The following is a 56,955-nucleotide window of genomic DNA, read 5'->3' on the forward strand; positions in this document are numbered from 1 at the left end:
AAGGCCGCCAAGCGCTGGCTGCATCGGGACGACGACAAGGTCCCGGCCACCGCCCGTTCGAACTTGGTGCAGGCCCGCGCGGCCCACCCGGTGCTGGACAAGATGGTGACCATGCGCGAGGAGCTGCGCCAGCTCTGGCTCAATACCTCTCAGTCGCGCGAGCAGCTGGCCGCCGATCTGGCTGCTTGGTGCCATCGCGCGGAAGCCAGCGGCATTGCGGGGCTACGCGAGTTTTCCACGCGTCTGCGTGCAGCGCGCCCGTCGGAGCACGCTGAGGGACGGGATCGCGGCGAAAGGACCAGCCCTTCAGGTGGATAGCGCTGCCTGCCCACACGCGCAGCAGCCGGCATCGCGGGAGCAGACGTGACCTGTGAACACCTCTCCCGCTGCATTGTTTTCACGAACAGCTTGGAGCTGACGCTGGCGCCGTCTAGTCGGTCCTATCGGCAGCGGGGGGTCTGCGAGGCGGTGGTGGAGTAGGGCGCGCGTGCGACGCTCGTACCGCTTTGCCCCCAAAAGGAATCAGCAATGCATGCCGTGAATTGCGCGGCTCCTACCAGGTGCGCGCCGGGCTCGACCCGGCGCTTCCTCGTCCGCGCGGCGGGGGCCGCGATCCCACGAAAGCCGCCGTCCATGCCAGCATCAACGGCGTTGCCGCCTCGGAAATGCCTGTAGATGTTGCGGTTCAAGGCGAAGCCTTTCCTACGCGATTGGCAGGCGAACGGCGAAGACGGAGCCCTTCCCCTTTCCGTCGCAACGGACCTCGACAAAGCCGCCATGCGCGTCGACAAGGTCCTTGACGACTGAAAGGCCGACACCGAAGCCGCCTTCTGACTGAGCGGCGTTCTCTTGAGTGAACAGGTCGAAGATCACCGGCAACAGCTCGGCAGAGATGCCGACGCCCGAATCTTCGACCTTGATCACTGCGTAGCCTGGCACCAATGTGCAATGCAACCAGATCCGCCCGCCCTCGGGCGTGTATTTGATTGCGTTGTGCAGAAGGTTGAAGACGATCTGATGGACCCGCTCTCGGTCTGCGCAAATCTCCAGCGGTACGCTTGGGACGAGAACCGTAAGATCCTGCATCTTTCGGGAGGCAGGGTCCCTTACAGTCGCTGCCGTTTCCATCAGTGCAGCACCGAGATCGAATCTGCGCTTGTCCAAGGTAAGCTTGCCGACCCCGACGCGCGCGACTTCTGTCAGGTCTTTCATCATCCGTTCGAGCTGCGCAACCTGGCGGCGGATGACCGCCAAAGGCAACTTCAGATCTGCATTGCTCCCGAGCGCTTCAATCAAGCTGGCAACGCTCTGAATGGGCGACAGGCAGTTGCGGACTTCGTGAGCGACACGGCCAAAGAATACGGTTCGGCTCGAAACCTCATGCTGCGCGGCCTCGAACCGATTCTGCAGCGTCTCGAAGGTGGTGCGAAGATCTGTTCGGTCCGTCACAATCTTGCAGAACCCCAAGAGGCGAGTGCCCTCCTTGAGTGCCATAAGCGAACCGGTGACCCAGATTCGCGCGCCGTCCTTGCGAACATGCCACCGGTCATCCTCTGAGCGACCTGCTGATGCAGCCAAGGCCCGCTCGTGCTCCGGAACGCCTTGCTCTCGATCCTCCTCAATGAAGAGGCGGTTCAGCGATTCTCCCAGCACTTCGGCTTCATCGAAACCGAAGATGTCAGCTGCCGCGCCTGCCCAGCCCACTACTGCTCCGTCGGGATCGAGAAAGATGATGGCATGATCCCTGGCTTGATCCCACAGGGCTCGGCCGAGAACTTCTACCACTGACTTGTTGATCATTGGGCGATACAGACGGTGAACGCCCGCCAAGTCGGGGCGTGTGCAAGGATGGGGACAGCAAGATTGCGTTGTGGCAGCCCATTCTGCTCCCGAATCGCGTGCGTGCCAGCTTCGTCGATTTCGCGCCGCCGTTGCATGTGGCGCGACGCTTGGCTTTGCTTGGAGAGGACGACCAGCCGCCTACCCCTGCAAGTGGCGCGCCGCGCTCACTTGGCGTGCTGGGGGCGCGAGCCCGCGCTCGGCCTGCCCTCGCGAAAGGCCGATGTGCCCTCAGTGCGGACGCTCGCCGTCAGCCTGGAGCCCCGTGGAGGCGTGCCCAGCGAGCGCGATCCGGCAGGGCGATGCTCTTCAAGGGCGCGCTCCTCGAGAACGCGCTGTGAGCCAGACGCTCCGTTAACATCCTGCGCTGCCTTGGGAGCCGGCGGCACTGAGTCCAACGTCTCCAAACATTCTGAAAATTCAAACTTCCGCCCTTGGCGGTCGAACCTCGACGTTCGCAGTTCAAAGTTCACCGGTCGGATAGAGATGGCACATCAAAGAGCTTTCGCGGAAGTCATGAGCGGGGAAGCCGCCGCAGCTGCAGGGACAGTGGTCTGGTATGCGGCTGCAGACGGCAGGATTGTCGATACGAACGCACCATGGCAGGCCTTCACAGGGCAGCACCGTCACGAATACTGCGGACTTGGGTGGCTCGATGCCATCCACCCGGATGACCGGACGAGGGTGCTTCACCATTGGATGAGCGCAGTCAATCTGGCTCAGCCGATCACCTTGGCCTATCGGCTCATGCGGCACGACGGCGAGTACCGCCACGTGGTGGCACAAGGCGCTCCGGTCTTCGGCAACGGCGAGCTGCAGCAATGGGTCGGATTCGTCGTCGACACGACCGACAGCATGCGTTCTGCAGTGGCACTGAAGGCGAGCGAAGAACGTTTCCGCGTGCTCGATGAGATCGGCCTAGCGACGCGCCACCTTCGTGACTCTGACAGCATCATGGCGGCAACGGCCCGGTTCCTTGGAGAGTACCTGGGTGCCACACGTTGTGCATATGCAGATGTCGAGAGCGACAGTGACCGGTTCACGATTCGAAGCGACTGGTCGCGGGAGGGCGTTCCGAGCAGTGCGGGCGTCTACTCCCTCGACCTGTTCGGACCACAAGCCACCTCGAACCTCCGGGGAGGTCGTCATCTTGTCGTCAACGACGTGGACAGGGAACTCGGCGACGAAGGCGGCGCGCAGATGTTCAACGCCATCGGAATCAAGGCGATCATCTGCGCCGGACTCGTCAAGGAGGGCCGCCTGGTCGCGATGATGGCGGTTCATCAAGACCGTCCCCGTCAGTGGACGAAGGATGAGGTCCATGTGGTCTCAGAGGTGGTCGATCGATGCTGGGCTCACATCGAACGCGTGCGAGACGCCGCCATGTTGAGGGAACAGGACGCACGAAAGGACGACTTCATTGCCACGCTTGCACATGAGCTGCGGAACCCCCTCGCACCGATCAAATACGCCATCGCCATCGCCTCGCGCGAACCCGTCCCGCCAAAGGCCGCCCAGATGCATGGGGTCATTGATCGGCAGGTGAGCCTCATGGCCAGGCTCATCGACGATCTGCTGGACGTCTCGCGCATCAACCGGGGCATGATCGAGCTGAAGCGAGAGGATGCAAGTCTCGATGGTCTGGTTGCACGTGCACTGGAGGCCACGCAGACCCTGACCGAGGCGCGCAACCAGCAGGTCAAAGTAGACGTCCCGCCAGATATATCGCTGTACGCGGACCCGGAACGAATGGTTCAGGTGATCGGAAATCTCCTGACAAATGCCGCCAAGTACACGCCGCCTGGAGGCGGCATCGAGGTAGACGCCATTGTTGCTGAAGATCAGGCGGTGCTTACCGTGAAAGACAGCGGCTTAGGCATCCCGCGATCCGATCTGGACAGGTTGTTTCAGATGTTCACCCAGTTGCCGCATACCAGGCTTCACGCACAAGGCGGCTTGGGACTTGGACTTGCGCTGGTCAAAAAGCTGGTGGATCTGCACGGCGGGTCTGTGTACGCTGCCAGCCCTGGCCTAGGCCAGGGCAGTACGTTTACCGTCCGGCTGCCAATGAGACAAACCGCCTCACGCTCTGCGAACAAAGCCTGCGTGACCATCGGCGCTGGCTCCCAAGCAGGCGATTCATCGAACAGCAGCATCACGTCCAAGCGCGTGCTGGTTGTCGAGGACAACAACGACGGGCGACAGACGTTGGTACAGCTTCTGCAAGACATGGGACATGAGGTGCTCAACGCCAGCAACGGCAGCGATGCGGTCGCGATCGCTATGAAGGACGCACCTCATGTGGTCCTGCTGGATCTGGGTCTTCCCGACATCGACGGCTACCAGGTGGCGCAAGCAATACGCCAGCACTTTGCGCCGGATCGAATGGCCATCATCGCCTTGACCGGCTGGGGCTCGGCGCGTGACGTTGCGCGCACAAGAGCCGCAGGGTTCGACCAGCATCTGACTAAGCCAGTCGAGCCTGCCACGCTGTCTTTGGCCGTTCGAGGGGCGTTGCAGCGCCCACCGTGAACGAGGCGGGACACTGTCGGCGGCGCCCGCGATGTTGCCGCCGATCGTGTGGCGACCCGTGCTGGCACATGACATCGCGGACGCTGTGCAGTTGGCGCGGGGCGTGGCCGACGAACCCGCGCATTTCGGGCGGCTCGATCACCTCGTCAACCTGGCCTGTACCCATGTCGACGACGGTGCCGAGTCGGGGCGCCTGCCGCGGGAATGGCTACACCAAGAACACGATCCCCGCGCGCACTTACGTCGAGTTCAGTAGCTGAGAAGTATGTCAGTGGTTGCCGCGCGCCCTGGCGGCGACGACCATTGCCGCATTCTTCACAAGGAGTCGACGATGCATGTTTCGGTGATTGGTCTCGGTTCCATGGGCGCAACTCTCGCCCGGCTTTTCCTCGACCGCGGCCACTCGGTGACGCTCTGGAACCGATCGCCGGAAAAGGCAACAGAACTGGTGGCCGCGGGCGCCACGCTGGTCGCGAGCCCGGCGCAAGCCGTCGCTGCGAGTGCGGTGACCGTGGTTTGCGTGTATGACTACGCGGCCGTGGACGCCATCCTGCGCCAGCCTGAAGTGCAAGCTGCGCTCCGAGCCAAGGTGCTGGTGCAGCTCACGACGGGAAGTCCGCAAGAAGCGCTGTCCGCCTCGCAATGGGCCCAGAAGCACGGCGCAGACTACCTCGAGGGTGCAATCCAGGCGGCCCCCAGCCAGATGGGGCAGCCTGATACGCCCTTACTTCTGTCCGGGGATGCGGGGACCTACCGCGACGTGGAGGACCTTCTGCGTGGCGTGGCGGGCAACCTCGTGTACCTGGGCGAGCAGATCGACGCCGCGGCTACCATGGACCTCGCCACGCTCTCATACGTCTACGGGGCCTACATGGGATTCATGCACGGCGCCCGCCTGGCCGAGGTGCGCGGCGTTGACGTCGTGCGCTACGGCGAGATCGTTCGTTCGGTGGCGCCTTCGTTCGGCGCATTCTTCGAGCACCAGGCCGGCGTGATCCGCTCCGGCGATTTCCGCATCAGCGAGAGCCCGCTTCGCATCTCGGTGGAGGCCACGGCGCGGATCCTCCAGGCCTCGGTGGCTGCGGGCATCGATACGCAGGTGGCCCGGCTTTGCGCGGACGTCCTGCAGCAAGCCGGCGCGGCGGGCTATGGTGACGAGGAACTGGCGGCTCTGATCAAGGTGTTCCGGGCGTCGCCGCCGCCCCGCGAGCATGTAGCGCCTGTTCATAGCCCGCACCCCAGTCCGCCAGCGGCCCCAGCGCGGCATTGAGCGAGCGGCCCCACGCCGTGGCGGAGTACTCCACGTGCGCAGGTACCACGTGAAGCACTCGCCGCTCGATCAGGCCCGCGGACTCCAGCTCGCGTAGTTGCTGCGCCAGCATCCTTTCGCTGATTCCAGCCATCAGTCGCCGCAGTTCGCCGAAGCGGCGCGGCTGCGTCTGCATCTCCCAAAGGACAGTGGCCTTCCACTTGCCGCCGATCACTTCAAATGCGGGACCGATCCCGCAGCCATAGGGCTTGTCGGCCATGTTCTGCCTCGATGTCCGCGCCGGCGGCGCGCTACAGCTGCTGCGACACTGCCTGCATCGAGTGCAGCGCGCGACGGGGTTCGTTGGCGGCAGAGAAAAGTGACCGCCCAAGATTGCGTGCGACTTCCAACTGAGCCGACCGGTCCTGCCTGCCAGAATCCAGCAGGAACTCGGACGTCGCCACGCGTGCCCCACAGTAGTCGAAGATCCCGTGGTCGATTTGCGTCCTCATCGCACGCAAGTAGCCGTGCCGGTCATAGGTTCCGGGATCGGCGCCCCCGATGGCAACCAAGTGGACCGGCAGATGGCCGAGGCGCTTGACCAGCTTGGCGTCCGCGCTCTCCTCATAGGCCCATCCGTTCGAGAACACGCGGTCGATCCAACCCTTGAGCATTCCCGGGAAGGACCACCAGTACACCGGATACACCAGCACCAGCGCGTCGGAGCGATCGATTCTTTGCTGTTCACGCACGACGTCGACCGCCGGCGGCGCCTGCTCCTTGTGGACCGCCTGATCGGTCGCAGTGAAGCGGGGATCGAAGCCCTCCGCTGCAAGGTCGGCGACTTCTGCCGTGTGGTCACCCTCGGCAGTGGCGACGCCCTCTGCCATCTGGCGCGCGACACTATGACTGAAAGACCCGGGATCGGGGTGCGCGACAACAATGAGCGCATGCATGCTGGACGTCCTTTCGTGCTTCTTCAGGGGGAAGGCGGGTGCTAAAGTCTCAGACCTACGATTAGTATATTGCCAAACTACCATTGGTACATAACCATGCTCAGGCGCGGGACTAGGAAGGCGAAAGGGGCTGCAGATGCCGGCGGGCCCAAGCGCCGCCGCCTGCCACGACAGGAGCGCTACCGCCAGCTCATCGACGTGGCCTGGCGAATCGTCCGCGAATCGGGAACTGACGCCTTGACGCTCGGCGTCCTGGCCGAAGAGGCCGGCGTCGCCAAGCCGGTGGTCTATGACCATTTCGCGACGCGCAACCGCCTCCTGGCAGCGCTCTACGGCGAATTCGACAAGCAGCAGAACGCGCTGATCGATGCCGCGATCGAAGCCAGCGAACCGACGCTGGCCAGCCGCGCATCGGTGATCGCCGGCTCGTACGTGGATTGCGTACTCGCGCAGGGGCGCGAGCTCCCCGGCGTGAGCTCGGCGCTGGCAGGCTCTCGCGAGCTCGAAGGCATCAAGCGTGAATCGGAGACGGCGTTCCTGCAGAAGTGCCGCGCGCTCCTGGCGCCATTTGCTCCTGGCAAGGACGTCGGCGTGGCCGGACTGCGCGCCATGCTTGGGGCTGCCGAAGCCCTCTCCTATGCGGCCGCGGTGGACGAAATCTCCGCGTCCGAGGCCAAGCAGGAACTGCGCGAGACGATCGTGGAGATGGTGTCGCGGCAGGGGCGGGCGGGCTCACGCCGCCGCGCCGCTGCATGACGAAAGCCAGCGTTCAACGCGCGGCCGAACAAGCCCATCCGGAGATCCGGAAAGCTCGTGTCCAGCTTTGCCTCGCGCGTTTGCTCGACGAATAGCCGGCCCGAACTCGCGCAAGTGGCCATCGAGCTTCGGGCTCCCGTCACACGCCCGCCGGACTAGGTCGCAGGCCAAGACGGCACACCGCGGAGAGGGACCACTCTTTTGCAGACCCCTAGTCCACCCGGATGTTGTTGTCTCTAACTACTTTGGCCCACAGCGCCCGGTTCGCAGTCGAAGTGGAGTGGGCGCTCATCCTCGCAGCGGCACGCAAGCAGCTTCCGCAGGAAGTCGCCTCGTTCCGGAGCGGCGGATGGCAGGTTGCGGTCGGCGTGGACTTGCATGGCAAGACGCTGGACCGCTATTCTCGCTGTCGCGGCGAGGCCCTGTCGGCACGTGGGTCGCAAAGGCGGCGCACGCGGACCATGGACAAGCCTTCGTGCTCGATTGGTACCACGCGCTCGCCCTCCGCATCCTGCAGGAGGACCTCGCCGGCCGGCAGGACCGTCACCACGTTGCGGGCCGACGATGGACCCGGCCTCGTCGTGCAGCTCGGAGCCGGTGGCGGCAGGCCGCACGGTGTCGGCTGCATGGATCTGCGCGAGCCCGCGTTGTCCATGCGCGGCACGGCCATACCTCTTAGGACAACATGATTGAGATCGCCGCACCGGTCATGATTGCCACGAAGACGATCACGTCCCATCCTACCGAGTGCCCCCTGATACGTTTTCGCATGAGAAGGTAGAGTAGAAAGGCGACAGCAGTGCCGCCGAAGTAAGGGAAGAGCTCGTCAAGCTCCATGACTCCTTCGGCCCCACTGGGCCGCGCTGCAAGAAGGCGTCGATGTAATCAAGGGAGTGCTTCCGTTCTAAAGATCCAACACCAACATTGAACTGCAGGCACGCGAGCAGCAGACCATCATCGTCTTGTTGGTGGCGCGCTCAGCCGTGGTCAGGATCTCGTCGCGGTGATCGGGAATGCCCTGGACGACGCGTACCTCGCAGGCCCCGCAGATGCCCTGTCGGCACGAGTAGTCGACATCCACGCCGGCGTCTAGGAGCGCATCGAGCGTGCTTACCTCCGGACCAACCATCACGCTGCGGCCACTCCTTGCCAACTGGATCTCGAAGCCGCTCGCCTCCGTTGGCGGTGCCGTCGCGGCGAAGCGCTCCATATGGACCCGGTCGGGCTCGATGTGCCGCGTAGCCTCGACAAACGCGTCGAGCATGCTTGCCGGTCCGCAGCAGTAGAAGTGCGTTCCTGGCTCGGCGTAAGCGATGAGGGCGGCCATGTTGATGCGGCCTGCGGCGCGACTGCTGTGCATCTGCACCCGCTCTCCCAGCTGCCGAAGCTCTTGCGCAAAGGGCGCCAGTGTTGCATCAGGAGTTGCATAGTGCAGACGCCAGGCACTTCCGTTTCGCTCCAGAGCCCTCGCCATCGGTAGCAGCGGTGTAATGCCGATGCCACCCGCGATCAGCAGCGCTGGTCCCGCGCTTTCGATCAAGGCGAAATGGTTGCGGGGCGCGGATACCTGAACGACGTCTCCGACACGCAGCCGGTCATGCACGTAGGCCGATGCGCCCTGGCTGGCCGACTCGCGCTTCACCGCCAGCACATAGCTGCCGCCCTCGTCGCTGACCACTGAGTAGGGGCGTGCCACCCCGTTGGAGAAGCGCAAGTCCACGTGGGAGCCGGGCGGTGCCGGTGAGAGCGCATGCCCACTGAGATGGCGCAACTCGATGCTGAGCACGTCCGGACATTCCAGACGCATGGCGGTCACCTGAACGCTCGCCGAGGTTTCAGACCGCGCCGGGTTGTTGATTGTCTCTTCCTGCATGTCATCTGGAAGGCGGCCCCGCTGCGCTTCCTTCCCTACTGTTGCACGGCCAGACCAGCGGCCTTGATGACTTTGCTGAACTTGGCGACGTCCTTCTCGAGCCATTTCCTGGCGTCGGAGGAGCCGACGAAGGTGGGTTGGACATCGAGATCGTTCAGCTTCTTCACGATCTCCGCATCCTTCATCGTGGTCTGCAGGGCGGCCTCGAGCTTCGCGATCACGCTCGCCGGTGTGCCGGCGGGAGCCGACAGCGTCACGAGCTGTTCGTTGTCGTCCATCTCCGGGTAGCCCTGCTCTCCGGTGGTGCCGACCTGCGGCATGGCCTTCAAACGCTCGTGCCGCTGAACGGCGATGTTGTGAATGCCGTTACCCTCGAAGTTGCGGACGATGGAGCTGTACGGAAGCGCGCAGGCATGTACCTCGCCCGTGCGCAGTCCTGTGAGGGCGGGTGCGACGCCGTTGTAGGGCACATGGATGACGTTTAGGGCCGTGCCGGTCTTGGCCTTCACCAGACCCTTGAACATCTCGAGCTGCAGATGGTTGAGCCCGCTCACGCCCGTAGTGCAGAAGCTCAGGCCGCCCGGCTTGTCGTGCGCCAGCTTCACGAGATCAGGCAACGTCCTGGCCTGCGCGGATGCGTTGACGGCGAACAACGAGGTATAGACGGCCACGCCGCCGAGCGGGGCGTAGTCCTTCAACTGGTACTCGAAGTTCGGCACGATCAGGTTCAGGAAGCCGAACGCGGAGCCGGACGCAATGAAAAGGGTGTAGCCGTCAGGCTTGGCCTGCGCGACATAGCGCGCCCCCACCGCGCTGCCTGCGCCCGGACGATTGACGATCAACACCGGCTGGCCCAGCAGGTCGCGCAGCTTCTCCGCAATGACGCGGGCGGTAGCGTCGAGGCTTCCGCCGGGCGCGAAGGGCACGATGATGGTCACGGGCTGCTTGGGAAAGTCCGTCTCGGCAGCCTGCCCATGGCCGGCGCCGAGGGCCATGACACCCGCAAGGAGAAGGTCGCGGATCAGTGCTTGCGCACCGAAGCGAAGTTGAGGGAATTTCATGCTGTGTCTCCTGGTTATGTGCGCGGAAGCGTCGTATGGGCGGGCGGGGACTGGCGACGGTTCAGGCGGTTCCCGACAGATCCTTTGGCCGTGCGGTTCCCATCAGTTCGTCCGATTCGGTGGGGTCGAGGCTTTCCGGTAGCACGGTCTGCGTGGCACGGACGCTGTACAGGTGCGGCATGTCCGGGCCCACGGGGCGTTGCCCCCCCGCGCAGGCGAGCGCCGCGTCGATGAGCAGTCGGCGCATCGCGACCACGGCGCGATCGCTGGTCCCGAGGTGTTCGCGCGTCCTGTCGACGATGGGACCCGCCGACTCGGCGACCATCGCATCCTGCGCGCGAATGCCCGCAATACCGGTGAAGGAAACGGTCTTCTGCAGCTGTCGATCGATGAGGTAGTCGTTGTCCAGACGCTCTGTCGGACGGGTGGTCCCCGGTATGACCCTGCGGTGCGCGTAGTCGCCGTTGCGCCACGCCGCCAGTTCCTTCTCCTCCAGCGGGCGATCCGGGCGGAAGGTGGCGCACAGCACCCAGCAACGCTCATCGTTCATCGGCACCCACATGCGTACCAGCCTGGCTTCGGCGGGATGCGGAGGGATCATGGTGTAGAAGGGCAGCAGGAACTGGTTGAGCCGCCAGTAGCGCTGGCCTTCGTCGACGCGGCGCCCGTTGCAAGCCATTAAGCCAGACGGCGTGGGAACGATCTTCCACATCGGGGCCTTGTCGTTCTTGAAGAATCGGCCGGTCAGGGCGCGATCATCCTCATTCGTCTTGTCGACAAGGCTGTGCAGGAAGCCGACATGCGCGCTGTCCAGTTCTCCCTCCATGGCCTGGGCGTAGTTGCAGTCCTGTTCCCAGCGCGAGACGTACACGTGCGAGGACGGCAGCCCAAGCCATTCGAAGTCGGGCAATGGAGGCGTTTTGTCGGGATCCCCCATGTAGACCCAGAGCACGCCCCCGGCGATGCGCGCCTGATAGGCACGCGCGCGCACCTTGCACCGCATGGGGCTGTCCGATGCCTCGGTCGGCATGTCCAGGCATTGGCCATCCACGCCGAACTTCCAGCCGTGGTAGACGCAGCGCAGGCCGCCTTCCTCGTTGCGGCCGAAGAAGAGGCTGGCACCGCGGTGCGGGCAATGCTGGTCGAGCACGCCGACGCGGCCTACGGTGTCGCGAAACACCACCAGCGCTTCTCCGAGCAGTTGCAGCCGCACCGGCGGCTCGTCGGCGCCAGGCACCTCCGCCTCGGTCATGGCTGGCGTCCAGAAGCAGCGCATCAGCTTTCCCATCGGGGTATCGGAACTGGTGCGAGTGAGAAGGTCGTTGTTATCTCTGCTGAGCATGATTTGCGTTGCGGCTTGGCGGTGGAGGCTTTCAGTCCGGGAGGTCGGCGTCGAAAGAGTCGTTGCCAAGCCTCGGGAGGTTCTCGATCAATTTGTGCAAGTCCGCACGCAGGCGTTTGACCTGTGCGGTGCTCATTCCATGCGTCAAGCGAATCTCGCGTTGCTGCGACGTGCTGTAGAGCTCTTTGGCGAGCGAGCGGCCCGTCTCGGTCAGGCTGATCGTCATCTCGCGTCCATGCCGCGCGAGCGTGACAAGGCCCTGCTGACTCAGCACCTGCAGGCTTCGACTGGCCGCCGCCTTGTCGACATCCGCGGCAGCGGCGACGAACGCAGCGCTGCATTCGTGCTCGACGCCCAAGGCCAGGAGGAGGCGGTACTCCGTCGTCCCAATGTCCCAGCGCTGCATGTAGAAGCTCGACGCGCTGCGGCTCAAGCGGACGGCCAGGCTGGTGACAAGCCATCCGATGAAGTCCGTGGCAAGCGCGGGCAGGGGCCGCTCGACCACGGGGTCGGAAGCGTCAGACCCTCCCTGGGGAGCCTTGACCGCGGCGCGTCGACGGGCCGGACGCGGGTGCGCGGCAGGTGATTTCTTCGCTGACATCGTGAGGCTGAAGGGGAAGCAGGGCTGTCATTGTTGATCTATCAACGTTGATCTGTCAACCATTGAGAGGCTTCCTGATTCACCGGCGGCGGATCAGGGCGCAGTCGCCGCAGGCCCCAGTGGCTTGAACGCACTTAGTTCCGCAATGGTCAAGGCGGCCCTACTTGACCAGCGCTCGCTCCAATGAACCCAAGTTCAGGTTCCTGGCGGGGGCTCAAAGGCGCGGATGGGCGGCAGCATGTCGTCGTAGCGCTCAAGCTGCACCGTGCTCAGCTGCCCCGCACAGCCCTGTGCGAGCGATGACGTGCCGATGTCGCGCGTTAGCACGTTGGGGTTGCCATGCACGCACATCGGACGGCCCTGGTCGTCCACTGCCGGGTCGTACCAGGCGCCGGTGGGCAGCTGCACCACGTCCTCGCGCAGGTCGGTGCTCAAGTGCGCACTGGCCAGGCATGCGCCGATCTCGTTGAACAGCCGAACGATGTCGCCCTCCTGGATGTTGCGCGCCATCGCCGCGGCCGGGTGCAGCGTGCAGACCTCGCGGCCGCGGCGCTTGTTGGCCTGGCTGTGCGCACCGAAGTCGAGCTGGCTGTGCAGCTTGGTGTGCGGCTGGTTGGCGACCAGCCACAGCGGATGCTCGGCGGTGGGCGCGAACTTCGGCGCGAGCCAGGCCGGATGTCCAGGGCAGTCGGCGTAGCCGAAGGCGGCGACGGCTGGCGAGCTGACCTGCACCTTTCCGCTCGGCGTGGGCAGTGGCGCGCCGCCAGGGTCGTTGCGAAAGGCACGCAACATGCCTCCATCGTCTGCGCGCTGCGGCAGCATAAGTTCGCCGTGCCGCCAGAATGTCTCGAAATCCGGTGCTTCCAGGCCCAACTCCTCGAGTCCGGTGCGGGTGCGCTCGTACAGGTGGGCCAGCCATTGGCGCGTCGTGCGGCCCTCGCTAAAGGTTTCCAGGGCCCCGAGGCGTTCGGCGAGCTCGCAGAAGATGTCGTAGTCGTCGCGTGCGAGGCCGTGCGGCTCGGCAATGCGGTGCATCGCCACCACCATCGGGTCGGTGGGCGTGGCGCCGATGTCTTCGCGCTCCAGGGTCATTGTGCTGGGCAGCACGATGTCGGCGTGCCTCGCCGTTGCAGTCCAGGCGATCTCGTGCACGACGAAGGTGTCGAGCCTGCGGAAAGCCTCGGCCAGGCGCGCCAGGTCCTGGTGGTGGTGAAAGGGGTTGCCGCCCGCCCAGTAGGCAAGGCGGACGTGCGGATAGGTCCGGCGCTGGCCGTTGTAGTCGAAGGGGTGGCCCGGGTTGAGCAGCATGTCGCTGATGCGCGCGACTGGAATGAACGCCGTCACCCCGTTGGTGCCCTGGGGCAGCGCGGCCGCCGGGACGGCGTTGTTGCGCTTGCCGTAGTGCGCCAGCGTGCCCAGCGCGTAGTTGTAGCCGCCGCCAGGCAGACCCAGCTGGCCCAGTGCCGCGGCCAGCACCGCGCCCATCCATACCGGCTGTTCGCCATGCTCCGCGCGCTGCAGCGAATGCGAGACCACCACCAGTGTGCGCTTGCCGACGAGCGAGCGGGCGAGCTTGACGAGCTGCTGCGCGGGCAGGTCGCAGATCGGGGCGGCCCAGGCGCAGCTCTTTGCCACGCCGTCGCTGCGACCCATGAGGTAGTCCTCGAAGGTCTCCCAGCCGTCGCAGCAGCGGGCGATGAAATCACGATCGTGCCCGCCGTCGCTGACGATCTGGTGCACCAGGGCCAGCATCAGCGCCGTGTCGGTGTTCGGCCTTGCGGGCAGCCATTCGAACTGCGCTTCGTCGGGCAGGTCGGTCCTGAGCGGGCTGATGCAGACGAAGCGGCAGCCGCGCGCCGCCGCTTCACGCATCGCGTTGCGCTCGATGTGGCGGCTGATGCCGCCTGAGGCCACGCGTGAGTTCTTCAGCGCCATGCCGCCGAAGGCCAGCACCACGTCGGTGTGCTCGACGATCTGCTCCCATGTCACGTTGCGGCGCGCCACCTCTTCCATTGTGCCGAGGATGTGAGGCAGCATCGGGCCCGAGGCGCCGGCACTGTAGCTGTTGACCGAGCGCACGTAGCCGCCCAAGGTGGTGTTGAGGAAGCGGTGAACCTGGCTCTGCGCATGATGAAAGCGCCCGGCGCTTGACCAACCGTACGAGCCGCCGAAGACCGCGTCGGCGCCGTGCCTGTCCTTCACGCGCCGCAGTTCCGCGGCCAGTCGGTCGAGCACTTCGTTCCAGGGCATCGCCACATACGCGTCGCGGCCGCGCATCGGATCGGGCCCCGGGCCGCGCTCCAGCCAGCCCTTGCGCACCATAGGGGTGGTCACGCGCACCGGGTGGCGTAGCGCATCGGGAAAATTGTCGATCAGCGGGTTCGGGTCCGGATCGCCCGGGTGCGGCTTCACCGTGAGCGTGCGGCCGTCCCATGCGGCGCGGAAAACGCCCCAGTGGGCGCTGTGCGGATGGAACGTGGGCGTGTCTGTGGGCATGGTGCGCATGCTTGTTGCTACTCGGCCTTCAATCCTCCGCGCTCGACCGCGCGCTTGTAGTTCGCAACGTCCTTCACGATGAAGTCGCGGAACTGGTCGCCGGCCAATGTGGTTTCCCGCGCACCGTCTGCGCGATAGACCTTGAGCACTTCCGGATCCTTCATGGCTTTCTCGACGGCCCGGCCGATGGTGTCGACTACCTCCTTTGGGGTGCCGGCCGGCGCGGCCAGGCCATACCACTGTGTCATCACGACGTCGATGCCCGACTCCGTGAGCGTGGGTACGTCTGGCAGCGAGGGCACGCGGCGCGGGCTGCTCACGGCCAGCAGCCTGAGCTTGCCGCCGGCGATCTGTCCCATCAGCGGCGTGTAGGGCGCGAAAAAGCTCGCCACCTGTCCGCCGAACAGGTCGTTGAGCGCGGGACCCGAGCCCTTGTAGGGGATGTGCAGGATGTCCACGTTGGCCTGCTGCTTGACCATCTCCATCACGATCTGCGCCGCGCCGCCGGTGCCGGTCGACGCATAGGTGAGCTGGCCCGTCTTGGCCTCGGCGAGATAGTCCTTCACGGTCTGGATCTTCGAGCTGCCGCTCACCATGAGGCCGAAAGGCGTCTCGACCAGCTGGGCAATGGGCACGAAGTCCTCAGGCACCTTGTAGGGCAGGCTGCCGCGGATGGCCGGCGCGCTGCCCATGTTGCCGCTCATCGCGAGGATCAGCGTGTAGCCGTCGGGTCGCGCGCGCGCCACGATCTCGGCCGCGATGTTGCCGCCAGCGCCTGCCCTGTTGTCGACGACAACCGCTTGGCCGATGTGCTTGCCCAGCGCGTTGGCGATGACGCGGCCGTACAGGTCGCCGCCCCCGCCCGGCGGAAAACCCACGACGAGCTTGATCGGCTGCTCCGGGTAGGCCGCATGGGCGATGCCTGTCAGGGCCGCGAAGCCGGCCGCGGCGACCAGGGCGGCCGAACGGCACAGGAAGTGGCGTCTTGGGGTTGGCATGGGTTTGTCTCCGAGTCTTCTCGTCACACTGCCGGGCCGGTTGCGATCGGTGCGCCGGGCTGCGCGCTCCATTCGCTCCATGATCCGGGGTACAGCGCCGCGCCTTTCAGCCCAGCCACTTCCATGGCCAGCAGGTTGTGGCACGCGGTGACGCCCGAGCCGCACTGGTTCACCAGCTCCGCGGCGGGGCGGCCGCCGGTAATGGCATCGAACTCGGCGCGCAATTGGTGGGATGGTTTGAAGCGGCCGTCGGCGTCCAGGTTGTCCTTGAACAGGCGGTTCCTTGCGCCGGGAATGTGGCCGCCGACCGGGTCCATTGTCTCGTTCTCCCCGCGAAAACGGTCGGGTGCGCGAGCGTCGAGCACGAGCTTTCGCCGACTCTCGATGTTGGCGCTCACCTGCTCGTAGGAAAGCGTCGTGACCAGCGGCTCGCGCAGCGCGAAGTCGCCCGGCGGCCGCGCAGGCGGCGCGTCAGTCGATAGTGCATGGCCCGCGGCCTTCCAGGCCGCGATGCCGCCATCGAGCACGGCCACCCAGCGATGCCCGGCCCAGCGCAGCATCCACCACAGGCGCGCCGCATACATGCCCCCGGCGTTGTCGTACGCCACGACCTGGGTGTCGCTGTCCATGCCCAACGCAGCCATGCTGCGCGCGAAGGCTTCACGAGTGGGCAGCGGATGGCGGCCGTTGCGGCCGGTCTTCTCCGCCGACAGGGCGTGTTCCAGGTGAAGGTAGTAGGCGCCGGGAACATGTCCGGCCTCGTAGCTTTGCTGGCCGGCATCGAGCTTCGTCAGGTCGAAGCTGCAGTCCAGCACCAGCGGGGGGCGCGCACCCCGCTGCGCATTGGCCAGTTGTTCGACCGAGATGAGGGTGTCGTAGACCACGCGGTTCATTTCCTGAAGATCGGGGAGTGCGTTCATTGCCCGATTTCCTTCATCAGTGCGGGCGTGATCGCCATCCTGTAGCGGGCGATGTCGTCGAGGATGAAGCTGCGAAAGCCGGCCATCGGCAGATCGCGCTCGCTGGCCGCGTCCTTGCGAATGGCATCGCGCACCTCGGGCGTCGCCAGTGCGCGGCTGAGATGCTCGGACAGCAGCTTCACCACTGCCTGCGGCGTGCCGGCGGGCGCCACGAGCCCGTACCACTGCGTCACCGGCACGTCGACCCCGAGCTCCTTGAAGGTCGGCACCTCGGGAATCACGGGGTTGCGCTTGTCACCGGTGATCGCCAGCAGCCGCAGCTGACCCTGGCGCACCTGGCCGACCAGAGGCGATGCGGTGGCGAAGAAGCTGTCGACCTGCCCGCCCATCATGTCGGTGATGGCGGGGCCCGACCCCTTGTAGGGCACGTGCAGCATCTCCACGCCGGCCTTCTGCTTGACCATTTCCATGCCGATGTGCGCGGCGCCGCCGGTGCCGGTGGAGGCGAAGCTCAGCTTCTGCATCTTGGCGGCATCGAGCAGCTCGCGGGCCGTCCTGAAGCGCGAGCCCTGGCTGACGAACAGGCCATGCGGCGCTTCCAGGATCAGCCCGATTGGGGCGAAGTCGTCCGGCACCTTGTAGGGAAGGCTCTGCGGCTTCATGGCCGGGGAGACCGCCAGATTGCCGCTCATGGCCAGCAAGATGGTGTAGCCGTCCGGCTTGGCCTTGGCCACGATGTCTGCGGCGATGTTGCCCCCGGCGCCGGCGCGGTTGTCGACCACCACGGCCTGCCCAAGCGTCTTGCCCATGGCGTTGGCGATCAGCCGCCCGTACAGATCGCCGCCGCCGCCGGGCGGAAAGCCCACCACGAGCTTGACGGGCTGCTCGGGGTAGGCCGGCTGGGCGGCGGGTGCGGCTAGTGCCAGCATGCCGGCGCCGGTCACTGCGAGAACGCAGAGACGGCGGCGGATCGGGGCGATGGGATGCATGTCATGTCTCCTTGATTTGTTCGTGGAGCGGGAGTCCCGTGCGCACCCCCACCGTGGGCGCGATCAGCCGAGCCAGGCCGCCTGCGCGGCCACGACTCGATCCACCGAAGCGCCGCACTGGCCCAGATAGGCCGCGGGATCCGTCATGTCGCGGATCTCGTCTTCTGCGAGCAGCTTGCCGAGGCCCGCGTGCTGGCGCATCGCGTCGGCGAACGTCAGTTTCTGCGTGATGCCGTGCATCGAGGCTTCGTAGATCCACTCGTGCGCGGTCTGCTTGCCCACGCGCTCCGACAGTTCCAGCATCACGCGTTCCGACAACAGGTAACCGCGCATCCTGTCGAGGTTGAGGGCCATCGCATCGGCATTCACCTTCAGGCCCGCCAGCAGGTTCCTGGCCTGGAACAGCATGGCGCCGGCGATCATGCAGCACTCGGGCAGGGCCTTCCATTCCATCTTCCAGGCGATGCCGTCGCGCTCGCCCTCCTGTACCATGCCCTCGACCATCATGGCGGCGTTGTAGCGCAGCGGCCGGGACAGGCCCGCGAGGTTCTCGGCGGACGTGGGGTTGCGCTTGTGCGGCATGGTGGACGAACCCAGCTTGCCCTCGGAGAAACCCTCCTCGACCTCGCCGAACTCGTTGCGCTGCATGTTGAAAAGCTCGTTGCCGATCTTCGACAGCGTGCTGCCCACCATGGCGAGCAGGCTCGCGTATTCGGTGAAGCGGTCGCGCGCCGGTGCCCAGCTGATCGTGGGTACGCCCAGGCCGAGCTTCTGCAACATCAACGCCTCGAGTTCGATCGCCTTCGGGCCAAGCGAGGCCTGGCTGCCCACGGCGCCGGCCAACATGCCCACGAGCACGCGCGGTGCGGCCTGTACCAGGCGTTCGTGGTGGCGGCCGAGCTCGTCGAGCCACAGTGCGCACTTGTGGCCGAAGGTGATCGGCAGCGCCTGCACGCCGTGCGTGCGGCCCGCCATGGGCGTGTCGCGGTGGGCCACGGCCAGGCGGCCGAGCTCTTTTCCCACGGCCTGCAGGTCGCGCATTGCCACGGCATGGAATTCCTTGAGCTGCAGTGCGACGCCGGTGTCGACTACGTCCTGCGTCGTCGCACCGTAGTGCACCCATTCGCCGTTCTCTTTGGAACAGGCGGCCTGCAGCTGCTTGAGCGCTGGCACCAGCGAATGCTTGATGCGGCGGATCTCGGCCGACATCGCCGCGATGTCGATGTTCTGGACCTTCGCCTTGCTCGCGATCTCTTTGGCGGCGGCGGCCGGGATGATGCCCAGCTCAGCCTGCGCGGATGCCAGCGCGGCTTCGAAGTCGAGCCACTTCTGAATGCGGTTCTCCTCACCGAAGATGGTGCGCAGTTCTTCGGTGCCCCAGAGGTGCTGGAGCGACTGCATGTCGAAGACGGAAACGGGCATGGAGATCCTGGTGAGTTAGCGGGAGGTGATGGAGTCCAGGAACGCGCGCGGCAGCATGCGGCCGGGATTGAAGGTGTTGGCCGGATCCAGCGCGCGCTTGATCTGCGCCATGGCGGCCAGCGCGACCGGGTTCTTGTAATGCATGAAAGCCGCTTGCTTCTGCCGCCCGATGCCATGCTCCGCGGAGATGGAGCCGCCCAGCCGGACGGCGCTGGCATGCACGACGTCGTGCACCGCCTCCTCGCGCGCACGGAAATCGGCATCGGCCATGCCGGCTGGCTTGCTCTGGTTGTAGTGCAGGTTGCCATCGCCCACATGGCCGAAGCACACGATCCGGATGCCGGGCATCAGCTGCTGCAGCGCCGCGCCGGCTTGGTCAATGAAATCGGGAATGCGCGAAATGGCAACGGAGATGTCGTGCTTGATCGAAGGGCCCTCGAGCCGCTGGGCCTCGGGGATGTGCTTACGCAGGGCCCAGAAGGCATGGGCCTGGCTGCCGGAGGCGGCGAGCGCAGCATCCACCACCAGGCCATCCTCCATCGCCGCGGCCAGCACTTCTTCCACCGCGGGCCGCGGGTCCAAGCTCGCGGAGACCTCGGATACATCGAACAGTACCGACCAGGCGCTCACGGGGCCGAGGGGTGCGCGCATGCCGGGCGTGCCATGCCGCAGCACCAGGCCGAGCGGCCCGTCGCCGATCAGCTCGAACGCGGTCACGCGCTCGCCCACCGCATCGGTCAGGCGCGACAGCAGCGTCACTGCCGCCTGCGGGTCGCGCACCGCGACCCAAGCCGTCACCACCTGACGCGGCTTTGAAAAGAGCTTGAAGGTGACGGCAGTCACGATGCCCAGCGTGCCTTCGCCGCCGATGAAGAGCTGCTTCAAGTCGTAGCCGGTGTTGTCCTTGCGCAGCGCGCCCAACAGGTCGAGCACACGGCCATCGGCCAGCACCACCTCCAGGCCCAGCACCAGCTCGCGCGTGTTGCCGTAGCGCAAGACCTGCTCGCCGCCCGCATTGGTCGAGACCACGCCGCCCACCGTGGCGCTGCCCTCGGAGGCCAGCGAGAGCGGGAACAGGCGGCCCGCCGCCTCGGCCGCTGCCTGCGCCTCGAGCACGGTGCAGCCGGCCTCGAGCGTGAGCGTATTGTCCAGCGGATCCGTGCGATGCACCGCACGCATGCGATCGAGGCTTAGCACCACCTCCGTCCCCGAGTCGTCCGGCGTGGAGCCGCCGACGAGGCCAGTGTTGCCCCCCTGCGGCACGATGGGCACGCCCGCAGCCGCGCAGGCCGCGACCACGCGCGAAACCTCCCCGGTGGTGGCTGGACGCACCACGGCGCATGCGACGCCGGGATAGGAGCGGCGCCACTCGGCTTCGTAGCGCGCTACGTCCGAGGCGGCCGTCAACACGTGGGCGGCGCCCACGATGCCGGACAGCGTCTCGGCCAGTGCAGCGGTCGCCGAGACGGTGCGAGTGTCGATGGTCGCGGTCATGCAGAAGAGGGGTGCGCTCGCTTGACGATCGTTCGGCGCGAGGAAAACACCCGATGTCTCCGTCTCTAAGAATGCTTTGCGGCAGACCGGCACGAGGGGCAGGGCGGAGGCCCAGCTCCATCGTGCAGGCATGGAGTTTTATGATCTGTTGTATTTCATTGAATGAAATACAGTTCAATAAACAAAATTCTAGTGAGCGTGACCGGCAGTGTCAACCGGAACCGCCCGAGGGTGGCGATCGCACACAATCTGCACCCATGAGATCAACCTCCCCTTCGAAGAAGAGTTCGGAGCCGGCCCTCGCTCGCGTGACGGCACGGCGCGCGTCGGACGCCCCCTTGCCCGTGAAGGCGACGGCACCCGAGGTGGGCACCGGTGCGCCGCAGCCGCCCTCCGGCGTGCTCGAGCGCGGCCTGTCGATCCTCGAATGCTTCACAGAGGACCGGCTGCGACTGAAGCTGCGCGAGCTGGCCGACTACACAGGCCTGGACAAGGCCACGCTGCTGCGGCTGCTGGGCGTGCTGGTGCGCGCCCGCATGGTTCACCGCTTCGACGACGGCGCCTACGCGCCCGGCCCTGCGCTGCTGCATATGGGCATGCTTTACCGGCGCACCTTCGACATGGGCACGCGGCTGCAGCCGGTGCTGCAGGAAGTGATGCGGCAGACCGGTGAAACGGTCGCCTTCTACGTGCGCGACGGCGACGAGCGCGTCTGCCTCTACCGCGAGAACAGCAGCAACGAAGTGCGCCACCATGTGGAGGTGGGCGCGCGGCTCAAGCTTTCGGCGGGCGGCTCGTCGTCGCACGTGCTGCGCTATTTCACGGGTGGCAGCACGCCACACGCGGAGGCCATTGCGCGCGACGGCTTCGCCATCACTCGCGAGGAACGGGTGCCGCAGATCGCGTCGGTGGCCGTGCCGGTGTTCGACAGCGACGGCACCTTCCAGGGCGCCCTGGTGGTGATCGGCCTCGCTCAGCGGCAGAGCGCAACTGCCCAGCGCAAGGCCGTGCAGGTGGCGCAGAAGGCGCTGGTGCAGCAGGGCTTCAGCAGCCGTCCGCCGCGGGACTGGCGTCGGTAGCGCGCGTCCCGCGCGTCCCGGGCGGCCCTGCTTTACAGCCGGTCGACGGGAATCTTCAGATAAGCGGTGCCATTCGAATCAGGCGGCGGCATGCGGCCCGCCCGCATGTTGACCTGCACTGCCGCAAGCATCAGTGCCGGCAGCGACAAGGTGGCGTCGCGCGCTTGTCGGCGTGCGACGAAGTCGGCCTCCGGCACGCCTTCGCGCACGTGGATGTTGCCCGCGCGCTGCGCTGCGACGGTGGTGCTGCAGGCGGCCTTGCGATCCGCGGGCGGGTAGTCGTGGCACAGGTAGAGCACGGTCTGCGGCGGCAGCGCGAGCAGGCGGCGAATCGAACGAAACAGGGTGGGCGCGTCGCCGCCGGGGAAATCGCAGCGCGCGGTGCCTATGTCGGGCATGAACAGCGTGTCGCCGACGAAGACGGCATCCGCGCCGCCTGCCGGATCGGTGAGGCGATAGGCCACGTCCGCCGGCGTGTGGCCGGGCACATGCAGTGCCTGTGCTTGCAGCCGGCCGATGGCGAAGGCCTCGCCGTCTGCGAACAGCCGGTTGAACTGCGAACCGTCCACCGCCATGTCGACGGCATTGAAGACGCCGCGGAAATCACGCTGCACGTCGGTGATGCCCGAGCCGATCGCCAGCGTGCCGCCGAAGCGCTGCTGCAGCCAGGGCGCTCCGGACAGGTGATCCGCATGCGCATGCGTCTCCAGCAGCCATTGAACCTGCAGGCCTTGCGTCTCGATGTGCGCAGCCACGGCCTCGGCCGGACGTGCATCCGTGCGGCCGGAGTGCACGTCGAAGCCTACTACCGGATCGACCACCGCGCAGACGCCGGCGCCGTCGTCGACCACATGGGAGAACGTGGCGGTGGCGGCATCGAAGAAGGAACGGATGGAAAGGCTCATTCGTAAATTCCTGGCAAGTCGAGGCCATTTTATATAATGACACTACTTTCATTCAATAAAATGCGATCACGGTGACCGCAACGCCCATTTCCGCTGCCCTGCCCGAATCCACGCTGGTGGCGCATCTGTTTCAACAGGCAGCCCAGCCATTGACATGCGCCACGCGCGCAAGGCTCGCGCAGGCACTGCTGGACTGGTTCACCGCAGGCTGGTCGGCGCAGGACATGCCTGCTGCCGCCGTGTTGCGCAGCCTGGGCCATGCGTTGATGCCGGGTGCAGGCGAGGCCGCGGTGTTCGGCGGCAACCCCGCATGCGCCACGCCGCTGGCGGCCGGCTTCATCAACGCGGGCATCGCGCATCTTCGCGAGATCGATGACGCACATCGCGCAGCGATGCTGCATCCGGGCGTGGTCGCCATCACGCCGGTGCTCGCGCTGGCGTCCTCATGCGCGCTGACGCACGAGCGCGCCGCACGCGCCATCGTGGCCGGTTACGAAGTCGCGCTCCGGCTGGGCGAAGCCCTGGGCGCGCGCCATGCGGGCCTGTTTCACGCCACCGCGACAGCCGGCGCCGTCGGCGCGGCCGCCGCCACCGGGGTGGCGATGGGCCTCGACGCACCGCGGCTGCACCACGCGCTGGGTCTCGCTGCGACCCAGGCGGCCGGCCTTTGGCAACTGGTGGATGACGATGCGCACGAATCCAAGTCGTTGCATCCCGCATTCGCGGTGCGCAACGGCATGACGGCAGCCTATGCCGCCCGCGCCGGCTTGCCCGGCGCGCGCGCTTTCTTCACTGGCCAACGCGGCATGTACGCCGCGTTGGCCGGCGAAGGACCATTGAGCGCGGTCGATGGCGCACTGGATGCGCGCGAGCGGCTGCACACCACCACCATCAAGGCTTGGCCTGCCTGCGCGATGCTGTTCACGCCGCTCGACGCGACGCGCGAATTGATTGAGGAACACCGCATCGGCGCGGCCGATTTGCAGGCGATGGAGGTGGAGATCTTTCCGCACGCGCTCAAGATTGCAGGCGTGCAGTGGCCCACGAAGCCTGCCGAAGCCAGCTTCTGCTTGCGCTACGTGCTGGCGGTGCTGCTGGAAAAAGGCGCGCTCGGCATCGCAGACACAGAGGCACCCGACCTCGACAATCCCAGGCTGCGCGCCTTAGCGGCGCGCATGCGGGTGATTCCAAACGCTGGGTTCCAGCGCCTCTTCCCGCAACGCCGCCCGAGCCGCGTGACCATCAGGCTGCATGATGGGCGAGAGCTGACGGCCTACCGTGAACTGCGCCGCGGAGACCCCGAGGATCCCTATACCTGGGCCGCCCTGCAGCAGCGCATGCGTACCTTCGCGACCGCCATGGGCGATGCGCAAGCTGCGGCACTGGTCAGATGGTGCGAAGGCTTCACCGATGCGGCGCAAGATGGCTTGAACTGCGCGCCGGCCGAGGCGCTGTTCGGCACGGCCTAGCTGGCATGTTTCCTTAGCCTATTTCATTCCGGTCACAAGGCGGCCACGCTCTCTCTCTCACCCTCTTGCGATCGATCTTGCCCGTGCCGTTCTCGGGCAGCGATTCGACGAAGTGCGTCGCGGCGGGCTGGTGGATGGGCGACAGGCGCGCGGCCACCGCGCGCCGGATCGTTTCGCATTCCAGCGCCGCACCTTCCGGATTGCGCTGCCGCACGATGACCGCGACCGGGTCTTCACCGAGGTCCGCATGAGCCTTCCCCACTACGCAGCAGGCCGCCACCCCGCGCAACGCCGCAATCGCTTCCTCGATCAGGTGGGGTGACAGGTTCTCGCCTCCGCGGATGATCACGTCCTTCAGCCGGCCGGTCACGAACAGGTAGCCGTCTTCGTCGAAGCGGCCCAGGTCGCCGGTGCGCAACTCCCCACCCGGCGACTGCGCGAGGCCAGTGCCGCCTTCCAGGAGATAGCCGCTCATCAGGCTCGGTCCGGCAATGCAGATCTCCCCATCCACGCCGGGCTCGGCGACGCGTTCTCCATCCGCGCCGCGCAGGAAGACCGACTGGCCCTGGAGCGCCGTACCGACGGAGCCGATCTTGCGTCGTTCTGGAGGATTCATGGTGGACGTGCACGTCGCTTCGGACAAGCCGTATGAAATTACCAGCGGCAGGCCGAACTTGTCCTCGATGTGCCGGTGCAGTTCTTGCGTGATCGGCGCGGAGCCGCAGCGCATCATGCGCAGCGAGGCGAGCGAGGGTGGCGGGAAGTTCAGCGGCAACATGCGCGCGAACATCGTCGGCACGCCGGTCACGATCGTCGGCTGTGCGGCGGCCATGAGATCGGGCATCTGCTCTGCCCTGAAGCGGGCCGCCAGCACGATGGTGCTCCCGGCCGCGAGCGGTGCCAGCAACTGGTTGTTCACGCCGTTCGTGTGATGCATCGGCATGATGTGCAGCAGCCTGGCGGCAGGCGTCAGCCCGGTGTGCCGGATCACGCCCAACGCGTTGGTCAGCATGCCTCGGTGGTTCTGCAGCACCTTCGTGGACTGCACCAGCAAGGGGACCCATTGCCAGCTTGCGCGCAGCGGCCGAGAACGACCCGTCTCATCGCCCGGCCCATTGGGGGATCGGTACGGCACGGTCAGGGGATCGGGTGCGCCACCTTGGCCTCTGTCGGCATTGGCCTCGTCGCCGGATCACCCAGCCTCGACTAGCTTGTTGCGAGTTGCCTTCTATCCGGAGCCCTCAAACGCAGGCAGCATGATGACGAGCTACTTAACATAACCGATCTTGCAGGTCTCAGCCAAAACAGGGGATGGCCTGGTCCAACTCGAGCCCCTGCGATACAGAAATCCGTACTCACTTCCTAACGTCTGACCGGCCATGAAGATCACGCTGAACCTCGACGACACATTGCTGGCCGAAGCCAAGACGTTGGCTGCGCGCAACAGCGCACGAGTCTGGCGCGCTTGATTGAAGAGGGGCTACAACTGCGTCTGCACTCGCGCCCAACGCAATCGAAACCCGTACGCCTTCCCGTCTATAGAGGCAAGGGCGGCCTGCACTTGGGACTTGACGGCTTGAGCAACAAGACCATGTTGGACGCCGCCGACAGAGACGCGCGTTTGCGCTCCCGCTGAGACTCGCCAATTCACACGGCTACTTGTCTGATAGATGCTCCCGCGCGGCTGATGGTATTGACAACTATTGATAGTGAGGCCAAGATTTGCCCCATGAGCACCAACACTATGAGCTTCGCGCTTCCTGAGGCCTTGCGCAGTTACGTTGATCAACGGGTGCGCTCTGGTGCTTATGGGAACACGAGCGAGTACCTTCGGGAATTGATTCGCAAGGATCAGGAGGATCAGGCCAAGAAGCAGCTGCGTGAACTGATCAAAGAGGGGCTCGAGTCGGGAAAGGGGCGCTTGGTCACTCGAAAGGTCGCTGCTGAATTGAAAGAAAAAGCGTTGGGAAGCTCGCGTTGAAGCGCGCGAAGCTAAGGCCGCTGGCGGAGCAAGATCTTGTCGAAATCGCTCAGTACTACGTACGGGAGGGCGATCGTGCACTTGGCGAGCGATTCTTCGACGCAGCCCTGGCTGCGCTGGAGCCAATTCAGCGCATGCCGGCTATGGGATCGCCGCGGCTCGGGAAACTGTGTGACATACCGCGGCTCCGCGCATGGCGCGTCACGGGCTTTCCCGTGCAGTGGTTCTACTTTGAAGCGGATGACCATCTCGACGTCGCCCGTCTGCTGGGGGAGCGTCAAGACATTGCTGCCATTCTTTCGCGGTGAGTTCGGAGAGCAGTGAGTCGATGGGCATTTTTGATTGCTTATTTAACATAAGACACATTGTATTGTGTGGTACGGACCGCTCCCGGTAGCCAATCCGATGGGTTTGCCGTTGCGCTGGAGGACGCTGCGGACCTGGCCGTAGTGCTGGCCCACCGCCTTCTGTCAGCGGCGCCACCTGGATGACGTCCTGCAGTTGGCGAAGCGCGTCCAGGGCCCTGGTACGGACTGGCGTTTTCAGCGCCGTGTTGCGGTTCGCCCAGCGTACTGAGCGACATCGCCAGGGCGTCGGCGCTCAGTTGCTCATAGCGCGCTCGAACCGCGGCCGGATTGTGCTTGGCGATGTAGACGCAGATGTTGGCGTCGAGAAGACGGCGAATGGCATTCAAAATGACCCCCGCTCTTGGGGAGCGCTATCGCTTCGGCCATCGGCTATGAAGTCCGTGGGCATGCCGACGAGGGCGTCAAAGATGGCGGCTGCGCTCGCGGGCCGCTCACGCAGAACGATATCGTTGCCTTGGCGGAAGATTTCCACCTGCTCGGCCGTCAATCAAAACTCCTTCGGTAAGCGTACTGCCTGCTATTGCCGGACTGGAAAACACGAGCGTAGGTCATAGGGCCTCCTTGCGTATACATACGCACTGCGGACGTCAACGGGACGCCGCCACTCTGCCCTGCTCCGCCGCACCGGCCCGTTGCTTGTGGGGCTTGCGAAGGTCGGATGCGGATGTGCACGGCTCGAAGACCGGCGGCATTCCCGAGTCCGATGCTAGTGGTAGTCATCTTCGCGCTGGTGGCGGATCGCAGCAACCACGACCTCGCGTTCGCTGATGACTCGAAACAAAGCCACATACCCCGAGGCCTCGAATGGAATGACCAGTTCGCGCTCGAGCCGGTCAGCGTCGGCGATGCGGCAAGTGAACGGATTCGTCTCCAGTATTCGGAACTCCCTTCGGATGGCCGCTATTGCACGGCGCGGCAGATCAATGTCTCCATGCTGCAGAGCAGACTCGACGAGAAAGTCCTCAAGACGCAGCAGGTCCTCAAGCGCCTCACGCGTCAGGGTGACTGTGTAAGTCACGAACGAGCGGTTCCCCCGTGCTTCTCATCCACGAGCTGCGAAATGCGCGCATCGAGGCGCGCTTGCATCGTGTCGAGCGCGTCCTTGGCAGAGTAGTACTCGCCGCTCTTCTTTGCACGTTTCAATGAATCGCGGCCGCGCGCGAGGAACTCTTCCTGAGATCTGCGGCGCTGGGCGGCCTGCACGGCCGCGTTCTCCACAAACTGCGACAGAGTTTCGCCTTGGCGTAGCACGCTCTCGATTTCATTGCGCACGGATGGCTCGACGCGTACGGGAGGCAATTGGGCGGTTTTCATGATAGCAATTGTAGGGCAATTGCTATGCGCCAAGTTCCACCTGGTCACGCGCACTGCCCGACCTGGGCGGGCGGCGCAGCGCCCTCCTCCCAGGTATAGCTATCGATAACTATCCCTTATCGAGGGTAAATATTGGACGGGGCAGGGCGGTCGTTTCACGAAAGTACGAGGGGCTAAATGGCTGAGATTCGACAAACACTCTCCCGCGGGATTCAGGAAGACGACGTCTGGGGCGCGGCCGACGTGCTGCTGCATGAAGGCCTGCGGCCCACGATCGAGCGCGTGCGCCAGAAGATCGGACGCGGCTCGCCCAACACCGTGAGCCCGATGCTCGAGCGATGGTTCGCTTCGCTCGGAGAACGGCTGGTAGGTTCAACGTCCCACCGGTCGGCTGGCAACGATCCGGATGGCATGCCGATGGGCGTGCGCAACGCCGCGAAGCTGCTCTGGGAGACGGCGCGGCGCGAGGCAGAGGAAGTTCAGCGCGGCGAGCTCGAATCGATGCGCACAGAGCTTCAGGCGCGCGAGGACGCGCTGGCCGAGGCGCAGGCAGCGCTGGCGCAGCGGGAGGTGGCCTTCGAACAGGCACGGGTGAGCCTGGACTCGGCGCTGGCCTCCTCGCAGCAGGCGCGTGAAACCCTGGAACTGCAGCTTAAGGAGCACGCGATCGAGGCACATCGAGTGAGGATGGGCCTGGACGACGACATCAAGCGGCTGACCGCCCTGCTCTCTCAAGCTGGCGAAACCCAGGAACGAATGCGTCGGGAGCATGCTGAGGCGATGGCAGCGCGCGACCAGGACCTGCGCCAAGCCGAAGAGCGGCACGCCGCGCAGGAGCGGCGGATGCTGGCGGAAGTGGATCGCGCCAGGCAAACGGTGTCAAGGGTCGCCGGATTCTCCTCAGTCGTGGTCGTTCAAATTTCCCCACCCGGTTGAGATGCGTTGTCGTCGTGTGAGCGGACCAATCCCGCTTTGAGCTTGTCCTTCAGACGGTACGAATTGCCACGAATGTTCATCGTCACGGCGTGATGCAACAGGCGATCCAGGATCGCAGTGGCGATGATTCGATCGCCGAAGACCTCTCCCCATGCGCCGAAGCTCTGGTTGCTGGTCAGGATCATCGGTCCGCGCTCGTAACGCCGGCTGATGAGCTGGAAGAACAGGTTGGCGCCTACGCGATCGATCGGCAGGTAGCCGATCTCATCGATGATCAGAAGTCGCGGTGCGGTGTAGATCTTGAGCTTGTCCTCTAGGCGGCCCTCGGCGTGCGCTTTGGTCAGTTTCTCGATCAGGCTGGCGGCCGTCGTGAACAGCACGCGGTAGCCCGCCTCTATGGCCTTCAGGCCCAGGCTGACAGCCAAGTGTGTCTTGCCTACGCCCGGCGGCCCGAGAACGATGACGTTGTCTCCATGCTCGATGAAGTGGCAGCTGGCCAAGGCGAGCAGTTGCTTGCGATCGATGGAAGGCTGATAGTCGAAGTCGAAGGTCTCCAGAGGCTTGACGAACGGCAGGCGTGCCATTGCAGTGCGCATGGCAATGTTCTTGCTCGTCTTGGTAGCGACTTCCTCGCTGAGCAATTGCTCAAGGAACTCCGCATAGGGCAACTCGTCGGCCGCGGCCTGTTGCAGGAGAGCTTCGAGTCGCTCGCCGCTCTTGACCAGTCTGAGCTTGCGTAGGTGCTCGCCCAGGCGCTCCAGTTGCGCAGGGGTGGTCATGATGGCCGCCGTGGCGATGGCGGCCGCCGACGCTGCCTTGGCCGTGTTCCTGCTCATGCCGCCACCCCCACGAGCTCGGTGCCGATCAAGCGCTCGTAGACCGCCAGGTCACGCACCTCGACCTCGCGCAACGGGTCCCGCGTCGCTGATGAGCGTGGCGCCGAGTAGCGCTGCCGCGCGTTGCGCGCCGCTGCTCCGGGACCATGCTCGGGGCGCACGCTCAACTGAGCGCGGCCGGCCAGTATGGCGTGCTCGGCGACCACGGCGCCGCGGTGCCGTATGACCCACGAGCCGCCTACGCGCACGACCTGCACGGTCTTGCCGATCAGCACGAACGGCACTGAGTAGCGGTTGCCGTCAATGCTCACCAACCAGTCGTCGGCGACCACGCGATCGCGCACCATCGCCTGCAGGAAGCTGGCGTGGCCAGCGGTGGGTGCCAGGGCGCGCGCCTCATCGGAGAAGCGATCGATCGGCCGCTGGTGCGTGGTGCCGTGTACGCGCAGGTCCGCGACCTCGATCTGCCAGGCGGCGAGCTGCGCGTTGAAGTCGTCCAGGTCACGAAACACCCGGCCCGGCGCGAAGTTGCGCTTGACGTACTTGACGCCGGACTCGACCTTGCCCTTGGTTTGGGCACGGTAGGGCTGACACAGCCGTGGCGTGAAGCCCCAGTGCCCCGCGAACGCGGCGAACGTAGGGTTCAGCCGCGGCCTGCCCTCGCTGGTGCCCAGCACGACGGTGCGCATGCGGTCATAAAGCAGAAACTCGCAGCGTCCGCCGAAGTGGGCGAACGCCGCCTCATGTGCGGCCAGCAAGTCGCCCATGCGCTCGCGCAGGAAGCCCAACGCGAAGCCGCGCCGGCTGTAGCCCAGCGTCATTACGAAGATGTGGATCTCCGTGCGCACGCCGCCCAGCGGCACAGTGATTTGGCCCCAGTCGCACTGCGCCTGCTCGCCGGGGCCGGTCTCGAAGCGACGTTGCGTCAATGCGCTCACCGATGCTGCCGAGCGCAGCGGCGCCACTGCGCGCCGAACGATCACATAGCTGCCCCTGAAGCCGCGCTGCGCGCGAAGTTCCTGCCACAGGATGCGCGCCGAATAGTTCACACCGGGCGCTCGCTGCGCCAGCCACTCGCGATGTGGGCTCAGCAGGCTGTCACCCTCGGCGCGGCGGTACGGCTGCCATGACGCCTGCTGCAGGCAGGTACGAACCGTCTTGCGGTCCACCTCGAGTTCGCGCGAGATCGCCGAGATGCTCTGGCCTCGCGCCCGCCGCTCATGAACCGCTTCCCATTGTTGTTGACCCAGCACCGGCGCCTCCGTGTCCTCGTTGAACACGGGCACCGTAGCGCCCGCGCAGCACAGGGCCCTCGGGCCCTGTGCTGCGCGACTCTCATCCGGCTCCAAGACCGGTTGAACTTCCACTTCCATCGTTGGCTCCTTGGCGTTGATGGGTGGGGAAAATTCGACGACCACAACTGGGGATTATTGGAAGACCACTGACACAAACGGCCAAGGCGCTGGAATCCGAGTTGGCCAGGGAGCAGCAGCGGCGAGTCAAAGGCGAGGAAGCGGCGGCCAAGCGGCTGGAGGGAGAGCTCGAGAAGCTGCACCTAGTTCAAGAAGCGGCGCGACGAGCCGAGGCCGTGCTGCGCGAGCAGCTGGCCGCCCAAGGCATTGACCTGGCGCAGGCACGAACGCAGGCCGAAGCGCTCGGGGCGAGCGTCGAAGCGCTTGGGGACCGAATCGACGATGAAAAAGCCTCGCACGAGAAGACGCGGCGGATGCTGGGCGAGGCCCTGATCAGCAAGTCAGCTGCGAGGGGCGACAGCACCGCGCGGCGACGGCGGAAGTCTTGAGCGGGGGGAGGGAGAGGTTTTCATCTTTGGTCAGCAATTTGCCTCGCTACGAGCCCACATTCGATCTGGGGACTCAAAATCCCCCGCCGAAAGGTGTGCGGGTTCGATTCCAGCCGCGGCACCATGGTTCTATGGCGTATCGATCGAGAGTTCCCATCAATAAAACTCGGAACGTTCCGCATCCGCTCCGCATTTCAGCTCGGCACCGGTTTTAATTCTTTAACGGATGAAGCCCTTGCCTATGCGGCGTACCCAAATAGGCTGTGCAAACATACAGTAGTACACCGCTGCGTGTCTTACGATTGGGGCTTCGAAAAATCGAGGAGAAGCGGCGTTGAAGTATGAGATCGATTTCTTGCCCGTGGGGGAAGGCTCCGGAGACGCAATCGTCATCCGCTACGGCACCGAGGACCCTGGCTACTTCCTCCACGTTGTCGATGGTGGCCGCAGCGAAACGGCTGAAACCATCACTAACCACATCAACAAGTTCTACCCGGGCTACCACATCAACCACATGGTGCTTTCGCACGCGGACAATGACCACGCGAACGGGCTCGTTGGTGTGATGGAAAATTTCAAGGTCAACAATCTGTGGATGAACAGACCGTGGCTCTACGCAGCGCAAATTCTTGAACACTTCCACGGCAACTTCACGCTGCAAGGCCTGATCGACGACATCAAGGAGCGGCATCCGTATCTGGTGGAACTTGAGAGGCTCGCCATTGAACAGGGCACCGCGATTCACGAGGTCTTTCAGGGTGCGAAGATCGGGGAATTCACTGTCCTAGCACCCAAAAGGGAACGGTACATCAACTCGATTCCCGACTTTGGCAAGACGCCTGACAGGTATACGACCGAAGCAGCAGGTGCACGAGGTTTTGGTTTGCTGCGGTCTTTCGTCGAAGGCGCAAAGAAGTGGCTGGAAGAGAAGTGGGACGTGGAAACGCTTGCGGAAAATGCCGAAACGTCGGCATCAAATGAAAGCTGCGTGGTGCAGTACGCCGTACTTGGAGGCAAAGCCGTGTTGCTTACCGCCGACGTTGGTCCGGTCGGACTGACAGAGGCAGCCGATTTCGGCCACGAACTTGGTTTTGGCAGGCCCACATTCGTGCAAGTGCCCCACCATGGAAGCAGACACAACGTGACTCCTGAAGTACTGGACAGGTGGCTTGGACCAAAGCAACCGAAAGGCACAGAAGTAGGCACCGCGTTCTGCTCGGTTGGCTCAAATAAGCACGACTACCCGCGAGGACAAGTGAAGAACGCTTTCATGCGCAGGGGCTTCAAGGTCTACTCCACGCGTACGCAATGGATCTCGCAGTATGGCGGCCCCGGTCATCCCAATATGGTTCCTGCAACTGCGGAAGAGTTTGCTAATGAGGTGGAAGGTCTGTGATGGAAGTATTTAAGCTGTTCGATGCGTACTCGCTGCGCGCAAGGTTGTTCCCCGCCATCGTCGCAGCGGCACCCGCGCTTGCAGCACTGACGCTCTTGATCTCGTGGAAGTCGTTTGGGCTTTCGAACCTCATCGCATCGCTTGGGTCTCTCGTGCTCCTATATGCCATCGCGGACTTCTCGCGTGCTCGTGGCCGCGCGATTGAAAGCAAGCTCTACGATGAGCACAAAGGAATGCCGTCGATCACCATGTTTCGAAGGAACGACACGACTATCGACGCAGGTTCGAAAGATCGCTATCGAGCCTTGCTCGCGGGAAAGCTGGGCACGGCAGCCCCTAGTGCTGAAGAAGAGAATGGGGACCAAGCTGCGGCAGACTCCTTCTATGGTCAGTGCGGCAACTGGCTTCGTCAAAACACACGCGACACAAAGAAGTTCTCCATCCTCTTCGGGGAGAACGTCACGTACGGTTTTCGCCGCAACCTGCTTGGAGTCAAGGGGCTGGCGCTGTGCCTGAACGCCATCGTCGTAGCCGTCTGCACGTTCATCCTTTGGCGCATGTCGTGGAACATCGACACGCCGATGGGGAACAAGACCACGGTGGTCCTGGTCGTTGCTGCCGCTCATGCCGCTTACATGCTTCTGGCCGTGAGTCGCACCGCTGTATGGGACGCTTCCAAGGCATACGGCCGGGAGTTGATCCTCAGCTGCGAGCACTTCCTGATGCAGCCGAAGAGCCCCGCGAGGAAAACAGCAGCGCGCAAGACCGCTTCGAAGACATCAACCCCGAGCGCGCCTGGGCAGCCATGATCCAACGGGGCAACTTTCACTTAAAGAGCGCTTGCAACTCATCTTCCTCGAAGCCGGCTGCGCGCCGCGCATCCATGTTGAATGGTCCGCGAGCTTGGGAGCCTGGTACTTCTCTGCCAATTCCGCATAGGTGGTCGGGTGATCATCTGCCAAGGTGCGTCCCGTGCTGCAAAGCCAGCGTTCGCAACGTCACGCGCCTGCTCTGAGAGACCGCGCGGCGCGAGACAGAAAAGGTGGCGGCGGCAAAAGTTGAACGCGGCGCTTGCGGAGTTGCGTGAAAGCGAGGTTGCCCTGCATCGTGGTCAGGCCGAGCCGCGGTACATCTTCATCGTCTCGATGCAGTCCTGCCATTCGGGCCTGCGCTTTCCCAACGCAGCGAGCTCCGCGTGAGGCCTCCCCTCAGCGTGCCTAGCCCGGTAGCAATCGCGATGCTGCGGATGCAATGAGAACAGCGCTTGGCGACTCTGCGCTGGCGCCGCTGCGGAGAGATGACACTCCGCCTCCTTTTCTAGGGACCGTACGAGCCCTTGGCGCGTACACGTGGCGGTTCAGTCGGCGCGCATCGACCAGCGGCCGTTTTGCTTCCTTTCGATGGTGAAAGTGAGGCAGCCGTCTCGGCGCGTCGTCAGCACGTGTCGCCTCTCGCCCCGAAATGGCCAGCCTCCATCAACTTTGGAGCGATAGTAGGGCACCGTTTCCTGGCTGTCGTACATGTAGCCCTTGTCGGAGATCACCATCAGCTTGGGGGCGCAGCCAAGCTTGTCGAAGATCCGTTCGCAGATGCCGCTCTCCCGCCCATGGTGAGAAGCGATGAACACGGTCACGCGAGGTAGGATCTTGCACAACGCAGGATTGGCATCCAGCAATGCCTCCCAGCCGTCGCACTCCATGTCCCCCGGAAACAGGAACACGGCTGTGCCCAGTTCCAGCACGGTGACAAGGCTCAGGTTGTTTTCGTCCTCGAAGTCAGGGTACGCGTTGCTGTAAGTGCTGATGCGGACATCAGGGATCTTCGACGCTGCCACACTGACGGTGTACCTCTGAGCATGTCGATCAGCGTTGCGATGCCGTCACCTGGTTCGAGATCCTTCAAGTGATTGATGGTGTCCGGCGACACCTTCTTGTTCCGGCGCAGCCGCGCGACCTCCACTCGGTTCAGCAGATTGGGCAGGCCCCGTACGTGGTCCTCGTCGTAGTTTGTGACGATCAGCACGTCCAGCTTCGAGATGCCGCGGTCGGCCAACATGTCGCCTGGATAGAAGTCGTACTCGCAGCTCGACGCGCAGTCGATCATGACATGGCGCCCGTGGGCAGACAGCAGAGCGCAGGCTCCATGACCGACATCGAATATTTCAAGCTTCATCATTGTTCTAGTGGCGGGCGACTTCACAAATGAAGCCATCGGGTTTCCAGACGAGCGACACGATCGGAAGTCCGGGTGCGAAGTCAGCGATGGCACCGAGCGTGTCGCGATCCATGGTCGAATGGCCGCCGCCCATGGGGTGGGAGTGCCATGTACCGATGTAGTGCAGGTAGCCCAAAGTGTCATCGCTGGCTTGGTGCAGCAGCTGCTGCAGGCCCTGAGTGCCGAGCACGAAGCGATTCCGCTCCCGGATACTGTCAAGTGGGGCATCGATGACCTCGGCGATGACGATCGTGCGGCCGAAGTAATCGATGTGGCCCAACAGTGCACCGCCGGTCTCCAGGGGGTTGTACCGGGCCGCGTCTCGGGTGACCGCCTCGACCACGTTGGCGCCGACACGCACGTTCCAGCCGCCGTCACCTCTTGCGAAGAGCTCCGTGGCAGGGTCAACGGGCAGGGGATGCCAACTCATTCCGATGCCATCGGCCCCTTCCAAACCTACTGCAAGCACGCCGTGGGCCGGCAACCCGCCAAGCAGCCACCTCTCAATCTGCACCGACACGGTGGCGGCACCGCGCGAGATGGCGCTGTCCGCCATGGGCATCGTGATCGATCGGCAGTTGTCACCGACGAACACCTCGGCAAGATCGCTGGCGTCGCCCTTGATGGCCGCCCGCAGGGCGGGCTCGAGACGGCACCAACGAAACAGCTGCGCGAGGAGATCGTCGCAGCGCGGATGACGCGAGGGCCCTTCGAGCAATACGGCTGCGACGGCACCTCGGTTGTACATCATGCTGCGCGCGAACCGACCGGATACCGTTGCGAGCGGCCCGCTGTGGGTGGCGGCTGCGGCGATTTGCGCGGAAGCCGTGGTATCGACGATCAGCCGCGTAGAGGAGTCAGCCACTTGCAGCAGCTTTGCCTCGTCCTCCAAAAGGGGAATGATGTCGGTCGACTCGGCCTTCACTTGCGCATGCCCCAGATTCGCGATGACAACGCCCAAGTTCAGCGCCTTGTCGGGCGGATCGGTGTCGACCGCAGCGTGGCGTGCCAGGTTGTGCGGCATGAGCGATTCGTTATCCACCAGGGTGAGTTGCCCAAATCCGGCGCGCCCGAGATGGAGCGCGATCTTGGAGCCCAGGCTTCCGCAACCCAGGATGGCAACACGCTGGGCGAGGTCAGCCTGCTCGTATCCCGAGGTGCGTGCGAGCAGTTTTGGGCTCAACCGATGCACGTGGTATGCGGGCACAAGCTGCGCCTGCGCAATGTCAGGCTTGGCGGCAGTGCGCGGCAACCGCATCAAGTACGGGATGAACTCGATCTCCCTGCTCGAGCCGATCAGGTGAACGGGGCGGCGTACGGCCAGCACAATGCCCACCACGAAGTCGCCTGGCCAGGGCCATTGCTCCACGCTGGTGGCCACCAAGTTCGAACGCGAACAGATCGAATCGAGCTGCTCGCGCAGCGCCTTCGCGTCGATCCCGAGTTCATGCGCGCGCTGGGACAGCGTGTCCAGGTCGTAGACGGTATCGGGCTGATAGGTATCAAAAATCCGCGCGTGGTCGCCCTCCCACGGCGCCATTGCCACCAGGACGGGGGTGCCTCCGTGCAGAAGCGGCTTTCCCCGCCTGGTGGTTCGCTCACCTTGTGAGAACAGCGTCGGCTCGGTCTTGCCCTGCGCCAACGTCAGCAAGATGTCATCGCCGATCTGCACGTAGCGCGACGGGATCAGTGCCGGGGCGCCGTCTCGGGGCAGCGCAGCCACCATCGCGTCGGCGTCGAAGTTGAACAGGATCTTGGAGTCGCCGCGGCGCGTCGGCTCCCAGCCTTGCTGCAGGGCCATCAGCTGCCCCGAGGCCGCGCGTTCGAGCCAGCTGACGGCCTGGTCGACGACGGCTTCGAAACCCGCTGCGTGCAGCAGGTCGTTGAGCGAACCCTGATAAACGCACGGCGGCACCATGCTGCCAGCCTTGTGCGGGTTGATGTGGGGCAGGGCTGTCGGGAAGTCCTGGCGCAGGAAAAGGACCGGCCCCTCCATGGGGTAAGTGGCCGGGAAGCGGAAAACCAGCTCCTCCGCCGCCCGCACGCCGGTGGCGGACACACCGCCAGCCGCGCGGCTGGGCAGGTTGACGCTGATTTCAGCCGCAACGAAGGTGAAGCTTTCGATCTGCGTTGGTGGATGAACCTTGCGGACCTGCGAGTGGCTGCGCAGCGCAGCCACCGCGTCGTCCACAGCAACAGAAGCGGCTGGCAAGGCGGGGATCACCCGTGCGGCCGGGGCGTCGCGGCCGACCCGATGATGGCCGCCGCCCTGCGGCCGGCCTCCTGCTTGGCCGCCACCTGCACGCCCTCTGCGGTCACGTTGAAGGTCAGAGGCTCCGGGTTCTTTTCGTTCGGGTTCTCGCCAACGCAGTGGAAGCTGCCGCCGACATCGTTCACGATGGCCTCGTACTCGCGCTTGGCGCGGATGCACGGCGGGTCCTTGTCGTCGTCCTTGATGGCCCGCGAGCTGGCGACCACCACGGCGCCAGAGCGCGTCACCGAGAGGGCGCTGCGCGCGTCCGCGCTGACCTTGGCCTTCTCGCGCAGCTCCGACCAGCTATCCCAGGATAGCGTGTGCCAGGAACAGTGGTGCGGTGCGAGCAACAGGTCGTACTCGAGCACCGCCTTGTCGTTCTTGTGCTTGGCCCACAGGCGTTCCCAAATCAGGACTTCGGCGTCACCGGCGACCAGGAAGCGACAGCCGTCAGGCGTCTTGGCGTCGGCTCCGATCTTCATGTTCAGGATGACGCTCGAGTGGTTCTTGCCGAGGTTCTCTTCCTCGGCAGCGTCAGCCTGCTTGGGCAGCGGGCCGATCAAGGTCGCAGTGAAGTAGCCGGCCTTGTTGACCGCGTTCACCTTGGAGAAGCTCTCATCGGCCTTCACCAGAATGGGATCCAAGTCGTCGGTCTTGCCGTCCTCGTCCTCGCCCATCACAAGGATGCGGTCGCCGGCTTCCACGCCCACGAAATTCTTGGTGCGGTTGACCTCGACCCGCCGCTTCGCCTCCTTGTTGAATGCCTTGGCGTCGTCGCACAGGACATGCGCGTCGGACGCTCGCCGGTACACCAGCGGAGAGGACCAGATCTCGCGGATCACGATCTTCTTTTCCGCGTTCGGCTTCTCGTCGTCGGCGTACTCGGCCAGCGGCCCGAGGTGGAAATGCTTTTGCAGGCCGCGGATGTGGTCCTCGTCCGGGTGGGTCATCAGGAAGGCATCGACGTAGGGCCGATTCTTCGCATCACGCCTGAGGCGGCCGCGCAAATCCACTGCCACGTCGCGATGCTCGCCATCCGGGTCGTCGGCCTCGGCACGGATGTTGATGTCAACAAGAATGCTTGTTTGGTCGCTGTCGGCGAGTTGTAGCAAGGTCATGTCGCCGCAGCCGACCGGGTGGAAAGTGATTGTTGCTGGCATTTCAGGCCCTCATTTAACGTTATACTCAGTTTATCCGACAAACTAACTTGGGCATAGTAGTTTACTGTGTTTTACCGCATGGATCCACAAGACGACGCGTCGGAACATGGGCCGGTCGCCCCCCACGCGGCGTCGTGGAGTCAGGACCGGCGGCTGAAATTCATCGAGTTCCGGCTGCGCTGGGACGGGCGGGTTAACCGTGGCGACCTGATGGAGTTCTTTGGCATCTCCGCCCCCCAGGCTTCGGCCGATCTTGCGAAGTACAACGAGGCCGCCCCCATGAACTTGGCGTACGACCTCAAAGCCAAGTCGTACATGAGAACCGCGGGGTTTACGCCGATGTACGCGCGCAGCGCGTTGGGTGCGTACTTGAACGAGCTGCTGGCGCTCTCCACCGATTTGATTGAACCGAAGGCCAGTTTCATCGGCTGGCACCCGGATGTCGCCGTGGCGCCGATTCCGTGCCGGCTGCTGGACGAGCGCACGTTGTCCGTCATCTTGCAGGCAATACGCGAGCAACGTCGCGTGTCCATGGCGTACCAGGGCATGAAGCGTCCCGAGCCGGTGCAGCGCGAAATCTCCCCCCACGCGCTTGGGTTCGACGGGTTCCGTTGGCACGTGCGGGCCTATTGCGACCTGCGCGAGAAGTACCAGGACTTCGTCCTTGGCCGCATGACGAACGCGTCACTCTCCGAACGCTCCGTATGGACGGGAGCGGAAGATGCACAGTGGAATCACTTGCTGACGCTCGAGATCGGTCCCCACTCGGACCTGTCGGCGGCCGCCAAGCGCGCGATCAGCATGGAGTACGGAATGACTGATGGCACGCTTGAGCTGACTTGCCGGGAAGCCCTTCTGTTCTACGCGCTGCGCCGCCTCGGCCTGCAGGCGGAACAGGAAGCGACTATGGCGGCGCCCGCGCAGCAGATCATCCTGCTCAATAGAGATGTGCTTCAACCCTACTTGAACAACCTGCGGAGGAGAGAATCGATATGAATCTGAGCGCCTTGGTCGGCGGCTTGCTGGACCCCTACGAGCGCAAGGCTCGCATTTTTCCTGGGCTTCTCGTCGTCCTGCCCCTGTTGATTCCGATGGTGTGCATCTTCGGGCACAAGGATCCCGCGATGACCGCGGTCATCGCCCTCATCGGCGGTTGCGGCGTCACGTACGGCAGCGGCTGTTGCTGTTGCTGGCGATCGCGTATACGGGCGTGGCGCGCCAGCTTCGAGAGTTCATTCGGGGTGAGGTGTACAGCCTCCTGCTCAAGGAGAACATTGCATACGGATTTCATCGAACATGCTCGAAATGCGCGCAAGGGGATGAGTGTCTGGGGTAGTCGTCCTTTCCGTGTAGTTTGATACGGTTGCTCCGAGAGCCTCTGCTGGAGCGGATTTCGGCACTCGGGCGTAGGTGGTGGAATGCTTCCCATGGGACCACCGGCGGCGATGTACAGTCCGTCGGCCCTAATTGGTCGGTCATGTCCACCTTTGTCTATCGCTTCGTCGGTCTGGAGGCCCTGCCTAGCCGCCTGCTGGCCTGGTCGCTCTTTGCGGTGCTTCTTCAGTTTCGGCGTGCCTGGCCAGCCCTAAGGCGACAAGGCTGTGAGGCGCGTCATGGGACACGGTTCGGTTCGCCACATCGGCTGGTCCCAATCAAGCCATCAAGCAGCGATTCGTGCCGTCACGCCCGCGTGCTCGCGCAATAGGTAGAGAAGACCCCCTCCGTCAATCAGTTCAATGGGCTTGTCCTTTGAAAAGTTGTACGCATCCGGACCGTAGCCGCTGGTGCAAACGAGGATGCCCTTGTTGGCTCCTTCATTGAGCATGGTGCCGTACAGATCTCGCACCGCGCTCACGCCCACCGTGTCGCGATAGCGCTTGGCCTGGATGACCACCTTGCCGCCCAGTACCGGCCGGGTATCGAATGCCACCGCGTCCACACCGCCGTCCCTTGAGCTGCGCGTGAGCTTGGTGTCGAGCCCCATCTTGCCGAACAGGTTGGACACGAGCACCTCGAAAGCAGATGGTGTCATGTCCATCAGATTCGGACGCGTTTCGAGGCCCGAGAGCGCGTCACCCTGTTCGATGAAGCGCTTGTCGACCATGTCGAACACGACGATTGGCTTTATCGCCTGTAGCTCATCCGGGCGACTGGAGACTTGAGCACCAAGGTTGCGCAAGCAAGCCACCTTGTCGATTTTCTCTAGGCGCAGTCCAAGGAACTCGATCTTTGGCGTCCGTACCGAAATGACTGGAACTCGGACTTCACGCCCGCTGGCCGGGTCGTGCGTGTCCACCATGCCGTTGAACGTGATGAGAGCCAAAGCGTCAGCCTGATCAGCTTCGAAGAGCTCGTGCAGGGTGCGCAGGGCGACCGATGCCACAATGTCTTGATAGATCTGCTTGATCTCAGTAGGTTTCCTCGATTTGGACTCGATGGAATCCTTGGTCTTGACGTAGCGGTAGTCCGCTTCCTTGGGGATCGCCTGCACTTCGGGCAAGTCGTACTCAACAACCAGTTCTGCGGAATCGACGCTGTAGGCAGTCCGAAACTTCTGGGGGAATCCTTCGGTAGGGTACTCCGACCGGGCGAGCACCATCTCGTTGTAGGCCACCACAGCATCGGGCTCCTTTGCTCGGTATGCCGCCTGGAACTCATCCACCTCGGCGTTGCGGCGCCGCACACCTTCGTCGAAGAGCTGTTTGCGCTGTTCATAGTCCGCCTTGAGCTTGCCGAACTGTTCACGCTTACCAGCTTCAGCGTGATTGAATCGCGCGATAGCGGCTTCGTGCTCTTTGGCTGCCTGCGTCAGGGCCGCGGCGTGCTTCTTGGTTGCGCCGGGAATCAGCTTGCGCAATCCGGACGGGGCCTGCACGTCTGACGGCCGGGGCGCCCGTCCTGGAGCGAGTTCCGGGGGCGGCTGAAACGGCTCAAATGTCTCCAACGGTCTCAGCGCGTCGAAGTCTATCCGATCGTCCAGAGACAGCGTGTGCGCCAGGATGCCTTGCAGTTCCTCCAATCGATCGTTCAACTCCGCATTCAGATCATCGGCCTCGCCCTGCCGATCGGCGAAATACTGCGCCTTGGCAAGCTTGTGCGCGGCGCGGTCCTCCCGAGTCTGCTGTGCGAGCGCCATGCGCTGCTGACGCTCGATCTGCCGAGATTGCGTCTGTTGCGCACGGATTGCTCGCTGACGCTCGCGTTCCGCAGCTGCGACTGCCCGTGCCGTGGCACGCAGAAAACCTTCAAAGCCGCTTCGCCGACCCATCGTTTACCTCCTATATTTCTGGCAACGATCGTATTGGTGAGTCGCTCACCCACCTTCTCATGTCCCGAACTCACCGGCAACGCCTATCGGCGCTAGTGACGCCGATACGCCTCTCCAGGCGACGAATCGCGACGATCCTCCGCGAGTTCGAACAAGCATTGCATGTACGGCTGCACCTCGCTCCAGGTGGCGTTGTCCTCATAGAACTGAGCGAGGTTGCGTGTCGCCTCCACTGCCTCTGGCCACCGATCGGCCGCACTCACCCGCGTCATCGCGTCGCGGCTGTCTTGCTCGTCATGAAGTGCGCCGTCCTGCGCTCCATAGGTGTGGAATTCCACGATCCTCGGTGGCCGATCTCGTGTCGTGCCTGTACATATTCCGCCTGGCGCTCGTGCTTCGCGTGACGCGTGCGCTCCGGCAAAGGAGTCCTGGACCGTATGCAAGACGGAGCCGAACGCCACCTGGTGCAGGTACCGCCCCAGTTTGTCTTGCTGTCCTAGGACATAGAGATCCACGACGCGCCACTCTGTGCAGCCGAAATGCTCCTGAATGGCGGCAATTTTTACGTCGCGCAGCAGCGTGTCGGCTTTGATCTCGCGCGACGAAACTTTCCAGGCAAACTCCAACCAGTCGAGCACTTTGGCGCGCGTTGCTTCTGGATGGACGCCTTCCTCGCTCGCCATGGCATGCAGAAACTGCAGGTCACCGAAGTGCGAGCGCGTCATGACATTGCCGCGCAGCACACCCTTTTCCTTGCTGCAACCGACGATCCGTCGAGTCTGGGCTTTGGTTTCAGCATCTTTGAACAGACAGTACCAGCACAGCGGTTGCGTTGAGAATCGAATAGTCTGCGACACATTGCAGGACTTACCGAGGTAGGTGCAATTGCCCTCCTCCGAAGACAACCGAAAGGGCGGCAGATCGTTCCAACGCACTCCATAGATCACGTAGGCTGATGCAAACGGCCGGTCCCGCACTCCACACTCCGCGTTCGAGACGAGGCCGGAAGGCGGCTCGACGGGGCAGCCCATTCCCAATTGGGTGAGCTCTTCGTGGACTGGCCCCTTGATCAGGATGCCGAGTCGTCCAGCGGTGCGAGCCAGTGACGCCTCCGGCTCGTTGGTGAGCCTCGACTCGAACTCGGAACCCAGGGGCGCGATCTGAAAGGCGCCCGCCGAGAACGAACACAGCGACGCGCTGGCGCCGACAATCAAGCCTGTAAGAGATCGACCGACTGACGGGCGCAGGAGCGCGAACTCCCGCAGAGCTTGACTGAGCATCGCTCCTCCATATTCTTCATATGCCCGGGACTTGCAGCCTCAGCCGCCCCGGATCGATTGCGCTCCCATTGGTCCCTCGGGAGTATCTCCGCCGCCGAACTTTACTTCCAAAAGCGGTGTCTCCCACTGATCCGCTTGCAAGGAAGGCCAGTACTTCTCTGGTGTCTGAAACCGCGTTCGTATCATCACTGCCATCACGGTCGCATCCCCTCCTTGAAGGGGGATCTCATTCATGCTTGCGGCCAGCCGACCAACGACCTGATCGGAGGTCGCATAGACGAGTCGTCCCTTTATCTCGACTGGATCTCCCGGCCGTAGGGCCGCTATCGCGCGGTGGACCGGATGGGCCGGCGCCATGCGGCCGGCAAATCCGATATCTAGGCTCTCAGGACCCAGCATTACATATCGGCGTTCGAGATCCGCGCGATGCTGAGGTCGAACGAGTGGCAGTCGATCCTGCACGCCGCCCACTGTCCCGAGATCAACGAGATAGAGGTTGCGCCCGCCTTCGGCCCGCATCAAGGTCAGGGTTTGTCTGGCGCGCGTCATGGCCACATAGAGAAGTCGCCGCTCATCTTCCTGGTCCCAGCGCCAGTCGGCGCAGTCCATCACGACAACGTGGTCGAGTTCCAGACCTTTGGCCGCATGCGCCGTCATCAGCTTGACGGCGCTTTCCCGGCCGTCTCTTCGCATCTCTCCCGCGGCTTCGTAGAAGAGATCGAGCAGTTCGGCGGCGGGCACGATGTCTGCCTGAAGCGTTGAGGCTGTGTCCTCGACGATGTCCATCAAGTCCTGCAGCGCGTAATTCTTGCGTTGAGCGCGTCGTTGCCAGGTCAGGTACCTGCGTAACGCGCCGATGCGCACCATGCGCAACTGACGTCGGCGCAGTACCTGAGCAAGCGCCCATCCCTCTCGTGTTCGCATCAACGAGATTTGCCCCTTCGCCGCTTCCGGCCCGGTCACCTCGCAGGGCAGCCCTTCGATGTCGCAGAGGGCCCTCATCTTCTCAAGCGGGGCGTGCGTGCGACAGAGCACCGCGATCTCTGACAGCTTCACCGCCGGATCGACGCGCAGGATGCGCTGGATTTCGGTATAGACCAACTGGGCCTGCAGGTTGGCGGCGGGCGGACTGGTGATCAGCCGCACCGCGCCGTGGCTCTCCTCGTCCAGCTCCGCCCATCGCCCGCCTGGCGGATCGTCCTTGCGCCGGGCGTCGATCCGGATCGGGTGATCGATCTTCATTCGGTCGGCACCGCGCTGGATCACGTGATTGGCTGCCGAGATGATGTACTGGGTGGAGCGGAAGTTCTCGACCAGGTAGGTCAGTTCACCCTCATAGTCGGCCTGGAAGCGCCGGATGAACTCGATGTTCGCACCCTTGAAGGAGTAGATGTTCTGGTCATCGTCTCCCACGGCCATGATGCTCAGCTTGGTGTCCGCGTCGGCCCGCCGACGGCCGGCCAAGGCGCTGACCAGGGCGTACTGCTGCTCGTCGATGTCCTGGTACTCATCGACGAAGATGTACTCGTAGCCCTGCAGTAGCTGATCGCGGATCTCGTCCGCATCGGTCAGGGCCGAACTCTTGCCTTCGAGGAGGTCGATGGCGTCCTGAAGCATCTTCTTGAAGTCGACGCTGCTGGAGGTGCGCTCCGCACCGGCGAGGCTCGTGCCGGTCAAGCGCAGCGCCATCGCGTGGTAGGTCATGACCAGCACGCCCCGCGCGTCTTCTCCGGCCAGGGCCAGCAGGCGCCGGCGCAGCTGAATCGCCGCACCGCGGTTGTAGGCCAGGGCAATGATGCGTCCCGGACTCACGCGCAGCACCCGAAGCAGGTAGGCGATGCGGTGCACGATCACCCGCGTCTTGCCGGAACCAGGGCCGGCCAGGACCAGATGGTTTCCGGTTCTCGGCTGGGTGACCAGGGCCTGCTGCACCGGATGCTGGAGATCGTCGACGATGCGTCGATAGGACTCGTCCGTCGTCTTGCGCTCTAGCAAGTCCGCGCGTCCGCGGAAGAATTCCTTGAGGAACTGCTTGTGCGGAAGGGTGAAATAGGCCTTGACCAGGTCCAGCGCCTTCGCCGGATCTTCCACGCCGAGCTTGGCGTACTCGTGCATGACGTGCGTCTGCAGGGTTCGTTCCTTGTAAAACTCCTCCAGCGGCGCAAAGGATGCTTGGTTGAAGCGCTTGGACGTGTCCCCTTCCATTCGGATGGTCATTGCGGAGCGGAAGACGGATCTCCCCTTGTCCAGCTCGAGCACCCGCGTCTGGTGCAGGTACAGGAGTGCATGCTCCACGGCCACGTCCGGCTCACGCAGCTGGGTTTTCAGGGCCAGGTCGTCCGTCAATGCGTCGATCAGCGCCTGGGCCTTGCACTCCACCAGGCACGCGCCTTTGACGCCGTCTGGAACCTCGGCCAGAAGCCGCGCGAGAGTGACTTGGGCGACGGCTCGTCGAAGCTCGCAGATCCGGCGAATTTGGGCCCATGGGCGACGCAGGGTCACCCGCAGCGTGTCGTCACCCACCGACTGCAGCTGGATCATGCTGCGCTTGTCATTTCCGGAGCCGAAGCCATCGGCCATCGATCGCAGGCAGGCCCGCACTTGCGTGGGGTCCAGTTGATCCTTTTCGTCGCCCAGGTTGAGCCGGCTTCGCAATTCCGTGCAGACCGCCCGCAGATTCAGGTGCTGATGCGCTTCGTCCTGGTCGGCATCAGGCGCGTGCTCCGCCATGAGCTCTAGGAGCTCCTTTTCCATGGCACACAGGAATTCCAGGCGGGACGTGGATGCCCCGCGGACTCCCCGTATGAGGCGCACGGTCAAACCGAGATCGTTGACGAGAATCCCCAACTTGGCGAGCTGGTGGACGATGCGAAAGCACTCCTCCGGCCGGATGCCAGCATCCAGCATGAGTTCGTCGGTGCTCAGACCCTCCGGCGTCTCGGAGCGAAACAGCGCCGTGGCCACGGCAATGAACTTTTGCTGAGCGCTGACAGGAAGGTCGGCCTTGTCGATTCGATCCTTGGCCTCCTGCAATGAAGCCACTCGAAGGCTGGCCGGAAATACCCTCGTGGCGTTCTCGTTGCGCTTGAGGAAGTCATGCCGCTCCAGCCAGGCGATGGCGGTGGTCACCTTGGTGGAGGCGTCCGGCGCATCGACGTCGATGCTGGTGCCGCTGCTTTGCGCAAGAAGCTCTTTCGCCGAGACGACGATCTCGTCTTTGCCGAGCTTCTTTGCCTGATCGCGCAAGGCGCGCAGCAGCCCAATGAAGTCCCGCTGCGACAGCTGGGAGGTCGATGACAGGCGGAACTGGGTTTCCACATCCTGTGGATCAAAGAGCAGGACGCATCTGGCCTCCTCGCCATTGCGCCCCGCCCTGCCCGCCTCCTGCAGGTAGTTCTCCAGGGAGCCGGGGATCTCCGCGTGGATCACCAGGCGGACATTGGGTTTGTCCACCCCCATGCCAAAGGCGTTGGTGGCCGCGATCACCTGCAGCTCGCCGTCGAGGAATTGACGCTGGGTTTCCTTGCGGAGCTCGGCGGTGAGTCCGCCGTGATAGCAGCCGCATGAGATGCCCTGCTGCGCGACGATCTGAGCGATAGTCTGGGCACTCTTGCGCGTGGCGCAGAACACCACGGCGGCGTCTTCCTGGCGCAGGCCATCGCGCAGCAGCTCGACGATGCGCTGAGGCTTCTCTCCGCCCGAGGTTGGCACCACCGCATAGGACAGGTTGGCCCGCTCGTGGCCACCCAGGAAAGTCCTGAGTTCGATCTGGAGGTTTTCCTGGAAGTGGCCGCACAGATCCTCGATGACGTCGGGCTTGGCCGTGGCAGTGAAACAGGCGATCGGCGCCTGACCCGGGAATTGCTCCCGGATGAAACGAGAAACGTAGAGGTAGTCCGTGCGGAAGTCGTGCCCCCATTTGGAAAGGCAGTGTGCTTCATCGAACACCCAGGCGGCGATCTCGCGCATGCGGATCGCCTCGACGAAGGTTCGGCTTCGGAACTGTTCGGGCGAGACCAGCACGATGCCGATGTCGCCCAGGCGGATGCGATCCAGGACATCCCGCCGTTCCAGCGGGGTGAGCATTCCGTTGACCGTGGCCGCGCACTGGATGTCGGCCTTCATCAAGTTCTCCACCTGGTCGCGCATCAGCGACTGCAGCGGGGAGATGACGACGGTCAATTGCCCCGAGCGGCGATAGTGGACCAGGGCGGGGAGTTGGTAGCAGATGGACTTTCCGCCACCGGTGGGCAGGACGGCCAGCAAGCTTTCGCGCGCCAGTCCGGCGCTGACAATCGCACGCTGAAGGGACGTGCCGTCTGACTCTGCCGGATGCGCCCGGAAGCTCGGCTTGCCGAACAGCGTCGACAGGAGCGACTCGGGATGGTGGTTCTGGCGGCAGTAGAGGCAGTCGGGCTGGCCGCAGTCGATCTCTCGCATTTCGGCGATTAGTCGCCGGACGGCGGGCAGCTCATGAAAGACCCAGTGAGGGAGGATGGAGTTGCCGCCGGCGACCCGGATCCAGCTGAGGGCAAACGCGACCGGCCATGGGTCGTGACCTTCGAATGACCCCGCAACATCGACCGCCAGTTCGCTCAACCGCGTGACGCAGCAGCGGTCGGCGAAGCGGCCCGCGATAAGCCGCCCAGCCGCCTCGCCGGGAGGCGCCGTCTCCTCCCGAACTTGGGACAGCAGCGTGGCCATGCCCTCGTCGTCTCGTAGAAGGAAGTGCAGAAGCGCCAGCCACCATGGCTCCTGGACAGCCGTCTCCAGCAGTGCTTCAATGGCCTCCTCAAATACGTTGAGCGCGACCCGTGCATCCTTGGTCGGGTTATTGCGCTCATCGGTGAGCAGCTTGTAGCCCTTGACCAGCCGGTGGTAAGGGTTGCGGGGAAACGCGAGGGCGGACAACTCCAGAGTGTCCAGCACGGGCAAGCGAAGGCATTCGAGCTGTGGGAGCTGTTCGCGCAGCAGCGGAACATCGTGGCGTCTGAGGTTGTGTCCCAGCAGCGCCCTGCCCTCGCGGGAAAAACTGTTCAGCGAAGCGGCAACCGAGACTGTCTTGGCGGGCGAGCAGGCGCTGTTGAAAGCATCCGCGCGGTCTGAACGGACGGCACCGATCGCGAAGATCTGATCGCCTTTCTCCGGATGAGCTTCGACGTCGATAGATACAAGCCGCCCCTCGGCGGCAATGCGCCGAGCGCGTGCGCGCAGGGAATCAACAACGGGCGTGTCCAACGGAGGCCGGGCAAACAGCTCGAGAGTGAGGAAGTGTTTGCTTGTAACAGAAACTGATTCCACCGCAATAGGGCCACGCGTTGCTCACCCCCTTGGTGTGCAGAAACTGGCAGTTCCCGCCGCCAGCTCAATCACCCGGCCAGTGGCACACCCTGGGCCTTGGCTTACCTTTGATCAGTCACCGCGACACCGCGGCGACCTTTTGGCGCCTGCCCGATCCGGTACAGCTCTCGTGTCGAAAGCGTGCGCCGTGCGGTTGGCGCCCATCTCGGCGCTTGGTTCGTGACCAGATGCACACTGTCCGCGCCGCGGGCCTCCTGCAAAGGTCGATCGACCGGATACATTGCGAACAATGAAGCAGATGCCCTGGAACCTTCATGGCCGTTGAACTCGCGCGCCTCCAAAGCCCCGCTGCCGTTCAAGCTGCCCTAGACGAATTTGTTCGCCTTGGACGGGCCGAATTTCTATCGCGCTACGGTTTTGGGAAGTCCCGTGACTTTCTGGTGCGCGATGGCAGAACAGGGCAGCTGTGCGATGCGAAGGCCATCATTGGTGCCGCCTTCGGCTACCAATTCCTGACGAGGGGCCGCTCAAGCCCAGCGATTTTTCCGGCGGCGAGGCAACTGTCGTCCCCAAACTGCAGCGCCTGGGCTTTGAGGTGATGCGCATTGGCGAGGATTGGACCGCTGAGGAAGTGCAGGCCACGGTCGCTTCCTATTTCGAGATGCTGCGGCTGGAGGCTGCGCGGCAGCAGTACACGAAATCGGAGTTCAATGCCCAGCTTCGCCAGCAGCTTCGAGCGCGCAGCAAGGGTTCGGTCGAACTGAAATACCAGAACATCAGTGCCGTCTTGCACGAATTGGAACTGCCATTCATCCCCGGCTATAAGCCTCGCAGCAATGCGCAACTGCTGCTTCGGCAGGCGGTCCAGAAGTTTGTGCTCGATCATCCCGGGCTCCTGTCCCACGTGGTCGATGCGATGGAGGAGGTCAAGACGCCAGCCCAGCAAACGTTCCACGCTTCCGTGGTTGCACCGCCGCGCCTCGAGACGGTGGTGCAGGTGAAGAAGGATGAGCCAAAGCCGAGGTTGCCGCGCAAGATGAATTGGGCTCAGCGCGATGAAGCCAACCGAACGCTCGGCCGCGCAGGTGAGCAGTGGGTGATCGGTTTCGAGCAGCGGCGACTCACCGAGGCGGGTTATCCCGAACTGTTCCAGCAGCTGGATTGGGTCTCAGATCGGCTGGGCGATGGATCGGCTACGACATCCTCTCGCACGAGCGGCCGGGCGAGCATCGCTTCATCGAGGTCAAGACTACCAATGGCGGACACGCCTCTTCCTTCATCATCAGCCGCAATGAGCTGGACTGCGCAGCAGAGAACGAGGATGCCTTCCATCTCTACCGCGTGTTCCAGTTTCGCGAGGAGCCTAAGGTCTACATCCTCAAAGGCAAGCTGGCCGAGCAGCTTCACCTGGAGCCGATCGACTACCGGGCGTCGTTCCGGCGCCTGGTGGGATAACAACGATGACTGACAAGCCTTGTGCCTTCTGCACTCTGCCGGCCGAGCGCGTCCTGGGTCAAAACACCCATGCACTCTGGATTCGCGATGGATTTCCCGTCTCGCCGGGTCACAGCCTGGTCATTCCCAAGCGTCATGTGGGCTCATTTTTCGAGATCAATCAGGAGGAGCGTGCCGCCCTGCTGGATCTGCTCGATCAGGCCCAAGCGGCGGCAAAGGCGGAGTTCCAGCCCGATGGCTTCAACATCGGGATCAACGACGGCGCCTCCGCGGGTCAGACGGTACCGCACCTGCACATTCACCTCATCCCGCGCTTCCAGGGTGATCTGCCTGACCCGAGGGGTGGCGTTCGATGGGTGATTCCGGACAAAGCCGATTACTGGAGCCCGCGCGCTTGACGTCCAAGGCCCCACCTTCGGCCGAGGAGCAGCTGACGTTTCTGACGAAGCTGCAGCGCCTATTCGCCGAAGGCGACTTCACGGCAACCTACAAATTTGCCTTGCTCATTGCACTGTCCGACCTGGCGGTGGAGCTTGGTACCGACGACGGAGCCGAACTGGCGCTCACGACACGGCAAATCGCCGAGCGGTTCGTGCAGCTGTACTGGCGCCACGCGCTTCCATACGGAACAGGGAGGCCGCACACCGGCCCTGGGGTGCTGATCCAGAGCCTTGGGGTGCAAGCCGCTGTTCTGACAGCGATGGAGGAGTTCCGAACACGATCGAGCGCGACGACGCTGCATGAGGCAGGCAAGGACGCCTCGTATGGAACTCTGCTGTCCAAGGTCGCTGCGGTAGTCTCGGCGCAGCCGTTGGCCTACCTCCAAAACTTCGGCGGCATCACCGACCCCTTCCTCTACGAACGGCCCGGCCGAGGCATCGTGATGCTCAAGCCGAACGTCGCCTACTGCCTACGTCGCTTCCACCCTCTCGTGCAGCAGCTGTCCCGCACGCATTGGGTGGGTCACATCAAGGCCAATCGTCGAAACCGCGGGATCTTGGGTGACACGGGCGACCTGGAGGATTTTCTTTTTGGAATCTCCCGCCAGTCATTGGCCATCATTGGCGCCGGGCTGCGGAAACTGGACGGCGCGCGGTGCTTCTATTGCGGGGAGGGTTTGCAGGGGAGCGATGTAGATCACTTCGTTCCTTTTGCGCGAAGTCGCGGGCATGACCGTCGACAGCAGAACAGCTCATCGCGTGGCCGCTTGGAGCTATGCGAACGCCCATGCTGCCGAAGGAAGGGCTTGGGTGAAGGCCTCAACCTATGAAGCGATTCACTCCGACCACCTACTACTCCTGACTGCCCTTGTGAACTCTGTACGGTACTGCACTGGCTTGGCATTGCCCTCCATTAGAGGGACAAGCCGGGCGCGCCGGCTGGGGAAAACGCCTTCCCAAAAAATTGATTGCGCACGTTTGTTCATGCACAGATGGCTGCTCCTGACTGTACTCGGTAATTCGACATTGGCGGAGCGAATGGCTGCTTCCACGATCAGCGGTCAATCAACATTAACGGCCAGTATTGACCGCCTCTTCCTTGACACCGGCGTGTGCTCATCGGCGCCATCAGCGGCTCCTGTCCCGACTGGCTGCCCTCACCCTAAAATGGGTCGAAGCTGTCGAAGGGTTTAAGGAGCGAGAGGATGGCTACGGCCAAGCAGGACTACATCGGATTCTTGCGGTGGCTGCACGCACTGCAGCCCGCTGCACCCGAGAACGTGCGCCGCTTTGCGAACATGGTCCTTGCGGATTTCGAGCGCGTCGCCGACACCGCTCCACAGCGTCATGCCCGCTCGTCGCACTTGGCGGCGCTGGCTCGACAGTCGCTGGCGACAATGACATCGCAGCTTCCCGCGGTCCAAGACCAAGCGCAGCAGGTGCAATGGCCCTGGACCCGGCTGCGAACCCTCACTCTGGGTCCCTTTAGAGGGTTCGTCCGCGAGGAAACCTTCGACCTTCAGAAGGGGACGGTGCTGTTCTACGGTCCCAATGGCGCAGGCAAGTCCAGCTTGTGTGAGGCGCTCGAGCGCGCGCTACTCGGGTCCGTGGAGGAAGCCGGGCTCAAGCGTCTGAGCGAGGACGCCTATCTTCGGAACATCCATGCGCGGCGCTTCGAGGAGCCTCGCCTCTTCGCAACGACTTCGGACCGGCGCGAGGTGGCCGTTGCGGCCAACGTGGAACTGTTCCGGTTTTGCTTCATTGAGAAGAACCGCATTGACGCCTTCTCGCGCATCGCTCAGCGACCGACCGGGCAGCGGGCGGAACTCATCGCCACGCTGTTCGGCATGGAGCGGTTCAATGACTTCTGCAATCGCTTCAACGAAGCGATCACGCCGGCGCTGATCACCGAACGCACAAAGCAGCATGAACTGCGGCTAAGAAGAGAAGCGCTGGGTCGCGACGAAGCAACCGACGTGGGGGAAGCCGATGCTCTCGCCCGCCATGACGCCGAGGACGAGGCCTACGCGCGGGCGTTCGCAGCCGAAACCACCTACACCGCCCTCCAAGCATGGATCGGCACAGAGGAGGTGCCCGGCCGGCTCGCCGAGCTCGAGTCGCTGCTGGACGCCGTGCCGGCCGCGCTCATCGGGCTCGACAGGGCGGGGCTTGGCGTGCGCTTCGACCGCGCGAACGCTGCGCTGCGGGCATTGGAGGGAACGAAGCGCGAACTCGGGCGACGAGCGAGCCAGGTCTCATTCCGAGCGCTCTACGGTGCGATCGTGGAGCTCGAGGCCATGGCCGATGACCGCTGCCCCGCATGCGGCACCTCACTAGACCGGACCGAACGCAACCCGTTCGATACAGCGCGCGTAGGCCTGGTCGAGCTACGGGAGCTTGCGGACGTCCAGGAACTGGAGATGAGGCAGCGCAAGGAACTCGATGACGCATCCATCGATCTGCGCGCAACACTCGGCAAGTTAGCCGCCTATTCGGCTGCTCGAAACGAGCTAGTGGACCCCGTTGCTGGATTCGTCGAGGCGCTGCCCGACCACCCGGATGCCGAGGGATGGTGGATGCCCGTGTATCAGTCGCCAGTCGAAGGGATGGCCTTACCGTCATTGCTTGACGGGATGCTGGCGCTCGCGGACCGGATTGCGGAGACCGACGAGGCAACCCGACAGCAGCTGGACCGTCGTGCCGAACTCATTCGCGAGCGGAACGAGCTGGCCGAACGGCAGCGGCATATCGTGGAACGCCGTCGGGTGAGGCAGGAGATCGTCGATGGCGCGGCGACTGCCCGGCGGAACATCGTAACGTTCGAGGAGGCGAACGAACGGCTCATCGCCGACGCAGCGCAGGAGCAGCGCGACATTGAGCGCGATGCGCCGATCCGGACGGCCTACGACGGGTTCCTGCCGATGCTCCGTCGCTATCGCAACGAGCTGCCAGGGCTTCTCGTGGTCGGCCTCGGCGACCTGGCGCGAGATCTCTACAACGAGTTCAACCGGCACGATCAAGAGGGCGACAAGCTTGCCGACCTTTACTTCCCGGTGACCGGCGAACAGCGCATCGAGATTGCCTTCCAAGGCGCGGCGGAGCGCCGCGTCGATGCGCTTCAGGTTCTCAGCGAGGGCCATATCCGTTGCCTGGGCCTGGCCATATTGCTGGCAAAGGCCGTCGACATGCGGTCGCCCGTGCTGATCTTCGACGATGCCATCAACGCCATCGATGACGAGCATCGCGACGGCATCAAGGAGACGATGTTCGTCGGGGACCGTTTCGCGGCCACGCAGATCCTGGTGACCTGCCATAGTCCCGAATTCATCAAGGACGTCAAGAACAGCCTGCCACGCGACCGACGTCTCGATAGCCAGGAATATGTGCTGACGCATCACGAGGGGGACCACCATCCCCGCGTGCATCGAGACATCCCCAGCAGCGCCTACATCGAGAAGGCCCGCCGCGACTTGGAGCGCTTCCAGCTCCGTGACGCGCTCGGACACTCACGGCGCGCACTTGAAATGCTCTCAAATAAGGCCTGGAAGTGGCTCGGATCCCATGATCAAGGCGAACTCAGGCTCTCGCTCGGGGCACCGGCCCGGCCGCCCATCCTTCGGAACGTCTGCGACTCTCTACGCATCAAGCTTGCCAGCATTCCCAACTTTCAGCATCCCAGCAAGCAATTGCTCCATGACGCGCTGGCCGAGATCCTGGCCGCGTCGAATCCCACATGGAACATCCTGAACAAGGGCACGCACGAGGAAGAGAATCGTGAGGAGTTTGATCGCGTGCAGGTGGAGTTGGTCATCTCCCGGCTCGAGCGCATCGATGCATTGGAGTTGCGCAGTGGGCGTTGAATGGCCAATCTGACGTTCAATCTCCACACGCTGGGATGGCACAGCTTCCAGCAACTCTGCCACTCGATCTTGCGGGAGAACCTCGGACAGACGGTCGAATCGTTTCTCGACGTCCATGACGGTGGCCGAGACGGTGCATTCTGCGGCGTCTGGAACCCGGCCGGTGCGGAAGTGCTCACTGGCCAATTCGTCGTCCAGTGCAAGTTCACTAACCAGCCAGGCAAGGTGTTGCGGGCGTCCGACGTGTCCGATGAGATGAACAAGGTGAAGCGGCTCGTTGAGCGGGGACTGTGTGACGTCTATGTCCTCATGACGAACGCCGGTATCTCCGGTGGGGCGGACGAGCGGATCATCGAGCAACTGCACGCGGCAGGAGTCACTCAGCTGCGCATCTTTCATGGGCCGTGGATCGAGCAGCAGATCCGCGAGAGCAAGAATTTGCGCTCCATGGTTCCGCGGGTCTACGGGCTGGGCGATCTGAGTCAGATCCTGGACGAGCGCGCGTACACGCAAGCGGCCGCAGTGCTTGAGGCCATGCGCGACGATCTTGCCAAGGTGGTCATGACTGAGTCATACCGGCGTGCCGCGAGGGCGCTGGATGCCCACGGGTTTGTCCTGCTGATCGGCGAGCCGGCAGCGGGCAAGACGACCGTAGCCTCGCTGCTGGCGATGGCATCCGCAGACAAGTGGGGCGCCCGTGTGGTCAAGACGTCCAGCGCGAAAGAACTGGTTGAGCACTGGAATCCCCACGAGAAGTCCCAGTTCTTCTGGGTCGACGATGCATTCGGTGCGACCCAGCACGAAAGTGGGCTGGTCTCCGGCTGGAATCACGCGCTGCCGCAGATGAAGGCGATGATCAGCCGTGGCTCGAAGATCGTGATGACCTCGCGCGACTACATCTACAAGCGGGCACGGCAAGGGCTCAAGGAGGGATCGTTTCCCCTGTTCCAGGAAAGCCAGACGGTGGTCGATGTGCACGACCTCACCGCCATAGAACGTGCGCAGATTCTCTACAACCATCTGAAGCTGGGAAGGCAATCACGCGATTTCCGCAGAAGGATCGAGCCCTTCCTGCCGGCCGTGGCGAGTCATCGTCGCTTCATTCCCGAGATCGCCAGACGTCTATCGGAACCGAAGCTCATTGGGAGTCTCTATCTGTCCACCTCGTCGCTGGATCGATTTGTCGAGCAGCGCGAAAGTTTTCTGATCGATGTCTGCGAGAAACTGGATGCCGATTGCAAGGCGGCGCTCGCCCTTGTCTACATGCGCCGGTCGAAGTTGCAGAGTCCCATAGAGCTAGCCCCTGCAGAACTGGAGGCGCTTCAGCGACACGGTAGCGACCTGGGCGGCTGCACGGCCGCGCTCGAGATTCTCAGCGGCAGCTTCCTGATGCATTCAACGAGCGACGGGGAGGCCTTTTGGTCGTTCAAGCACCCGACAGTCGGCGATGCCTATGCGGCAATCCTGCGCAAGAACCCGGAGCTGCTGGGCATCTACGTGCAGGGGGCCGACGCCGATAAGCTCATGCGGCAAGTGACCTGCGGAGATGTACACATCGAGGGGGCAGTCGTCCTGCCGCGAAGTCTGTTTGCCTTGATGAGCGAACGTATTCAGAGCTTTCGAAGCAGTACCTCGTACAAGAGCGACCATCTATCGTCCTGGGATGCCCGACGGCAGATCAAGCGCTTCCTCGCGGAGCGTTGCTTGAAGGAGTTTCTGGAAACCTACCTGCGTGCCGATCCCGGTTTAATTGAGGACATCGATCGGCCCAGCGTCTACTTGGAGTTTTCCGAGGACGTCAATCTCGCGATCCGCATGTCTGGCTTCGGCATCTTGCCAGACAGCATTCGGCAGTCGCTGGTGTCGTTTGCGATAGATTGTGCGATTAAGGGAGGTGATCCCCGCATCCTCGTCGACGCTGGCCTTCGTGCGCTTATGACACCCAGCGAATCCTCGCGGCTCGCGCACGGCATCAGGACGGCGCTCCTGCCTCAAATTGACGCGGTCCGCTTGGCCTTGGAGGGGGAGTATCAGGAAGATGACGGCCATGCGGAGTGGCATATGAGGCGATTTCGCCAATCCCTCACAGGCATTGCCGACAATTTCCCCACAAGTCGTCGCATCCAAAACTTGGTCAATCGACAGCGGGCACGGACCCGGTCATGGGTCGAACTGCGGGAGCAGAGAGTGAAGGAGGATCGGGAGGACGCGTCGCACGACATTGCGGCCAACAATACGACGGTCGTCACCCCTGAGGGGAGCAGGAGCATCTTTGACGATGTCGCTGACTAGCGGTGGCGCGCTGCGAGGGAGAGTCGGTTCGATACGCCACCTAGTGCTCAATGGGGTGTCCGCCGGTGTGTCGAAAAATCTCAATCTTTGCTACTAGCGCGCCCGCCTGACACGTAGGTTCGGCCTGCGCCTGTAATGGACCGCAACTGCTGCGAAGCAGGCTGTCGCGCGCCATCATTTCACGGGCAACTTCCCTCCCCCCATATTGCATTGGCAACCCCTCACGCCGGTGCGCCGCAGACCCGCACCATCGGTCATCTCGTAGTGGGCGGGCATGCTCACGGTGACCGCGGGCGGTGATGGCGGTGGCAGCGCGGCCTGCACCCGCACCTCCGAGCCGAGCTCCCGCGCCCCTGCCCCAACGCCCTGCCCGGCTTAGAGCGCGTTAAACACCGCCGAGTTGGCCGCAGCCTGCCCTTGAGCGTTGTCGAGGGCGCGGATCACGCCGCGCAGGCGCTCGCACTCGCGCTCGAGCGAGGCGACCCGGGCGCGGGCGTGCTGGGCTTCGTTGAACGCCTGCGCGTGCAGGGCGGCCATGCCCCAGCGGCTCTCGAACCACAGCGCCAGATAGATGGCGCGGGGCGCGTTGCCGCTGGCCTGGTAGCGCTGCAGGGTGCGCAGGCTCACGCCCAGATGGCGGGCGATCTTCTTGCGCGATTCCATCTGGTCGGCCAGCAGATAGGTCAGGGGCGGCAGCCGTGCGAACGAGGGCGCGAGGAATGGCATGGCAAAGCTCCTGCGAGCGGCGAGACGGCGGTGCTGCCGTCCCGTCAGGGAGTGTCAGTTTGTCGCGGTGAGGTGGCGCCCTCTTCTGCCCC

Annotated in this window: 49 protein-coding genes and 1 pseudogene; 21 read left to right on the forward strand and 29 right to left on the reverse strand. The window is 63.9% G+C overall.

Annotated features, from left to right (window positions below):
• A partial coding sequence (locus ACMGEZ_RS26780) for a DesA/ISL3 alpha bundle tail domain-containing protein (protein WP_436825312.1) occupies positions 1-318 on the forward strand: 318 nt, incomplete at its 5' end.
• Between the two features lie 384 nt (positions 319-702).
• On the opposite strand, the gene ACMGEZ_RS26785 is transcribed toward ACMGEZ_RS26780, so the two are convergent.
• A complete protein-coding gene (locus ACMGEZ_RS26785) occupies positions 703-1,800 on the reverse strand; it encodes a PAS domain-containing sensor histidine kinase (protein ID WP_436825313.1) in 1,098 nt (365 codons plus the stop codon).
• A gap of 525 nt (positions 1,801-2,325) precedes the next feature.
• Between ACMGEZ_RS26785 and ACMGEZ_RS26790 the strand changes: the two genes are divergently transcribed.
• The 3 genes from ACMGEZ_RS26790 to ACMGEZ_RS26800 all read left to right on the forward strand — a co-directional run bounded on the left by ACMGEZ_RS26790 (position 2,326) and on the right by ACMGEZ_RS26800 (position 5,641).
• On the forward strand, positions 2,326-4,371 hold the full coding sequence (locus ACMGEZ_RS26790) for a hybrid sensor histidine kinase/response regulator (RefSeq protein WP_436825314.1): 2,046 nt from the start codon (positions 2,326-2,328) through the stop codon (positions 4,369-4,371).
• A gap of 31 nt (positions 4,372-4,402) precedes the next feature.
• Entirely contained in the window at positions 4,403-4,627 is a 225-nt protein-coding gene (locus tag ACMGEZ_RS26795) for a hypothetical protein (protein WP_436825315.1), read from the forward strand.
• A 75-nt stretch (positions 4,628-4,702) separates the two neighbouring features.
• The gene (locus ACMGEZ_RS26800) at positions 4,703-5,641 is read left to right on the forward strand and encodes an NAD(P)-dependent oxidoreductase (protein WP_436825316.1); all 939 of its coding nucleotides are present in this window, start codon (positions 4,703-4,705) and stop codon (positions 5,639-5,641) included.
• On the opposite strand, the gene ACMGEZ_RS26805 is transcribed toward ACMGEZ_RS26800, so the two are convergent.
• Together ACMGEZ_RS26805 and ACMGEZ_RS26810 are read right to left on the reverse strand one after the other, a co-directional pair.
• Positions 5,547-5,900, reverse strand: a complete 354-nt coding sequence (locus ACMGEZ_RS26805) for a winged helix-turn-helix transcriptional regulator (RefSeq protein WP_436825317.1) — start codon at positions 5,898-5,900, stop codon at positions 5,547-5,549. The genes ACMGEZ_RS26800 and ACMGEZ_RS26805 overlap by 95 nt on opposite strands.
• A 31-nt stretch (positions 5,901-5,931) precedes the next feature.
• Positions 5,932-6,576 carry an NAD(P)H-dependent oxidoreductase gene (locus ACMGEZ_RS26810; protein WP_436825318.1) on the reverse strand — a complete coding sequence of 215 codons (645 nt, stop codon included), beginning with the start codon at positions 6,574-6,576 and terminating at the stop codon, positions 5,932-5,934.
• A 96-nt stretch (positions 6,577-6,672) separates the two neighbouring features.
• Here ACMGEZ_RS26810 and ACMGEZ_RS26815 point away from each other — a divergent pair, with 96 nt between their 5' ends.
• Positions 6,673-7,332, forward strand: a complete 660-nt coding sequence (locus ACMGEZ_RS26815; protein ID WP_436825319.1) for a TetR/AcrR family transcriptional regulator — start codon at positions 6,673-6,675, stop codon at positions 7,330-7,332.
• Positions 7,333-8,236: 904 nt separating this feature from the next.
• Here ACMGEZ_RS26815 and ACMGEZ_RS26820 read toward each other — a convergent pair.
• The 10 genes from ACMGEZ_RS26820 to ACMGEZ_RS26865 form a co-directional block, all read right to left on the reverse strand.
• Entirely contained in the window at positions 8,237-9,205 is a 969-nt protein-coding gene (locus ACMGEZ_RS26820; RefSeq protein WP_436825320.1) for a PDR/VanB family oxidoreductase, read from the reverse strand.
• A gap of 35 nt (positions 9,206-9,240) precedes the next feature.
• Positions 9,241-10,266 (reverse strand): Bug family tripartite tricarboxylate transporter substrate binding protein, encoded by a 1,026-nt coding sequence (locus tag ACMGEZ_RS26825; protein WP_436825321.1) that lies wholly within the window; start codon positions 10,264-10,266, stop codon positions 9,241-9,243.
• Between the two features lie 61 nt (positions 10,267-10,327).
• Positions 10,328-11,554 (reverse strand): Rieske 2Fe-2S domain-containing protein, encoded by a 1,227-nt coding sequence (locus ACMGEZ_RS26830; RefSeq protein ID WP_436825322.1) that lies wholly within the window; start codon positions 11,552-11,554, stop codon positions 10,328-10,330.
• An 85-nt stretch (positions 11,555-11,639) separates the two neighbouring features.
• Positions 11,640-12,113 carry a MarR family transcriptional regulator gene (locus tag ACMGEZ_RS26835; protein ID WP_436825323.1) on the reverse strand — a complete coding sequence of 158 codons (474 nt, stop codon included), beginning with the start codon at positions 12,111-12,113 and terminating at the stop codon, positions 11,640-11,642.
• A gap of 291 nt (positions 12,114-12,404) precedes the next feature.
• Positions 12,405-14,705 carry a molybdopterin-dependent oxidoreductase gene (locus tag ACMGEZ_RS26840; RefSeq protein WP_436825324.1) on the reverse strand — a complete coding sequence of 767 codons (2,301 nt, stop codon included), beginning with the start codon at positions 14,703-14,705 and terminating at the stop codon, positions 12,405-12,407.
• Between the two features lie 17 nt (positions 14,706-14,722).
• Positions 14,723-15,703 carry a Bug family tripartite tricarboxylate transporter substrate binding protein gene (locus ACMGEZ_RS26845; RefSeq protein WP_436825325.1) on the reverse strand — a complete coding sequence of 327 codons (981 nt, stop codon included), beginning with the start codon at positions 15,701-15,703 and terminating at the stop codon, positions 14,723-14,725.
• 23 nt (positions 15,704-15,726) lie between these two features.
• Positions 15,727-16,623 (reverse strand): sulfurtransferase, encoded by an 897-nt coding sequence (locus ACMGEZ_RS26850; RefSeq protein ID WP_436825326.1) that lies wholly within the window; start codon positions 16,621-16,623, stop codon positions 15,727-15,729.
• Positions 16,620-17,612: a Bug family tripartite tricarboxylate transporter substrate binding protein gene (locus ACMGEZ_RS26855; RefSeq protein ID WP_436825327.1), complete on the reverse strand. Its 993-nt coding sequence runs from the start codon at positions 17,610-17,612 to the stop codon at positions 16,620-16,622. The genes ACMGEZ_RS26850 and ACMGEZ_RS26855 overlap by 4 nt, the downstream gene beginning before the upstream one ends.
• A 63-nt stretch (positions 17,613-17,675) precedes the next feature.
• Positions 17,676-19,034 (reverse strand): adenylosuccinate lyase, encoded by a 1,359-nt coding sequence (purB, locus tag ACMGEZ_RS26860; protein ID WP_436825328.1) that lies wholly within the window; start codon positions 19,032-19,034, stop codon positions 17,676-17,678.
• A gap of 15 nt (positions 19,035-19,049) precedes the next feature.
• Positions 19,050-20,528 carry an FAD-binding oxidoreductase gene (locus tag ACMGEZ_RS26865; RefSeq protein ID WP_436825329.1) on the reverse strand — a complete coding sequence of 493 codons (1,479 nt, stop codon included), beginning with the start codon at positions 20,526-20,528 and terminating at the stop codon, positions 19,050-19,052.
• Positions 20,529-20,785: 257 nt separating this feature from the next.
• Here ACMGEZ_RS26865 and ACMGEZ_RS26870 point away from each other — a divergent pair, with 257 nt between their 5' ends.
• Positions 20,786-21,607 (forward strand): IclR family transcriptional regulator, encoded by an 822-nt coding sequence (locus ACMGEZ_RS26870; RefSeq protein WP_436825330.1) that lies wholly within the window; start codon positions 20,786-20,788, stop codon positions 21,605-21,607.
• A 32-nt stretch (positions 21,608-21,639) separates the two neighbouring features.
• Here the strand turns inward: ACMGEZ_RS26870 and ACMGEZ_RS26875 are convergent, their stop codons facing one another.
• Positions 21,640-22,512, reverse strand: a complete 873-nt coding sequence (locus tag ACMGEZ_RS26875) for an MBL fold metallo-hydrolase (RefSeq protein ID WP_436825331.1) — start codon at positions 22,510-22,512, stop codon at positions 21,640-21,642.
• 71 nt (positions 22,513-22,583) lie between these two features.
• On the opposite strand from ACMGEZ_RS26875, the gene ACMGEZ_RS26880 reads away from it, so the two are divergent.
• Positions 22,584-23,981 carry an MmgE/PrpD family protein gene (locus ACMGEZ_RS26880; protein WP_436825332.1) on the forward strand — a complete coding sequence of 466 codons (1,398 nt, stop codon included), beginning with the start codon at positions 22,584-22,586 and terminating at the stop codon, positions 23,979-23,981.
• A gap of 13 nt (positions 23,982-23,994) precedes the next feature.
• Here ACMGEZ_RS26880 and ACMGEZ_RS26885 read toward each other — a convergent pair whose 3' ends face one another.
• Positions 23,995-25,116: a class I adenylate-forming enzyme family protein gene (locus tag ACMGEZ_RS26885; protein WP_436825333.1), complete on the reverse strand. Its 1,122-nt coding sequence runs from the start codon at positions 25,114-25,116 to the stop codon at positions 23,995-23,997.
• 594 nt (positions 25,117-25,710) lie between these two features.
• On the opposite strand from ACMGEZ_RS26885, the gene ACMGEZ_RS26890 reads away from it, so the two are divergent.
• Positions 25,711-25,962, forward strand: coding sequence for a type II toxin-antitoxin system ParD family antitoxin (locus ACMGEZ_RS26890; RefSeq protein ID WP_436825334.1), 252 nt, complete (start codon positions 25,711-25,713; stop codon positions 25,960-25,962).
• Positions 25,959-26,270 (forward strand): type II toxin-antitoxin system RelE/ParE family toxin, encoded by a 312-nt coding sequence (locus ACMGEZ_RS26895; protein ID WP_436825335.1) that lies wholly within the window; start codon positions 25,959-25,961, stop codon positions 26,268-26,270. The genes ACMGEZ_RS26890 and ACMGEZ_RS26895 overlap by 4 nt, the downstream gene beginning before the upstream one ends.
• A gap of 766 nt (positions 26,271-27,036) precedes the next feature.
• On the opposite strand, the gene ACMGEZ_RS26900 is transcribed toward ACMGEZ_RS26895, so the two are convergent.
• Both ACMGEZ_RS26900 and ACMGEZ_RS26905 read right to left on the reverse strand, forming a co-directional pair.
• On the reverse strand, positions 27,037-27,348 hold the full coding sequence (locus ACMGEZ_RS26900; protein ID WP_436825336.1) for a type II toxin-antitoxin system RelE/ParE family toxin: 312 nt from the start codon (positions 27,346-27,348) through the stop codon (positions 27,037-27,039).
• Entirely contained in the window at positions 27,345-27,644 is a 300-nt protein-coding gene (locus tag ACMGEZ_RS26905) for a YlcI/YnfO family protein (RefSeq protein ID WP_436825337.1), read from the reverse strand. The genes ACMGEZ_RS26900 and ACMGEZ_RS26905 overlap by 4 nt, the downstream gene beginning before the upstream one ends.
• 177 nt (positions 27,645-27,821) lie before the next feature.
• Here ACMGEZ_RS26905 and ACMGEZ_RS26910 point away from each other — a divergent pair, with 177 nt between their 5' ends.
• Positions 27,822-28,580: a DNA-binding protein gene (locus tag ACMGEZ_RS26910; protein WP_436825338.1), complete on the forward strand. Its 759-nt coding sequence runs from the start codon at positions 27,822-27,824 to the stop codon at positions 28,578-28,580.
• Here ACMGEZ_RS26910 and istB read toward each other — a convergent pair.
• Together istB and istA are read right to left on the reverse strand one after the other, a co-directional pair.
• On the reverse strand, positions 28,559-29,341 hold the full coding sequence (istB, locus tag ACMGEZ_RS26915) for an IS21-like element helper ATPase IstB (RefSeq protein ID WP_436825369.1): 783 nt from the start codon (positions 29,339-29,341) through the stop codon (positions 28,559-28,561). The genes ACMGEZ_RS26910 and istB overlap by 22 nt on opposite strands.
• A gap of 71 nt (positions 29,342-29,412) precedes the next feature.
• A complete protein-coding gene (gene istA / locus ACMGEZ_RS26920; protein ID WP_436825339.1) occupies positions 29,413-30,789 on the reverse strand; it encodes an IS21 family transposase in 1,377 nt (458 codons plus the stop codon).
• A gap of 101 nt (positions 30,790-30,890) precedes the next feature.
• Here istA and ACMGEZ_RS26925 point away from each other — a divergent pair, with 101 nt between their 5' ends.
• The 3 genes from ACMGEZ_RS26925 to ACMGEZ_RS26935 all read left to right on the forward strand — a co-directional run bounded on the left by ACMGEZ_RS26925 (position 30,891) and on the right by ACMGEZ_RS26935 (position 33,422).
• Positions 30,891-31,217, forward strand: a complete 327-nt coding sequence (locus ACMGEZ_RS26925; RefSeq protein ID WP_436825340.1) for a hypothetical protein — start codon at positions 30,891-30,893, stop codon at positions 31,215-31,217.
• Positions 31,218-31,551: 334 nt separating this feature from the next.
• Positions 31,552-32,613, forward strand: a complete 1,062-nt coding sequence (locus ACMGEZ_RS26930; RefSeq protein WP_436825341.1) for a ComEC/Rec2 family competence protein — start codon at positions 31,552-31,554, stop codon at positions 32,611-32,613.
• Positions 32,613-33,422: a hypothetical protein gene (locus ACMGEZ_RS26935; protein ID WP_436825342.1), complete on the forward strand. Its 810-nt coding sequence runs from the start codon at positions 32,613-32,615 to the stop codon at positions 33,420-33,422. The genes ACMGEZ_RS26930 and ACMGEZ_RS26935 overlap by 1 nt, the downstream gene beginning before the upstream one ends.
• Positions 33,423-33,438: 16 nt before the next feature.
• On the opposite strand, the pseudogene ACMGEZ_RS26940 reads toward ACMGEZ_RS26935, so the two are convergent.
• From ACMGEZ_RS26940 to mblB, 5 genes and pseudogenes are all read right to left on the reverse strand, one after another.
• Positions 33,439-33,569 (reverse strand): annotated as a pseudogene (locus tag ACMGEZ_RS26940) (DUF455 domain-containing protein); the annotation flags it as partial.
• 401 nt (positions 33,570-33,970) lie between these two features.
• Entirely contained in the window at positions 33,971-34,354 is a 384-nt protein-coding gene (locus ACMGEZ_RS26945; RefSeq protein ID WP_436825343.1) for a ComEC/Rec2 family competence protein, read from the reverse strand.
• A gap of 11 nt (positions 34,355-34,365) precedes the next feature.
• The gene (locus tag ACMGEZ_RS26950; protein ID WP_436825344.1) at positions 34,366-34,785 is read right to left on the reverse strand and encodes an MBL fold metallo-hydrolase; all 420 of its coding nucleotides are present in this window, start codon (positions 34,783-34,785) and stop codon (positions 34,366-34,368) included.
• A gap of 7 nt (positions 34,786-34,792) precedes the next feature.
• On the reverse strand, positions 34,793-37,006 hold the full coding sequence (cap2-3, locus tag ACMGEZ_RS26955; protein WP_436825345.1) for an anti-phage 6A-MBL system cap2_3 protein: 2,214 nt from the start codon (positions 37,004-37,006) through the stop codon (positions 34,793-34,795).
• Positions 37,007-37,047: 41 nt separating this feature from the next.
• A complete protein-coding gene (gene mblB / locus ACMGEZ_RS26960; RefSeq protein WP_436825346.1) occupies positions 37,048-38,241 on the reverse strand; it encodes an anti-phage 6A-MBL system MBL-fold protein in 1,194 nt (397 codons plus the stop codon).
• A gap of 78 nt (positions 38,242-38,319) precedes the next feature.
• Between mblB and ACMGEZ_RS26965 the strand changes: the two genes are divergently transcribed.
• Positions 38,320-39,237, forward strand: a complete 918-nt coding sequence (locus ACMGEZ_RS26965; RefSeq protein ID WP_436825347.1) for a WYL domain-containing protein — start codon at positions 38,320-38,322, stop codon at positions 39,235-39,237.
• Positions 39,234-39,599, forward strand: coding sequence for a hypothetical protein (locus tag ACMGEZ_RS26970; protein WP_436825348.1), 366 nt, complete (start codon positions 39,234-39,236; stop codon positions 39,597-39,599). Before ACMGEZ_RS26965 ends, ACMGEZ_RS26970 begins: the two co-directional genes overlap by 4 nt.
• A 302-nt stretch (positions 39,600-39,901) precedes the next feature.
• Here the strand turns inward: ACMGEZ_RS26970 and ACMGEZ_RS26975 are convergent, their stop codons facing one another.
• From ACMGEZ_RS26975 to ACMGEZ_RS26985, 3 genes are all read right to left on the reverse strand, one after another.
• Complete coding sequence (locus ACMGEZ_RS26975; RefSeq protein ID WP_436825349.1) at positions 39,902-41,509, reverse strand: restriction endonuclease; 1,608 nt, start codon at positions 41,507-41,509, stop codon at positions 39,902-39,904.
• Between the two features lie 92 nt (positions 41,510-41,601).
• Positions 41,602-42,789: a hypothetical protein gene (locus ACMGEZ_RS26980; RefSeq protein ID WP_436825350.1), complete on the reverse strand. Its 1,188-nt coding sequence runs from the start codon at positions 42,787-42,789 to the stop codon at positions 41,602-41,604.
• Positions 42,790-42,828: 39 nt separating this feature from the next.
• Entirely contained in the window at positions 42,829-48,027 is a 5,199-nt protein-coding gene (locus ACMGEZ_RS26985; RefSeq protein WP_436825351.1) for a RecQ family ATP-dependent DNA helicase, read from the reverse strand.
• A gap of 377 nt (positions 48,028-48,404) precedes the next feature.
• On the opposite strand from ACMGEZ_RS26985, the gene ACMGEZ_RS29740 reads away from it, so the two are divergent.
• The gene (locus ACMGEZ_RS29740) at positions 48,405-48,689 is read left to right on the forward strand and encodes a ScoMcrA-related endonuclease (protein ID WP_496084679.1); all 285 of its coding nucleotides are present in this window, start codon (positions 48,405-48,407) and stop codon (positions 48,687-48,689) included.
• Here the strand turns inward: ACMGEZ_RS29740 and ACMGEZ_RS26990 are convergent.
• Positions 48,593-48,976: a hypothetical protein gene (locus ACMGEZ_RS26990; protein ID WP_436825352.1), complete on the reverse strand. Its 384-nt coding sequence runs from the start codon at positions 48,974-48,976 to the stop codon at positions 48,593-48,595. The two genes, ACMGEZ_RS29740 and ACMGEZ_RS26990, sit on opposite strands and share 97 nt — an antisense overlap.
• A 275-nt stretch (positions 48,977-49,251) precedes the next feature.
• Here ACMGEZ_RS26990 and ACMGEZ_RS26995 point away from each other — a divergent pair, with 275 nt between their 5' ends.
• The 5 genes from ACMGEZ_RS26995 (at position 49,252) to ACMGEZ_RS27015 (ending at position 56,137) form a co-directional block, all read left to right on the forward strand.
• Entirely contained in the window at positions 49,252-49,545 is a 294-nt protein-coding gene (locus tag ACMGEZ_RS26995; protein ID WP_436825353.1) for a protein NO VEIN domain-containing protein, read from the forward strand.
• A gap of 5 nt (positions 49,546-49,550) precedes the next feature.
• Positions 49,551-49,943: an HIT family protein gene (locus tag ACMGEZ_RS27000; protein WP_436825354.1), complete on the forward strand. Its 393-nt coding sequence runs from the start codon at positions 49,551-49,553 to the stop codon at positions 49,941-49,943.
• The gene (locus tag ACMGEZ_RS27005; RefSeq protein ID WP_436825355.1) at positions 49,940-50,815 is read left to right on the forward strand and encodes a DUF8808 domain-containing protein; all 876 of its coding nucleotides are present in this window, start codon (positions 49,940-49,942) and stop codon (positions 50,813-50,815) included. The genes ACMGEZ_RS27000 and ACMGEZ_RS27005 overlap by 4 nt, the downstream gene beginning before the upstream one ends.
• Positions 50,816-51,190: 375 nt before the next feature.
• Positions 51,191-53,845, forward strand: a complete 2,655-nt coding sequence (locus tag ACMGEZ_RS27010; protein ID WP_436825356.1) for an AAA family ATPase — start codon at positions 51,191-51,193, stop codon at positions 53,843-53,845.
• Complete coding sequence (locus tag ACMGEZ_RS27015; protein ID WP_436825357.1) at positions 53,846-56,137, forward strand: nSTAND3 domain-containing NTPase; 2,292 nt, start codon at positions 53,846-53,848, stop codon at positions 56,135-56,137. It begins immediately after the preceding gene.
• A 375-nt stretch (positions 56,138-56,512) separates the two neighbouring features.
• Here the strand turns inward: ACMGEZ_RS27015 and ACMGEZ_RS27020 are convergent, their stop codons facing one another.
• Entirely contained in the window at positions 56,513-56,863 is a 351-nt protein-coding gene (locus ACMGEZ_RS27020; RefSeq protein WP_436825358.1) for a hypothetical protein, read from the reverse strand.
• Positions 56,864-56,955 lie beyond the last annotated feature (92 nt).

This window comes from Variovorax stachyos, assembly GCF_051400855.1.
Classification (GTDB): Bacteria; Pseudomonadota; Gammaproteobacteria; order Burkholderiales; family Burkholderiaceae_C; genus Variovorax.

What these genes read in the sequence shown, in the direction of transcription:
- ACMGEZ_RS26785 (WP_436825313.1), bottom strand. Translation starts at nt 1,800, where the DNA reads ATGATCAACAAGTCAGTGGTAGAAGTTCTCGGCCGAGCCCTGTGGGAT.
- ACMGEZ_RS26790 (WP_436825314.1), top strand. Translation starts at nt 2,326, where the DNA reads ATGGCACATCAAAGAGCTTTCGCGGAAGTCATGAGCGGGGAAGCCGCC.
- ACMGEZ_RS26795 (WP_436825315.1), top strand. Translation starts at nt 4,403, where the DNA reads ATGTTGCCGCCGATCGTGTGGCGACCCGTGCTGGCACATGACATCGCG.
- ACMGEZ_RS26800 (WP_436825316.1), top strand. Translation starts at nt 4,703, where the DNA reads ATGCATGTTTCGGTGATTGGTCTCGGTTCCATGGGCGCAACTCTCGCC.
- ACMGEZ_RS26805 (WP_436825317.1), bottom strand. Translation starts at nt 5,900, where the DNA reads ATGGCCGACAAGCCCTATGGCTGCGGGATCGGTCCCGCATTTGAAGTG.
- ACMGEZ_RS26810 (WP_436825318.1), bottom strand. Translation starts at nt 6,576, where the DNA reads ATGCATGCGCTCATTGTTGTCGCGCACCCCGATCCCGGGTCTTTCAGT.
- ACMGEZ_RS26815 (WP_436825319.1), top strand. Translation starts at nt 6,673, where the DNA reads ATGCTCAGGCGCGGGACTAGGAAGGCGAAAGGGGCTGCAGATGCCGGC.
- ACMGEZ_RS26820 (WP_436825320.1), bottom strand. Translation starts at nt 9,205, where the DNA reads ATGCAGGAAGAGACAATCAACAACCCGGCGCGGTCTGAAACCTCGGCG.
- ACMGEZ_RS26825 (WP_436825321.1), bottom strand. Translation starts at nt 10,266, where the DNA reads ATGAAATTCCCTCAACTTCGCTTCGGTGCGCAAGCACTGATCCGCGAC.
- ACMGEZ_RS26830 (WP_436825322.1), bottom strand. Translation starts at nt 11,554, where the DNA reads ATGGGAAAGCTGATGCGCTGCTTCTGGACGCCAGCCATGACCGAGGCG.
- ACMGEZ_RS26840 (WP_436825324.1), bottom strand. Translation starts at nt 14,705, where the DNA reads ATGCCCACAGACACGCCCACGTTCCATCCGCACAGCGCCCACTGGGGC.
- ACMGEZ_RS26845 (WP_436825325.1), bottom strand. Translation starts at nt 15,703, where the DNA reads ATGCCAACCCCAAGACGCCACTTCCTGTGCCGTTCGGCCGCCCTGGTC.
- ACMGEZ_RS26850 (WP_436825326.1), bottom strand. Translation starts at nt 16,623, where the DNA reads ATGAACGCACTCCCCGATCTTCAGGAAATGAACCGCGTGGTCTACGAC.
- ACMGEZ_RS26855 (WP_436825327.1), bottom strand. Translation starts at nt 17,612, where the DNA reads ATGCATCCCATCGCCCCGATCCGCCGCCGTCTCTGCGTTCTCGCAGTG.
- purB (WP_436825328.1), bottom strand. Translation starts at nt 19,034, where the DNA reads ATGCCCGTTTCCGTCTTCGACATGCAGTCGCTCCAGCACCTCTGGGGC.
- ACMGEZ_RS26865 (WP_436825329.1), bottom strand. Translation starts at nt 20,528, where the DNA reads ATGACCGCGACCATCGACACTCGCACCGTCTCGGCGACCGCTGCACTG.
- ACMGEZ_RS26870 (WP_436825330.1), top strand. Translation starts at nt 20,786, where the DNA reads ATGAGATCAACCTCCCCTTCGAAGAAGAGTTCGGAGCCGGCCCTCGCT.
- ACMGEZ_RS26875 (WP_436825331.1), bottom strand. Translation starts at nt 22,512, where the DNA reads ATGAGCCTTTCCATCCGTTCCTTCTTCGATGCCGCCACCGCCACGTTC.
- ACMGEZ_RS26890 (WP_436825334.1), top strand. Translation starts at nt 25,711, where the DNA reads ATGAGCACCAACACTATGAGCTTCGCGCTTCCTGAGGCCTTGCGCAGT.
- ACMGEZ_RS26905 (WP_436825337.1), bottom strand. Translation starts at nt 27,644, where the DNA reads ATGAAAACCGCCCAATTGCCTCCCGTACGCGTCGAGCCATCCGTGCGC.
- ACMGEZ_RS26910 (WP_436825338.1), top strand. Translation starts at nt 27,822, where the DNA reads ATGGCTGAGATTCGACAAACACTCTCCCGCGGGATTCAGGAAGACGAC.
- istA (WP_436825339.1), bottom strand. Translation starts at nt 30,789, where the DNA reads ATGGAAGTGGAAGTTCAACCGGTCTTGGAGCCGGATGAGAGTCGCGCA.
- ACMGEZ_RS26935 (WP_436825342.1), top strand. Translation starts at nt 32,613, where the DNA reads ATGGAAGTATTTAAGCTGTTCGATGCGTACTCGCTGCGCGCAAGGTTG.
- ACMGEZ_RS26950 (WP_436825344.1), bottom strand. Translation starts at nt 34,785, where the DNA reads ATGAAGCTTGAAATATTCGATGTCGGTCATGGAGCCTGCGCTCTGCTG.
- mblB (WP_436825346.1), bottom strand. Translation starts at nt 38,241, where the DNA reads ATGCCAGCAACAATCACTTTCCACCCGGTCGGCTGCGGCGACATGACC.
- ACMGEZ_RS26965 (WP_436825347.1), top strand. Translation starts at nt 38,320, where the DNA reads ATGGATCCACAAGACGACGCGTCGGAACATGGGCCGGTCGCCCCCCAC.
- ACMGEZ_RS26970 (WP_436825348.1), top strand. Translation starts at nt 39,234, where the DNA reads ATGAATCTGAGCGCCTTGGTCGGCGGCTTGCTGGACCCCTACGAGCGC.
- ACMGEZ_RS26975 (WP_436825349.1), bottom strand. Translation starts at nt 41,509, where the DNA reads ATGGGTCGGCGAAGCGGCTTTGAAGGTTTTCTGCGTGCCACGGCACGG.
- ACMGEZ_RS26980 (WP_436825350.1), bottom strand. Translation starts at nt 42,789, where the DNA reads ATGCTCAGTCAAGCTCTGCGGGAGTTCGCGCTCCTGCGCCCGTCAGTC.
- ACMGEZ_RS29740 (WP_496084679.1), top strand. Translation starts at nt 48,405, where the DNA reads ATGGCCGTTGAACTCGCGCGCCTCCAAAGCCCCGCTGCCGTTCAAGCT.
- ACMGEZ_RS26990 (WP_436825352.1), bottom strand. Translation starts at nt 48,976, where the DNA reads ATGATCGAGCACAAACTTCTGGACCGCCTGCCGAAGCAGCAGTTGCGC.
- ACMGEZ_RS27000 (WP_436825354.1), top strand. Translation starts at nt 49,551, where the DNA reads ATGACTGACAAGCCTTGTGCCTTCTGCACTCTGCCGGCCGAGCGCGTC.
- ACMGEZ_RS27010 (WP_436825356.1), top strand. Translation starts at nt 51,191, where the DNA reads ATGGCTACGGCCAAGCAGGACTACATCGGATTCTTGCGGTGGCTGCAC.
- ACMGEZ_RS27015 (WP_436825357.1), top strand. Translation starts at nt 53,846, where the DNA reads ATGGCCAATCTGACGTTCAATCTCCACACGCTGGGATGGCACAGCTTC.
- ACMGEZ_RS27020 (WP_436825358.1), bottom strand. Translation starts at nt 56,863, where the DNA reads ATGCCATTCCTCGCGCCCTCGTTCGCACGGCTGCCGCCCCTGACCTAT.